Here is a 56567-nt window from a genome sequence, read left to right as displayed (position 1 = left end):
AGGAGGCCGTCGAGGCCGAGCTGCAGTTCGGCCGCGACCTGTGCGGTGACGGCCTGCCGGGCATGAACACCGAGTCGATGCGCGAGTACCTCCAGTGCGTCGCCGACCAGCGGCTGCAGCGCCTGGGATTTGCTCCCGTGTACGGATCGGAGAACCCGTTCTCCTTCATGGAGCTGCAGAACGTCCAGGAGCTGACCAACTTCTTCGAGCGCCGGGCCTCCGCCTACCAGGTCGCCGTCGAGGGCTCGGTCTCCTTCGACGACGACTTCTAGACCCGGGGAATCGAAGGACCCGCGACGCCCCGTCAGCCCTGGTCATGCGCCAATGTGAGCGTTCTGTTACCTCGGCAACCGGAGCCGCGGCCACCACATCTCTGTGGATATGAAGGCCACGAAGGGGCGCCGTCGGTTCATCGACTATCCGCGCCAGGGACGAGAGGGTCCGCGCCGCTGGCTGCCGTCATGGCGGCTGTGGCTCGGCACCCTCTCGTTCGGCATCCTCTGCCTGGCGGGGCTGTTCACTGTCGTGTACGCGACGATCGACATTCCGAACGAGAACGAACTCGCCGGGCAGGAAGCCACCGTCTACTACTGGGCGGACGGCAGCCAGATGGTGAGCGTGGGCGCCGTCAACCGGCAGAACGTCACCCTCGACAAGGTGCCCGACTCGGTCGAGAACTCCGTGATCGCCGCGGAGAACGCCACCTTCTACAGCGACCCCGGCGTCTCCCTGCAGGGCATCGCCCGCGCCGTGGTCAACATGGTCTCCGGCGAGGAGACCCAGGGCGGCTCCACCATCACCCAGCAGTATGTGAAGAACACCTATCTCTCGCAGGACCAGACGATCACCCGCAAGGCGAGGGAGTTCATCCTCTCGCTGAAGGTGAGCAACCAGAAGTCCAAGCCGGAGATCCTGCGCGGCTACCTCAACACCAGCTGGTTCGGCCGCGGTTCCTACGGAATCCAGGCGGCCGCCCACGCGTACTACGGCATCGACGCCAAGAACCTCAACCCCAGCCAGGGCGCACTGCTGGCCGCCCTGCTGAAGGGGTCGGAGCAGTACGACCCGGGGCTGAGCAAGGCCAATCACCAGCGGGCCGTGGAACGCTGGAAGTGGATACTCGACCGGCAGGTCGCCACCGGCAAGATGAGCAGGCAGGAGCGGGCGAAGTACCGCACGTTCCCCGAGCCGCGCACACTGTCGAAGCCCACCAGCCAGGCCGGCCAGATCGGCTATCTCGTCGATATCGCCAACAAGTTCGTCAAGGCCGGCACCGGCCTGACCGACAAGGACCTGGCGCGCGGCGGCTACCGCATACACACCACCTTCGACAAGCAGCTCACCCGCCGCCTGGAGGAGGCCGTGAGCGACGTCCGCCGCGAGAACCTCCACCCGAAGGAGCGCGCGGCCGACACCTATGTCGAGTTCGGCGCGGCCTCCGTACGCCCCAAGGACGGGGCGATCCTCGCCCTGTACGGCGGCAGGGACGCCACCCGGCACTTCAGCAACAACGCGGACACCTCGGCCGTCCCGGCCGGCTCCGCCTTCAAGCCGTTCGTGCTGGCGACCGCGCTCCAGCAGCAGGTCGACGGGCCCGACGCGGACACCGAGCGGCCCGAGGACACCGGTGAGATGAGTCCGGTGGACTGGGAGAGCGAGGTCGGGGATCTGCGCGGGGCGCTGATGAAGGCCCAGAGCCCGCCGTTCGTGCAGGCCGGGCAGCGCCTCGGCCTGGACCGGATCCGGGATCTGGCGGTGGAGGCGGGGCTGCGCGAGGAGAGCATGGCACCCCTGGAGCAGACCTTCCCGCTGGGCACCTCGGCACCCAGCGCGATACGGATGGCGAGCGCCTACACCACCTTCGCCAACGGCGGACTGCACGCCGACCCCTACGCGGTGACGTCGATGACCTACGACGGCAGGAAGATCCGCGGCTTCGACCGCGCCGAGCCCCAGCAGGTCCTCGACGCCGGGGTCGCCCAGCAGGTCTCCGCGACCCTGGAGGGGCTGGGCTGGCGCACCCTGGGAGCGCCGGACGACGCGGCGGCCAAGCGGCCGGTCGCGGCCGGCCGCACCGAGCCGGGCGACCGGATGAAGTCGGCGTGGTTCATCGGCAGCCCGTCGTCCACCGACCCGGAATTCGGCCCCGGCCCCGGCACGGGCAAGGAGGACTGGGGCGGCATCCGCCCCGACCGCGCGCCCGGCGCGGATGCCGACGCCGAGCCGACCACGGCCGTCACCATGTTCCGCAACAAGCCGGGCGCGCCCGAGCTGCTGCCGATGCAGGGCGTCGGCGGCGACGACACGGGGCTGGGCACCACCCTCCCCCCGAAGGTCTGGAGCGCCTACCAGAAGGCGTCCTGACGGGGCCGGGGGGGGGGGGGGGGGGGGGGGGGGGGGGGGGGGGGCGGGAGGGGGGGGGGGGGGGGGGGGGGGGGGGGGGGGGGGTGGGGTGGGTACGACGTACCCCCTCCCCTCCCCCCCCCCCCCCCCCCCCCCCCCCCCCCCCCCCCCCCCCCCCCCCCCCCCCCCCCCCCCCCCCCGCCCGCCTCAGTCGTTGGGGACGACGGGGTAGCGCGGCTCCAGCTCGGCCATCTGCTTCAGCGCGGCCTTGCGGTCCCGCTTGCTGAGCCGGTCGATGTAGAGGTAGCCGTTGAGGTGGTCGGTCTCGTGCTGCAGGCAGCGCGCGAAGTAGCCGGTGCCCCGGACCGCGATCGGCTCGCCCTCGGCGTTCTGGCCGCGGCACACGGCGTAGTCGGGACGGGCCAGCTCGGCGTAGGCGCCCGGCACGGACAGGCAGCCCTCGTTGGAGTCGTCCAGCACCCGGCGCTCGGCCGGCAGCTCGTCCAGCACCGGGTTGCAGATCGCGCCGACGTGCCGGACGCCCTGGTCGTCCATGCAGTCGTAGACGAAGACCTTCAGGTCCACACCGATCTGGTTGGCGGCCAGGCCCACGCCCTCGGCGGTGCGCTGGCTGGCGAACATGTCGTCGATGAGCCCGGCGAGCTCGTCGCCGAAGTCCGTGACGTCCTTGCACTCCTTGTGGAGCACCGGATTGCCGACGACCGTGATCGGCCGCGAGGTACCGCGCCCGCGGTGGGCGGCCTCCCGCTCCTCGGCGTCCGTGACGTCGTCGACGAACTCGTCGTCCACCCGCTCGTCACCGTCTTGGTCAAACACAGGCTGCTGGGCCATCTCCGCCGTACGCCTTCCTCAAAACCCTGTTAGTCGCCCTACAGCCTACGGCGGCGCGGGCGGAGGCTCAGCAGACCTCTTCGAGGTCGCGCCATTCCCGGGTGTCCGGGCTGTCCGCGACCCAGCCGTCCAGCAGCCCGCGGACCAGGGCCGACGGCGCGGCGATACCGCACTCGCGCTCGGGCACCCACAGCGAACCCGAGCCGGCGGTGCGGTGCCCGAGCGGGCCGGGGTGACCCGGCTCACTGTGGTCGTGCGGGTCCAGGTGCTCGCCGTCGCCCTCGTCGCTGGGCATCCGGCTCTCCGAGCACGTACGGCACAGCAGCCGGACGGAGGAGGACCAGTCCTCGGCGGCGAAGCCGGCGTCAGCCGCCAGCTGCTCCAGGGCGTCCCGGTCGGCCTCCGTGGCGGCCTCCAGGAGCACGACCCAGGTGGGCACCGGGGAGGGCGCCCACAGCTCGATCTCGTCGAAGACCGGAAACGCCCTGGTGGTCCCGTCGGCGTCGACGGTGGTCCGCTCGCCGTGCGGGACGCCGTCGTGCAGCACCACCTCGCCCCAGCGCCGCCCGGAGGACGGCAGCGGGATCGACAGCACCTCGATACGGGCCGGGTCCAGCCGGCGGCCCCAGACCACCTCGGCCTCGCCCTCCGGGGAGAGCCGGACGGCGGCGCTGCCCAGGGCCATACCGTGCGGTTCGCCGGACGGCGAGCCCTCACTGGGCACCTTGAGGCCGTACGCCTGCCAGGCGCGGCGGGCCAGCGGCCAGTCCTGCAGGGCGGTGGCGGCGATGCCGACGTTCCACCAGTCGGGCGCCCCGCTCTCGCGGTCCAGCAGGGCGACCGCGCGCAGGCCGGCGGCCCGGGCCTGCTCCCAGTCGTGCCGGAACTTGTGCAGCAGGGCGAGGTTGAACCAGGACTCGGACAGCCACGGCTCCATGTCCGCGGCGCGCGTCAGCAGCGCGCCCGCGTCGTCGTAACGGCCGTCGCCGATCAGCGTGAAAGCGCGGTCGGTCGCCTGCCGCCACGAGGCGGAGGGCCGGTGCCGTACCTTGCCGAAGATCCTCACGATTCCCGCCTGCTGGTTGCTCTCGATGCCGCTCCGGAGGTGCCCCGGACGGCGCCCGGGGCCCTTCTGGGGACCTACTCGACAACCTGCCACAGATTGCCGTCGGGCTCAGCCTGGTTTGCTGTGCCCCCCTGCGGCTCCTTGCCTTCGCCCGCCCCCTTGAATCCCCCTGTGGGGGGCTTCCTTCGCATCCAACCATGCCCATCTCGAAGGGCGCTCATTACCCATGGGTTCCCTCCCGCCGGACGCCCGGCGGCGGCTCAACCACGGGGTTTCGGGGCGTTCGGAGCCCGCGGGACCATGACGGACCCGCGGGCCCGTGGGAGAGCCGCTCACGGCCCTTCCGGGGCCATTTCCGACCTTACCGGCGGATAGTCGTCCGTGAAGGGGTTCCGCAGGACGGATCGGGCGGGCAGGCCCGTGACCCGCGCCCCACAAGGTCACTCATGTCACACCAGCCCGCCGCCACTCCCCAGCACCCGGGCCAGCGCCTCGACGACCAGGGGTTCGTGCTCCCGCGCGGTGGCCAGCCGCAGCCGCTCCAGGGCGCGCAGCGCGCCTGCGGTCCCCGCGGCCCCGCCCGACAGGTCGTCGTAGGCGTTGACGGTGCGGACGATACGGGCCGTGACCGGCTGGTCCCGGTACGGATCGGCCTGCCGCTCGACGATCACCGCCACCTCCGGGGGAACCCCGGTCTGCCGGACAACGGCGCCGCCCAGCAGGGCGATCCGGCGCTGCTCGGCGGGCGGCAGCGGCGCCGTCGCCCCGGCCGGCACCGGGTCCAGCAGCGACAGCTGGCCGATGTCGTGCATCAGGGCGGCGTGTTCCAGCACGTCCAAGTCCGGCTCGCTCAAGCCCAGTTCGCGCCCCACCGCGCGGCTGAGCGCGGCCACCCGGCGGGCGTGGCCGTGCGGGGTGTAGCCGGCGATCTCGGTGGACCGGGCCAGCGAGGCGATGGTCTGGCGGTAGGTGGCGCGGACGGCCGCGAACCGGCGAAGGGCGAACTGGGTCAGCAGCAGCGGCAGACAGAACACCGGCAGCGCCCACAGCCCGGCGACCGCCGTGGCCAGCGAGATCACCACCCCGGTGGCGCAGATCGCGGTGCCGGTGCCGAGCAGCGCCCGCAACTCGTCGCGCAGCAGCGGCCCGTAGGGCCAGCCCGTACGGGCCCGGGCGAGCGCCGCCGCCAGTACCGCGTCGCACAGCGCGGTCAACGCCAGCAGCCCGACCAGCAGCAGCGGGCGGAGGGGCCCGGACGCCGCCCAGCCGCCCAACGCCCCGGTGGTGTGCAGGGGGTGGAAGCAGGTGGCGGCGAAGCCGACGGTCAGCACCCCGCGCGCGAGCGGGTCGAGCGCCGGCCCCCGGCCGCGCGCGAGCCGCGGGACGAGCCCCACCAGGCCGGCCGCCAGGACGACGGCCACGGTCTGCGGGACGCCGTGGGCCGTGGGCGCTCCGCCGGCCTCGCCGAGCAGCGCGTACGCGAGCGCACCGGCCGCACCGAGCGGTGCGGCCTCCCGCTCCCCCGGCTCCGGCCGGTGCCCGCCCGCCGGCGCCGGACCCCACCCGACCAGCTCACCGACCGCGATCAGCACGCCGAAGGCCAGCGCGACCCCCGGCCGGTCCAGCCCGTCCCACAGGGTCCGGCCGAGCGACCAGCAGGCCAGGGCCGCGGCAGGGGCGTAGACGGCGGCGACGACGGCGCTGCCGGGGACGGCCGGCCGGCGGGGGCGCGGGGGCCGGGCGGTGCGGTCGCGTCGACCGCCCCGAGCGCCGGGGCGGAGGGTGCCGGCGGGCTCCTCGGGGGCGGTCATCGCACACCGCCCTGCCGGGGCCCCGCGGCCCGCTCCGGGCGTGCGGTCGCCGCGACCCCACCGCCCGGCCCACCGGCCCGTTCCGGCGCCGGCCCGGGCGCCACCGCAGCGGGCACGGTGCGGCCGTCCGGCCCGTCCGGCCCCTCAGGCGTGACGTTTCCTCTACCGCCCCGCGCCGAAGGCGGCTCCCCGTCCGCCGCCGTCACCAGGTCCGGGTGCCAGCCGTAGCGGTCGAGCGACGCGGCCAGCGCCCGGACCATTCGCGGGTCGAACTGCGTGCCGGCGCACTTGCGCAGCTCCGCGACCGCCACCGGCACCGGGCGGGCCCGGCTGTAGGAGCGGGTCGAGGTCATCGCGTCGAAGGCGTCGGCGACCGCCACCACCCGGGCGAACTCCGGGATCTGATGCCCCTTCAGGCCGTAGGGGTAGCCCCGGCCGTCCAGCCGCTCGTGGTGGTGCAGGATGGCCGACCGCGCCTCCCCCAGGAATCCGATGCCCCGCACGATCTCGTGCCCGTACTCCGGATGCAGCTCGATGACCCGGCGCTCCTCCGGGGTCAGCGGCCCGTCCTTGCGCAACAGCCGGGTCGGGACGCCGAGTTTGCCGACGTCGTGCAGGATGCCGGCGAACCGGAGCACCTCCATCCGGTCCTCCGCCATGCCCAGCTCCCGGGCGATCATCACCGAGGCGCGGCCGACCCGCTCGCTGTGCCCGCGGGTGTAGCGGTCCTTGATGTCCACGGCCTGGACCAGGGCGCGGATGGTGGCCTGATGGGCGGCGCGCTCGCGGTGGTAGCGGTCGAAGACCCAGCAGGACAGGTGCATCGGCAGCAGCACCAGCAGCGCCGCCGGCGGCCCGTAGGAGCTGCACCACAGCACGGCCATCATCAGCCCGGCCAGGCCGTGCACCAGGTGCGGGCCCAGCGAGCGGGCCAGCAGCCCGCGCCAGGCGGTGCGTACGGGGTGGCGCTCGGCGGTGACCAGCACCCCGCCCTCCAGCGCGGCCGGCACCGCGCAGAAGGCCACCGCGGCGGCCGCGGCGGGCAGCAGCAGGTCGGGGAACCGCGGTGCGGACAGCGAGTGGTGGCCGATGGCCCGGAAGACCTCGGCGGCCGCACAGCAGGCCAGGGCCACCGCGGCGGCGTGCCAGATGCGGCGGGCGGCGGCCGAACGGGCGGCGGCCGGTGCGAGCAGCGCTCCGGGGACGGCGGTCAGCGCGGCCAGCGGCGGCGGCAGCAGGAAGGCCCCGGCGAGCAGGACGGGAGCGGCCCAGCCGGGACCCGCGTACGACGGCGTCCCGGACGGCGCCCGGCCGTCGGACAGCGGCCGGCGGCGGACCTGTTCGCACAGTGCGTAGAGGGTGGCCAGGGCCAGGGCGCCGGTCCAGGGGGCGCCGGCACCGAGCCGTAACGCGGGGGCGGTGCACAGCGTCGCGGCCAGCGCGACGCAGCCGATGTACCCTCGCGCGGCCGCCGGCAGTCCCCGCATCGCGCCCTCCTCAGCATGCCCACCGCTCTCCCCCGGCTCTCGGGGAGCGGGGAAACCCTCGCGGCCGCGGTGCGCTCGCGTCGCATCCGCGGTGCGCCGGGGTTCGGTGAGAATAGAGGGGCCGGGGCGCCAGAGAGGGCGCATCGGCGGATCGGGCGGCTCTGACCGGCCTGCCCTCACCCCTTCGGGTGATGTGCTGCCTTATTCGGCGCGCGTGGCCTTCGTCCGTGCATCGGCGGAGCCGGCCGCGTCGGACGGGCCGGCGGCCTCGCCCGCGCCGGCAGCCGCGTCCGCCTGCTCCCGCTGCGCCTGCTCGTGTCGGGCCTGTTCGAGCACGCTCACCTCGGGCACGGCCTCGCCGGCCCGGATCAGGTCGATCCGCCCCATGACCTTGGAGCGCAGATCGCTGGGGACGTCGTCATGGCCGCAGCAGCGCTTGACGAGCTTCTTGACGGCCTGCTCCAGGCCGTACTTCTCCAGGCACGGCGAGCATTCGTCGAGATGCACCTGGAACTCCGCGCACTCCCCGGCGGGCATCTCGCGGTCGAGATACTCGTAGAGGTGGTCAAGGACCTCTGAGCAGTCCTTCTCGTGCGGGTCTCCGCAGCTCATGATCCCGAGCCTTTCCGGTCGTGCGACTCCGACGTCCGCGCGGCCTGCGGGTCCGCGGCCGCCGCCCCCGCCGGGACCAGCCCGCGCTCACGGGCGTAATCCTCCAGCATGCCGCGCAGCTGGCGCCGGCCGCGGTGCAGCCGGGACATCACCGTGCCGATGGGTGTCCCCATGATGTCCGCGATCTCCTTGTACGCAAACCCCTCGACATCCGCGAGGTATACCGCGATGCGGAACTCCTCGGGGATCGCCTGGAGCGCGGCCTTCACGTCCGAATCCGGCAGGTGGTCGAGCGCCTGGGACTCGGCCGAGCGCAGGCCCGTCGACATATGCGACTCGGCGCGCGCCAGCTGCCAGTCCTCGATCTCGTCGGCGGCGCTGCGCTGGGGCTCGCGCTGCTTCTTGCGGTAGGAGTTGATGAAGGTGTTCGTGAGGATGCGGTACAGCCAGGCCTTGAGGTTGGTGCCCTCCCGGAACTGGTGGAAGGACGCATACGCCTTGGCGTAGGTCTCCTGCACCAGGTCCTCGGCGTCGGCCGGATTGCGCGTCATGCGCAGCGCGGCGGAGTACATCTGGTCCAGGAAGGTGAGCGCGTCCCGCTCGAAGCGCGCGTTTCGCTCGGTCGCGCTCTCCTGTCGGCGCGCGGAATGCTCCTCGGCCGTGCCGTCGGTCCCTGCGTCGGTACCGGTGACCGGACCCACCTCCTCCAACACCGTCACGGATCCGGAAGCGGACCCACTCGAATCGGAGAATAGACGACGATCCGGTGCCGCCGCCGCTCCAGCCAGGGCGGGCTGCGTCACCTGCATCTGCGACCACGGCAGGTCTGCGGCCGGGCGGGCCGGGCAAGCGATTCCCATGCGGCGGACTCCCATTCCTCATGCTTCGCCGGACGTACTCCACTACCTACGACACCCACAACAGCCGCGTACGCCGGGTCATTCCCGCTCCGGACACCGATCTTCGCCAGGAGTTGACAAACCGCGTTGCCCCTTCGGCAATGGAGGGGTGGACGACACAGCACGGGACGACACGAACGGCACGGACGGCGGCGCCTATGAACGGGTGCTCAGCGAGGTGGGCCCGCGGCTGCGGCGGCTGCGCCAGGAGCGCGGGGTGACGCTCGCCGCGCTGTCCGAGGTGACCGGCATCTCGGTGAGCACCCTCTCGCGCCTGGAGTCCGGCGGCCGTCGGGCCACCCTCGAACTGCTGCTGCCGCTCGCGCACGCGCACCAGGTACCGCTGGACGAGCTGGTGGGAGCGCCGGAGGTCGGCGATCCGCGGGTCCGCGCGGTGCCGGTGCGGCGCGGGGACCGCACGGTGGTGCCGCTGACCCGCCAGCCGGGCGCCCTGCAGGCGTTCAAGCTGGTCATCGACCCGGGCGGCGGGCCACCCGAGCAGCGTACGCACGAGGGGTACGAGTGGTTCTACGTGCTGTCCGGGCGGCTGCGGCTGCTGCTCGCCGACCGCGACGTGGAGCTGCGGGCCGGCGAGGCCGCCGAGTTCGACACCCGGCTGCCGCACTGGTTCGGCCCCGCGGGCGACGAGCCGGTGGAGCTGCTGAGCCTGTTCGGCAGGCAGGGCGAGCGGATGCACGTACGGGCCCGGCCGCGCGGGCAGGGGTGAGCGGCGGCCGGGCCGGCGGTGAGGTCAGCCGAACATCCCGTCGAGCCAGGCCGCCACGGCCTCCGTGAGCACCGCCATCGACTCCGCCTCGTCGACGCCCGCCTTCTTCGGCACCGCGAAGCCGTGGTCGCCGTGCGCGACCTCGGTGATCCGCGTCCCCGGCGGGAACTCCGCCGGTCGGCCGAACGGGTCGCGGCCGCCCTGGACGACCAGGGTCGGCACCCCGGCGCCGGTCAGCTCGTCCGCCCGGGACTTCTCCGGCCGCCCCGGAGGGTGCAGCGGGAAGCTGAGCGCCAGTACCGCCTCGGCGCCCAGCTCCCGCGCCGTACGGCAGGCCACCCGGGCACCCGCGCTCCGGCCGCCGGCGACCACCGGCAGGCCCGGCTTCTCCAGCGCCGGCCACAGCGCGGTCCACCCGGCGTCCAGGGTCTTCGGCGCGGGCGCCACCTTCTTGCCGGCCACCCGCCACGGCTGCTCGACCAGCGCCACGGTGTAGCCGCGGGCCGGCAGCGCGGCCGCCAGGGCCCGCAGATCGCGTGCCTCGATGCCGCCGCCGGCGCCGTGGCTCAGGGCCACCACGGCCCGGGCCGGCGTCGCCTCGCGGTGCCAGGTGATCCGGGCGTCGCCCGCCGGTGTCGCGACCGTCTCGGTCTCCATCGCCCCTGTACTCATACGCCCCATCCTGCCCGCGCCGGCGCGCGAAGGGACACCGCAGCACGCCGGCGCCCGCGGCGGGCCGCTGTCAGAACAGGGTGCCGACCTCCGGCCCGTCGAGCTCGGTGAGCAGCTCGGGCCCGTTGTTGCGGACGTTGCTGACCTCGGTGGGGACGGGGTAGGCCCGCATCAGGCCGGGCGGCGGGGGCGCGAGCAGCCCGCGCAGCTCGTCGGGGTCCGTACGGGCCGGGTCGAGCCAGGCGTCCCAGCGGTCCGGGGGCAGCACCAGCGGCATCCGGGGGTGGATCTCGGCCAGCGACCGCGGCCCCTCGCCGCCGCCCGCCCCGGCCAGCGCCGTGGACTCGGCCTCGGTGGTGACGACCGTGCAGGTCACCCACCAGGCCAGCGGGTGGTCGCCGGGCAGCGTCCGGTCCCGCCAGAACTCGTACAGTCCGGCCATCGCCATCACCGAGCCGTCCGCGGGGGTGACGAAGTACGGCTGCTTACGGGGCCGCTTCTTCCTGCCCTGCTCCTCCAGCTGCCGCTCGGCGGCGTCGGTGACCCACTCGAAGTAGCCGTCGCCGGGGAGCAGGCAGCGGCGGGTGGCGAACGCCTGCCGGAAGGACGGCTTCTCGTGCACCGTCTCGGCCCGCGCGTTGATCATCCGCGCGGCGCCCTCGGGTGACTTCGACCACGACGGGACCAGGCCCCATTTCAGCGTCCGCAGCTGGCGCACCGGGCCCGGCGGGAACGCGGCGGCCGCCTCGCCCTTGAGGGGACGCTCCAGCACCACGTGCACCGGATCCGTCGGAGCCACGTTCCAACTGGGCGCCAGGGTCTCCTTCGGCTCCCACTGCCGCACACCGAAGAGCCCCGCCACGTCCTCGGCCCGTCGGCTCGCTGCATACCTACCGCACATGCGTGCCACACTGCCATGCCACACGAAGGGGAGACATGGACACCGACCACCTCACCGACATATGGAGCCGCGTCTTCGGGACCCAGCCCGCTCCTTCGCTCTGGCTGGTGATCGTCACCGCGGTGCTCGCGCTGGGCGTCGTCGTCCCGAGGACCGCCTGGCGGCTGTCGCGCAACGCCGTCACCATCGCCCACGAGGGCGGGCACGGGCTGATCGCGCTGGTCACCGGCCGCCGCCTGGACGGCATCCGGCTGCACTCGGACACCTCGGGTCTGACCGTTTCGCGGGGCAAGCCGACCGGCCTCGGCATGGTGCTGACCGCGGCGGCCGGGTATACCGCGCCGTCCCTGCTGGGCCTTGCGGGCGCCGCGCTGCTCGCCGCGGGGCACATCACGGCACTGCTGTGGGGCGCGACCCTCCTGCTGCTGGCGATGCTGGTCATGATCCGCAATGCCTACGGCGTGCTCACGGTCGTCCTGGCCGGCGCCGCGTTCGTGCTGGTGTCCTGGCTGACGACGGCCGACGTGCAGGCGGCGTTCGCGTATGCGGTGGTGTGGTTCCTGCTGCTGGGCGGGGTGCGGCCGCCCTTCGAGCTGCAGGGCAAGCGGCGCCGGGGCGGAGCCGCGGACTCCGATCCGGACCAGCTGGCGCGGCTGACGAACGTCCCGGCGGCCCTCTGGCTCGGCCTGTTCCACGTGGTGACGCTGTGCTCCCTGATCGGCGGCGGGCGCTGGCTGCTCGGCCTCTGACGCCGCCGGCGGCCGCCCTGCCCGTACCACCGCGCCCGGTGGGGCCGCCGGTTGTGCGCGCCCGGCACGCGTGCTCACTACCAGTGCCGTGTTTCGGTGAGGTTGCGCCACTTTTGATCAAGATCGGCACCCTTGCCCAGCCATTAAAGTAAGGGCATGACCGAGAGCCCCGCACACCCCGCCCTGTGGCCCGCCCCCCTCGCCGCGGGGGCCGTCGATGCAACCGTCACGGTGCCCGGCTCCAAATCGGTCACCAACCGCGGCCTGGTGCTGGCCGCCCTCTCCTCCGAGCCCGGCTGGCTGCGCCGCCCGCTGCGCTCCCGCGACACGCTGCTGATGGCCGAGGCGCTGCGCACGCTGGGCGTCGGCATCGAGGAGACCGCGTCCTCCAGCTCCGCCGGCGCGGCGGGGCGGCCCGGCGGCGGTGAGGCCTGGCGGATCATCCCGGCGGGGCTGCACGGCCCGGCCACCATCGACGTCGGCAACGCCGGCACGGTCATGCGCTTCCTGCCGCCGGTCGCCGCCCTCGCCGACGGCCCGATCCGCTTCGACGGCGACCCGCGCTCCTACGAGCGCCCGCTCGGCGGCGTCATCGACGCGCTGCGCGCCCTGGGCGCCCGGATCGACGACGACCACCGCGGCGCGCTCCCGATGACCGTCTTCGGCGGCGGCGCCCTGGACGGCGGCCCGGTCGAGATCGACGCCTCCTCTTCCTCCCAGTTCGTCAGCGCCCTGCTGCTGTCCGCGCCGCGCTTCAACCAGGGCGTCGAGGTCCGGCACGTCGGCGCGGCGCTGCCGTCGATGCCGCACATCCGGATGACCGTCGACATGCTGCGCAGCGTCGGCGCGCAGGTGGACACCCCCGAGGCCGGCGGCGAGCCGAACGTCTGGCGGGTCACGCCGGGCGCGCTGCTCGGCCGCGACCTGGTCGTCGAGCCGGACCTGTCCAACGCCCAGCCGTTCCTGGCCGCGGCGCTGGTCACCGGCGGCCGGGTCACCATTCCGGACTGGCCCGAGCACACCACCCAGCCCGGTGACGCGCTGCGCGAGATCTTCACCACCATGGGCGGCTCCTGCGAGCTGACCGAGCACGGCCTGACCTTCACCGGCAGCGGCCGGATCCACGGCATCGACGTCGACCTGAGCGAGGTCGGCGAGCTGACCCCGGGCATCGCCGCGGTCGCCGCGCTGGCCGACTCCCCGTCCACGCTGCGCGGGGTGGCGCACCTCCGGCTGCACGAGACCGACCGGCTGGCCGCGCTCACCAAGGAGCTCAACGAACTCGGCGGCGACGTCACCGAGACCGCGGACGGGCTGCACATCCGGCCGCGCCCGCTGCACGGCGGGATCTTCCACACCTACGAGGACCACCGCCTGGCCACCGCCGCCGCGGTGATCGGACTCGCGGTCGAGGGGGTGGAGGTGGAGAACGTCGCCACCACCGCCAAGACCCTGCCGGACTTCCCCGCGCTGTGGCGGGACATGCTCGACCCGGCGGCCGTCCCCGCCCGGAGAGCCTGAGGGGTACCGCCGCCATGCGCCGCTACGGCAAGAACCCCGACGAGGACGACATCCGCGTCCGTCCCAACCCCAAGGGCAACCGCCCCCGCACCAACATCCGCCCCAAGCACGAGGACGCCGGCGCGGGCCTGGTCCTGACCGTCGACCGCGGCCGGCTGACCTGCCTCATCGAGGGCCGTACGGTCACCGCGATGAAGGCCCGCGAACTGGGCCGCAAGAGCGCGGTGGTCGGCGACCGGGTCGCCGTCGTCGGCGATCTGAGCGGCACCAAGGACACCCTCGCCCGGATCGTCCGGGTCGAGCCGCGCACCTCGACGCTGCGCCGTACGGCCGATGACGACGACCCCTACGAGCGGGTCGTGGTCGCCAACGCCGACCAGCTCGCGATCGTCACCGCGCTCGCCGACCCCGAGCCGCGCCCCCGGCTCATCGACCGCTGCCTGGTCGCCGCCTACGACGCGGGCCTGGACCCGCTGCTGGTGCTGACCAAGTCCGATCTGGCCTCCGCGGACACCCTGTTGGAGTCCTACGGCGCGCTCGGTGTCCCCTACGTCGTCACCAACCGCGACGAGCTGGCCGACGGCAGCGCCGCCGAGCGGGTCAGGGCCGAGCTGACGGGCCATATGACCGCGTTCGTCGGGCACTCCGGTGTCGGCAAGACGACCCTGGTCAACGCCCTGGTCCCGGAGCGCCGTCGGGCCACCGGCCATGTCAACGCGGTCACCGGCCGCGGCCGGCACACCACCACCTCCGCGCTGGCCCTGCCGCTGCCCGGCGACTCGGGCTGGGTCATCGACACCCCGGGGGTGCGCTCCTTCGGGCTGGCGCACATCGACCCGTCCCGGGTCATCCACGCCTTCCCCGACCTGGAGCCGGGCACCGCCGACTGCCCGCGCGCCTGCAGCCATGACGAGAAGGACTGCGCGCTGGACGCCTGGGTCGGCGACGGTCACGCCGAACCGGCCCGCCTCTATTCGCTGCGCCGTCTGCTGGCCACCCGCGAGCGACGCGAGGGCGACTGACCGCCGGCGCTTCTCCTGCCGCCCGCCCTGGGTGAAGGCATAATCACACAAGGTCGGCGAACTGGTGACGGGGCCCTGGCCACCCGGACGGGGCCCGGACGAGTGCGGGTGACGCCCTGCCGCTACTCATCCGGCTGACGGAGGCAATGGGTCATGGCGTGGCTGCTGGTGGTGGTGGCGGGGATCCTGGAGACCGGCTTCGCGGTCTGCCTGAAGCTCTCGCACGGCTTCACCCGTCTGTACCCGACCATCGCCTTCGCCGTCTTCGCGCTGGGCAGCTTCGGCCTGCTGACGCTGGCCCTGCGCAAGCTGGACGTCGGCCCGGCGTACGCGGTGTGGACCGGCATCGGCGCGGCGGGCACCGCGATCTACGGCATGGTCTTCCTCGGCGACCTGGTCTCCACGCTGAAGATCGTCTCCATCACGATGGTCATCGTGGGCGTGATCGGGCTGCAGTTGTCGGGGTCCGCGCACTGAGGTCCGGGCACTGAGGTCCGGGCACTGAGGTCCGGGCACTGAGGTCCGGGCCGGCGCCACCGGCGCACCGGGCGTCGCCCGCCGGCCGCCGCACGCCCGTCACCGCAGTGACGCTCCGTCAGTGCCGGGCGCCCGACTCCGCGCCGTCCGGCAGCCGCGCGAACGCCCCCCGTACGAGCCGCGACACCGCCTCCGTCTCCGCCTCCCGCCGCGTCCGCCGCGCCGGCAGGCGTCCCGACGCCGGCCCCGCCCCCGCCCCCGCCGCCGGGGCGACCACACAGGACAGCGTCAGCCGCGCCGCGGTCTCGCAGGCGGCGCCCAGGGCGGCCCGCTCCTCCTCGGGCCAGCCCGGCTCCAGCACCGCGACGGCCTGATCGCGGAGCCGGCCGACGAGCTCGGCGGGCTCGGGCAGCGGCCCCTCGGCGGACGGCGCCCTGCGCTGCGCGGGGACGCCCGGCCGGGCGCTCCCGGCCGGCGCCGGGTCCGCCGCCGGAGCCGGCAGCCGGTCTCCCCAACAGCCGGTCAGCGCGGCCTTGACCAGGGGGTTGACGCGCGCGGTGCGCAGCGTCCAGGTGGCCACGGCCGCCATCCGGGCCGCCGCGTCGGCCCGCGTCCCGGCGTCCGGGGTGCCGCCGCGGGCCAGCGCCCGGGCGACCCCGGCGAGGTAGCCGTCGGTCTCCCGGCGCACCAGGGCGCGGGCGAGGCCCTCCTTGCTGCCGAACTCGTTGTAGAGCGTCTGCCGGGAGACCCCGGCCGCGGCGGCGACATCGACCATCCGTACGGCCGTCCAGGCCCGGGCCAGCAATGCCGTATAGGCGGCATCCAGCAGGGATTCACGCGCTGCGGACATCCATCGCCTCCCCGGCCGCCGGCCCAGGTGGCCGGTTTTCGCACAGAATTGACGTGGCATCAGGGGCTGTCAAGGGGCGTGACAGCCCCATCGCCCCGCGCCCCCGCGCCCGTCGCGCTCCGGCGCCGCCCCCCGGCCGGAGCACACCACACGCCGGGCGGACCGTGGCCGTGTGGCTCCGGCGTATACCAATGGATACTGTTCGCACATGCCCGACTATCACGATGATCTTCGCCTCGGCCATGTACTCGCCGACGCCGCGGACGCCGCCACCATGGAGCGCTTCAAGGCGCTCGACCTCAATGTCGAGACCAAACCGGACATGACGCCGGTGAGCGAGGCGGACAAGGGCGCCGAGGAGCTGATCCGCAGCCAGCTCCAGCGGGCCCGGCCGCGGGACGCGGTGCTCGGCGAGGAGTTCGGCAGCGAGGGCGCGGGGCCGCGCCGCTGGATCATCGACCCGATCGACGGCACGAAGAACTACGTCCGCGGGGTGCCGGTCTGGGCGACGCTGATCGCGCTGATGGAGCGCGGCGAGGGCGGCGACCGCCCGGTGGTCGGCATCGTCTCCGCGCCGGCGCTCAACCGCCGCTGGTGGGCCGCGGAGGGCCTGGGGGCCTTCACCGGCCGCAGCCTGACCTCCGCGACCCGGCTGCAGGTGTCCAAGGTCGGCCGCATCCAGGACGCGTCGTTCGCGTACTCCTCGCTCACCGGCTGGGAGGAGCGCGGCAACCTCGCGGGCTTCCTCGACCTGAGCCGGGACTGCTGGCGCACCCGGGCCTACGGCGACTTCTGGCCGTACATGATGGTCGCCGAGGGCTCGGTGGACATCTGCGCGGAGCCGGAGCTCTCGCTGTGGGACATGGCGGCCTGCGCGGTGGTGGTCAAGGAGGCGGGCGGTCAGTTCTCCGGTCTGGACGGCAAGCCCGGTCCGCACAGCGGCAACGCGGCGGCCTCCAACGGCCTGCTGCACGAGGATCTGCTGAGCTACCTCGGCGACGACAAGCGCTGACCTGCGCCAACGCGGTTGAGGGGGCGGGGAATCGGACTGGCGTCCAACACCCGCCCCTTGTTGCATCGACGACGGCATGTGAACATGAGAATCCCCCACTTTGTGAACTTGTGAATTCCTTCGCAAGCACATTCACCAAGGAGGTGGCTCCGCTCCATGCCCATGTACGTCAAAGACGCCATGAGCACGGTGGTCCTCACCATCGGGCCCGCTCACACCCTCCGCCAGGCGGCGCAGCTGATGGCGGCCCGCCGCATCGGCTCGGCCGTGGTCCTCGACAACGACAACAGCGGCATCGGCATCCTCACCGAGCGCGACATCCTCAACTCGCTGGGCGCGGGCGAGAACCCCGACCGGGAGACCGCCCAGACCCACACCACCCCCGACGTGGTCTTCGCCGCCCCGGACTGGACCCTGGACGACGCCGCGGACGCCATGGTGCGCGGCGGCTTCCGCCATCTGATCGTGCTGGACGGACATGAGCCGGTCGGCGTCGTGTCCGTGCGCGACATCATCCGCTGCTGGTCACCCGCCGCCGCACGAGCGGGTGCCGTACCGGCCTGACACCAGGGCCGGATACGCGAAGAGGCCGGAGCCCATCGGCATCCGGCCTCTTCGGTTGTTACGGCAAGCGGCACCCGGGCAACCCCCACGGCGAGCCACCGCATCCGCGAGAGCGGTGGCAGCCCGGCCGCACAGGGCCCATGTCAGCCGCGCAGGGCCTGGACCGCGGCTTCCAGCCGCTTGCCGTAGTCCGCGTCCGCCTTGCGGAAGTTCTCGATCGCCCGCTGGGCGATGTCGTCGCGGGAGACCTGGGCGATGAAGCCCGCCAGGTTGCCGATCAGGCGCTCCTTCTCGTCCTCCGACATCAGGCGGTAGAGGTTGCCGGCCTGGACGAAGTCGTCGTCCTCGGCGTGCGAGGGCGCGGCCTGCTCACCCGTGGCGCCGGTGACGGACGCCGGCTGCCACAGCGGCCGACCGGTCTCGACCGGACCGCCGAAGCTGTTGGGCTCGTAGTTCTTCTGGCCCGCGTGGCGGCCGTCGTAGAGCAGCCCGTCCCGGCCGTGGGTGCGCGCCTCGGTGGCGTGCGGGCGGTTGACCGGCAGGTGGTCGGCGTTGATGCCGACGCGGTAGCGGTGCGCGTCGCCGTACGCGAAGAGACGGCCCTGCAGCATCTTGTCGGGGGACGGGCCGATACCCGGCACGAAGTGGTGCGGGGAGAAGATCGACTGCTCGACCTCGGCGAAGATGTTCTGCGGGTTGCGGTTGAGCTCCAGCTTGCCGATCTCGATCGGCGGGTAGTCCTCGTGCGGCCAGACCTTGGTCAGGTCGAACGGGTTGAAGCGGTAGTTCGCCGCGTCGGCCGCGGGCATGATCTGCACCTGCACGGTCCAGGTCGGGAAGTCGCCCCGCTCGATGGCCGTGCGCAGGTCACGCTGGTGGCTGTCCGGGTCCTCGCCGGCGAGCTTGTTGGCCTCGTCCTGGGTGAGGCTCTTGATGCCCTGGTCGGTCTTGAAGTGGTACTTGACCCAGAAGACCTCGCCCGCCTCGTTGTTCCACTGGAAGGTGTGCGAGCCGTAGCCGTTCATGTGGCGGTACGAAGCCGGGATGCCGCGGTCACCGAACAGCCAGGTCACCTGGTGGGTGGACTCGGGCGACAGACCCCAGAAGTCCCAGACGTTGTCCGCCTCCTGCGAGCCGGTGTACGGGTCGCGCTTCTGGGTGTGGATGAAGTCCGGGAACTTGATGGCGTCCTTGATGAAGAACACCGGGGTGTTGTTGCCGACGAGGTCGTAGTTGCCCTCCTCGGTGTAGAACTTCAGCGCGAAGCCGCGCGGGTCACGCACCGCGTCGGCGGCACCGAGGTTGCCCGCGACCGTGGAGAAGCGCAGGAAGGTCTCGGTCTGCTTGCCGACCTCGGAGAGGAACTTGGCGCGGGTGTACTTGGTCACGTCCGCGGTCACCGTGAACGTGCCGTACGCACCGGCGCCACGGGCGTGCACTATGCGCTCCGGTATGCGCTCGCGGTTGAAGTGCGCCAGCTTCTCGATCAGGAGCTGGTCCTGGATGAGGCCGGGTCCGCCGATGCCGGCCGTCTCGCTGTTCTGGTTGTCCGCGACCGGAGCCCCGGTCTCCGTGGTCAGCGGTCCGGTGCTGCTCTCTACCGACACGTGCGCCTCCTGAAGTCTTCTACACCTGCCCTTGGCTTGCGCCGAACCCGATCCTACATTGGACAATGTCTAAGTCAAGAAGCATACGAAAGTCGTACGCAATCCGGTGATGGACCGGCCACTGCTACCCTGGCTCTATCTGACTGATAGGTGATTGGCATGAGTGACCTGCTGGAACGGCTCCGGGGACGCGGCTGGCGGCTGACCGCGCAGCGACGCGTCGTCGCCGAGGTCCTCGACGGGGACCACGTCCACTACACCGCCGACGAAGTGCACGCGCTGGCATCCGAACGACTCCCGGAGATCTCCCGCGCCACCGTCTACAACACCCTGGGCGAGCTGGTCTCGCTCGGCGAGGTGATCGAGGTGAGCACGGACGGCCGGGCCAAGCGCTACGACCCCAACGCCCATCACGACCACCAGCACCTCGTCTGCTCGCGGTGCGGCACGATCCGCGATGTGCACGTCCAGGGCGACCCGCTGTCCGCCCTCCCCGAGCCGGAGCGCTACGGCTTCCAGGTCTCCGAGGTCACGGTGACCTACCGGGGCATCTGCCCGCACTGCAGCGGCACGCACTGACGCACGGCGAGCCCGCCCCCGTTCCGGCGGGCCACGCCGCACTCCGACCCGAGAGCCCGCGCCCCTCCGGCCGCGGGCCCTTCCGTGCGCCCCGCGCCATAACGGCCCGCAGACACGACGAAGGCCCGGATTCCATGGAATCCGGGCCTTGGCCTGTGAGTAGCGGGGACAGGATTTGAACCTGCGACCTCTGGGTTATGAGCCCAGCGAGCTACCGAGCTGCTCCACCCCGCGTCGTTGTGGGTTTACTCTAACCCCAGCGCGACGACCAGCGCAAATCCCTTTCCCAGCGCCCGGGAGCCGGCCCGCGAACCCGGGGCTTCCGGGCTCCCCACAGGCCGGCAGGGCGGGCCTTCCGAACCGTCCGGTCCGGCCCCCGCCCCGGAAGGCCCGCCCTACGCGCTGAGCTCGTCCTGGAGCGCGGCTCGCAGCCGCGCCGCGCGCTCCGCCACCTCCGGCGGCCCCAGCTCGACGGCGCGCGCACACCAGGCCTGCGCCTCCGCGAGCGCGCCGCGCCGGGCGGCGATCAGCGCCAGCCGCAGGGCGGCCCGGCCGTGCCCGCCCTCGGCGGCCCGCTGCCACCACAGGGCCGCCTCGGGGAGGCTGCCCTCGCGGGCCAGCAGCAGCCCGAGGTTGAAGGCGCCGTTGCGGCTGCCGGACTCGGCTGCCGTGCGGTACCAGTCCGCGGCCTCGGCGAGCTCGCCCCGAGCCGCCGCGAACATGCCAACCCGGACCTGGGCACGGCGATGGCCCTGCCGGGCGGCCCGCTCGTACCACTGCATGCTCTCGTCGTCCGCCGCCCGCTCACCGTCGGCCAGCCCCTCACCCGCCGCCGCGGCCCTGCGGTCCAGCAGGTCCGCGAGCCGGAAGGCCGCCTCGGCGCTGCCGCCGCCGGCCGCACAGCGCAGATTGCGCTCCGCGCGCTGGAGCTCGCCGTCCCGCAGCTGCACGATGGCCACCTGCAGCGCCGCCTCGGTGTGCCCGGCCGCGGCCGCCCGCTCGTACCAGGTGTGCGCCATCCGCTCCTCGCCGCGCCCGGCGAAGAGAATGCCGAGGTTGAACGCGGCATCCACGCTGCCCGCCTCGGCCGCCTTGGAGAACCACGGCTCGGCACCCGAGGCGTCGCCGCGCTGCAGCAGCAGGATGGCCAGCGCGTTGGCGGCCTCGCGGTGCCCGGCGTAGGCGGCGCGGCGGTACCACTGCTCGCCGCGCCCGGCCCGGCCCTGCCGGGCGCACAGCAGCCCGATGTTGTAGGCCCCGTTGACGTCCCCGGCGTCCAGCGCGACGCGGTACCAGCGCTCGGCGCTCTGCAGCTCGCCGCGTTCGGCGTGCAGTGCGCCCAGCGCGTTGGCGGCGTTGCCGTCGCCGTCCTGGGCGGCGCGCCGCCACCACTCCGCGGCGCTCTCCTCGTCGCCGGCGTCACGCAGCAGGTAGCCCAGCGCACAGGCCGCGCGCGCCTCACCGTCCTTGGCGGCGGACAGGTACCAGCGGCCCGCCTCCTGGACGTCGCCGCGGTCCTCCAGGAGCGCGCCCAGCTGCAGCGCCGCCCTGCGGTGGCCGCGCGCGGCGGCCTGGCGGTACCACTGCTCGGCCTCCTCCTGCTGGTTCAGCTCGCCGTACGCGGTGGCCGCCCGGCGGTCCGCGTCGCGGCCGTCCTCGATCAGCCGGGCGAGGCGGTAGGCGGCCTCGCGGTGGCCGCGCTCGGCGGCGGCCCGGAACCAGCGCTCGGCGCCGCTGTCGCCGCGGTGCTCCAGCAGGTCGGCGAGGGCGTACGCACCCAGGCAGTGGCCCGACTCGGCGGACTGGCGCAGCCAGTACTCGGCGGCCGGCTCGTCGCCGCGCTCGCGGTAGTGCCGGCCCAGGGCGTGCGCGGCGGCGGCGGATCCGGCGACGGCGGCGATCCGCCACCAGCCCGCCGCCTCGTCCCCGTAGCCGCGCTGGTGCAGCAGAACGCCGAGGTTGTTGGCCGCGGCGCGGTCCCCGGCGGCGGCCGCGGAGCGCAGATGCGGCTCGGCGCCGTCGAGGTCACCGCGGCGCAGCAGCATCGCGCCGAGGGCGCTCATCGCGGCGGTGTCGCCCGCCTCGGCCGCCCGGCGGCGGCCGGTCTCGGTCACGGCATCGGACGCTTCGGCGGCCTCCGCGGCCTCCATCGCGTCCATCTGCAGCTCGGATTCGCGCCCGTCGTCGGGCGCATGCACAAACCGGTCCGTCTCCAACAACCTTGCCTTGTCCCCCATAAGACCCATCGTCGCATCACCTGTAACCCGCGTACACCTGGTATACCGCAGCCAGTGAGGTCACTTCAGCGGTTTGTCGACTTCCCGACACGACGACTTGTCAAACTCAAGCACACAGGTTCCCTACATAGGCCGCGCGACCCGGCCTTCCTCAGGATCGACCCGAACGCATGACGAAGGCCCGGATCCGTTCGGATCCAGGCCTTCGGCTTTCCGTAGCGGGGACAGGATTTGAACCTGCGACCTCTGGGTTATGAGCCCAGCGAGCTACCGAGCTGCTCCACCCCGCGTCGTTGTGCCATCAATCTATCACGGCAGAGGACCGGCCCTGGCAGTGGCCAGCCCCGCGGCCTCCGGTTGCGCACCGGCGGCCGCGGGGCCCGGGGATCACCGAGGCGGCTCAGCCGCCCGACTTGCCGCCCTTCTCGGACGCCTTCGCGGCCCGGTCCAGCGCGGCCTTGAGCTTCTTCTGGGCCTCGCCGTAAGCGCCCCAGTCGCCCGCCACGCGCGCCTTCTCGCCTTCCTCATAGGCCTTCTGCGCGTCGGACAGGGCCTGCTGCACCGTCTGGTTCGACGGCGGCTGCTGGCCGGTGTCACCGCCGCCCGGCGGCTTCTCCGTACCCGAACTGGGCGCCTTCTTCCCGAAGACCACGTCCAGCGCGTCCTTCAGGGAGTCCTCCAGGACCGGCTTGTTGTCGCCGTAGCTCACCAACACCTTCTTCAGCAGGGGGTAGTTGGTGTTGGCACCGCGCAGGTACACCGGTTCGACGTAGAGCAGTCCGCCGTCCAGTGGCACGGTCAGCAGATTGCCGTACTCGATCTCCGAATCGCCGAACTTCTTGAGGATGTTGAGCTCATTGGCGATGACCGGATCGGAGTTGAACTTCGACTGCACCAGCTGCGGACCGGGGACCGGGGTCTGCGCGGGCAGTTTCAGCAGCCTGATCTTGCCGTAGTCGCCGCTGGTCGCATTGGCGTCGACGGCCATGAAGGCGCCGAGGTTGTCCTTCTTGTTCGGCGTGAAGGTCGTCGTCAGCGAGAACGTCTGGTCCTTCTGGTCCGGCATCTTCATGCTCAGGTAGTACGGCGGTACCGCGTTGCCCGACTTGGTCGTCGGGTCGCTGGGGATCTGCCAGCGCTCGGAGCCGGTGTAGAAGGTCCCCGGGTCCGTCACGTGGTACGTGGTCAGCAGCTGGCGCTGCACCTTGAAGAGGTCCTGCGGGTAGCGCAGGTGCTCCTTGAGCGCCGGGCTTATGGCGCTCTTCTTCTCGACCGTGCCGGGGAAGGCGTTCATCCAGGTCTTGAGGACCGGGTCCTTCTCGTCCCACTGGTAGAGCTTGACCGAGCCGTCGTAGGCGTCGACCGTCGCCTTGACGGAGTTGCGGATGTAGTTGACCTGGTTCTGCTGGGCCACCACCGCCCGCTGCCCGTCGGTGAGCGAGTCGGCCGTGGTGTCCCCGAGCGTGGTGCGCGAGGCGTACGGATAGCCGTCGCTGGTGGTGTAGGCGTCCACGATCCACTTGATCCGGCCGTCGATGACCGCCGGATAGGCGTCGCCGTCGATGGTCAGCCAGGGGGCGACGGACTCGACGCGCTCCTTGGGCGTGCGGTTGTACAGGATCCGCGAGCCGTCGCCGATCGCGCCGGAGTAGAGGATCTGCGGCTCCCCGAAGGCCACCGCGTACGCGGCGCGGTTGATCGGGTTGGCGAGGTTGACCCCGCTGTCGCCCCGGTAGCTGTAGCTCTTCTCGCCGCTGTCGTCGGAGTAGTCCAGCTCCTTCTGCGGACCGCCGACGATGGAGTACTGCGTGGTCTTCTCGCCGTAGTACACCCGCTGCTCGTGCTTGGGCAGCTGCCCCTTGGAGGGCAGATCCGACTCGGTGTACTTCGGACCGCCGCCGTCGGCGGCCTCGGTGCCCTTCGCGGCGACCGCGCCATAGCCGTGGGTGTACTTGAAGTGGTCGTTGATCCAGTTGCGCTCGGGGATGCCGGCGATGTTCAGCTCGCGCAGACCGATGACGGTGTCCTGCTCGGCGCCGTCCTGGTCCTTGTACCGGTCGACGTCGAGGGTGGAGGGGAACTGGTAGTACGCCCGCACCTGCTGCTGTTGCTGGAAGGCCGGCGAGACCACGTTCGGGTCCAGCAGCCGCATGCTGGCGGTGGTGTCGGCGTCGTCCCGCAGCCGCTGGCTGTCCTCCTTGCCGGTGGGCTTGTAGTTGCCCTTGTACGGCGTGACCTCGGCGTCCTGGATGTCGTACGCGTCCCGGGTCGCCTTGATGTTCTGCTTGATGTACGGCGCTTCCTTGGCCTGCTCGTTCGGCTGGACCTGGAACTTCTGCACGATGGCCGGATACAGCCCGCCGATCAGGACCGCCGAGAGCACCATCAGACCGAAGCCGATCACCGGCAGCTGCCACGTGCGCCGCCAGAGCGTCGCGAAGAACAGCACCGCGCAGATCGCCGCGATGAAGAACAGGATGGTCTTCGCCGGGAGGTAGGCGTTGGCGTCCACATAGCGCAGGCCCGCCCAGTTCTCGGCCGACTTCAGGCCGCTGGACTTCACCGCGAGCCCGTACCGGTCGAGCCAGTACGCGATCGCCTTGAGCGAGACGAAGAGGCCCAGCAGCACCGACAGATGGCCGGTGGCCGCGGCCGTCGCCCGCGAACCGGGGCTGGTCAGCCGCAGTCCGCCGTAGAGGTAGTGCGTCAGCGCGGCGGCCACCAGGCACAGCACCGCGCAGGCGAAGCCGAAGCTCAGCAGAAAGCGGTACCAGGGCAGGTCGAACGCGTAGAAGGAGACGTCCATGCCGAACTGCGGGTCGGTCTTGCCGAACGGGACGCCGTTGACCCACTGGAGCCATGTGCGCCACTCACCGGAGGCGGAGGCGCCGGCGATCAGACCGACCACCGCCGTGATGGCGATCAGCGCCCACTTCTTGAAGGGCGCGATGCTCATCCGATAGCGGTCCAGGCTCTGCTGCTCCATGGACATCGCGCTCAGCGGCGGGCGCAGGCGGTGCGCCAGCCAGATGTTGAAGCCGACGGCCACGGCCATCAGGACACCGAAGACGACGAAGAGACCGATCTTGGTCGTCAGGGTGGTGGTGAAGACCGAGGAGTACTTGACCGAGCGATACCACAGCCAATCGGTCCAAAATCCCGCAAACATCACGAAGAGCATGGCCAGCACGGCCAGCACACCCAATGTCATGAGCAGGGTCCGGATCCGCCGCGATGGTCGGCCGACTCTGATCCGTGGCCCTGTCGGGCCTCCGCCGCGGTCCGGCATCTGGAAAGCCAAGGTGCGCACCTCGAAGTTCGCTGTCGTGTGGAGCAGGCCCGGCGATAGTAGGACCCACTGATGCAACTTACGAAGGCTTTACTCGGTTCCCGATTTCCGGGGTGGACAAGGCACGATGTTGAGCATGACCAACCTCCCCGTTGACGGCACCCCCCTCGCCGCCGACCCGCTGACCCGCGCGGTGCTCGAAATCGATGAGTACAGCGCCGGGCTCGGCTGGGATCAGCCCGCCCGACTGTTCGCCCTCGTCGACACCGCCAAGCTGCGTGCGCAGGAGCCCTCGCTCGCCGCCCAGCTCGGTATCGACGACTCCACCACCGCTTCCCTGACCCCCGTGGAACAGGACGAGATCCCGGCCGGCGTGCCGCTCGACGAGTTCCTCGGCACCATCGCCTGGCCGGACGCCGTCACCGGCTGCGCGCTGACCGTGGAGCGGCTGATGCTGCCGCCGTCCGCCGAGGACTCCGAGCCCGAGGGCATGGACGAGGCCCAGCTCGCCAAGTGGGTCGCCGAGCACCCGGACCGCCAGGAGGTCCGGATGACGGTGGCCGTACTGCGCGACGGCTCCCGCGAATCGGCGCTGCGCCTGCGGGAGAAGGACTCCACCGCCGAGGTTCTCACCGGCGCGGCGCTCGTACCGGGCCTCGCCGACGCGCTCGCCGCGACCTTCGAGGCCTGACACCACGACGGCACGTACCGACCCTGGGGCGTCTTCCCCGAGGAAGCCCTCCCTGGGGAAGTCCTCCCGGGGGAAGGCGTCCTAGGACACTCCCTAGGACCGGCCTGCCGGGCTGCAGCTCGGCAGGCCGGCGAGGTCGCCCTTGCGGATCTTCTCCAGCGCCTTGACGGCGTCGCCTATCGTGTCGACCTTGACCAGGCGCAGCCCGCGCGGGGTGTCCTTGGCGGCGGTGGCGCAGTTGTCCTTCGGCGTCAGGAAGAACTCCGCGCCCTTGTCGCGCGCACCGACGGTCTTCATCGAAATGCCGCCGATCGGGCCGACCTTGCCCTTGTCGTCGATCGTGCCCGTACCGGCCACGAACCTGCCGCCCGTCATGTTCCCGGGCGTGAGCTTGTCGACGATGCCGAGCGCGAACATCAGCCCGGCGCTCGGGCCACCGACGTCGGCCAGCTTGATGTCGATGGGGAACGGGAAGATGTGGTCCACGCTGGCCTGGATGCCCACGATGGCGCGGCCGTCGTCGGCCTTCTGGGTCGTGATCGAGATCTGCTCCGTGCCGGCCGCGGGCTTCTCGCCCCGCTTCTCGGCCGCGGCCGCCTCCTTGGCGGGGATGACCGTGAAGACGACCTTCTCGCCGGGCTTGTGCTGGGTGACGAGCTTGGCGACGTCGCCCGCCTGCTTGACGACCGTGCCGTCCACCGCCTTGATCACATCGCCCGCGTGCAGCCGCCCGTCGGCCGGCTTGTCCTTGACGACGGAGCCGACGACGGTCTGCGTGCCGACCGGCACGTGCAGCTGCTTGAGGGCGGCGGCCTTGGCGCTCTCCTGGGACTGGCTGAACTCCTCGGCGTTCTCCTGATCGGCCTGCTCGGCCGTCTGCCCCTCGGGGTAGAGCGTCTTGTGCGGCACCACGGCGCTGTCGTGGTCGAGCCAGCCGTAGAGCGCCTCGAAGAGGTTCATGGTGTAGTCGGGGCCGGTGACCCGGACCGTGGTCATGTTCAGGTGACCGGTCGTCGGGTAGGTCTTGCGCCCGGAGATCTGCAGCACCGGCTCGCCGTCATGATCGCCGAGGGTGTTCACCGTCGGCCCCGGAGACATCTCCGCGTACGGCACGGGGAACAGCACCCCCGCGCAGAGCAGCGCGATCAGCATCAGGAACGAGGCGAGCAGCGTCGCGGTGCGGCGTGGCATGGAACGACAGTACGGGACGGGTATGACAACCGGCCCGCGGGGCCGTCCGTCCGAGGTCGAACACCTGCCCGCACGCAGACGCGGGCAGCCGCCCGCCGCTTGCTGCTGCTACGGCTGACGGAGTTCAGACCGAGTCGGAGGCGGCCGGAGCCGGCTCGGAAGCGGAATGCTCCCTTTCCATCGCGTCACGGAACCGGGCGTAGCCCGCGAGTTCCGCCACATCGCCGGATTTGCGGTGACGCAGGGCCCAGCTGCTCCAAACTGCGGCGATCAGCCCGGCACCAACCGGAATCAACAACCACAGGAGCGCACCCATCAGCGACCTCCCAACCCCTTGCACGACCGCAATCGACGAATAAGCAGATTAACCATCTGCCAGGTCAACGCTCACGCCAGGGGGCGGGTTACGCAACCGGAACGTGCGACACCGGTTCGGCCCCGCGTTCGAGCACCGTCGCCTCGGAGCAAAGGGCCGCCGCCCCCGTACTTATGAGGCTCCTACCCATTCCTCGGTTCCATCCACGAACATCTGGTGCTTCCAGATCGGGACCTCGTGCTTGAGGTCGTCGATCAGCCTGCGGCAGGCCTCGAACGCCTCGCCCCGGTGCGGGCAGGACACCGCGGCGACCACGGCGAGGTCACCGATGCTCAGATCGCCCACCCGGTGGACGGCGGCCAGTGCCCGCACAGGGTACTCGGCGACGACCTTCTCGGCGATCCGGCGCATCTCCGCCACGGCGGTCGGGTGGGCGGAGTACCCCAGGTGATCGACGTCGGCGCCGTTGTCGTGCGAGCGGACCGTGCCGACGAACAGGGCCGTGCCGCCGGCGGCCGCGTCCCCCACGGCCGTGAACACCTCGTCCAGCGACAGTGCGGTGTCGCGGATCTCCAGGAGCCGGATCGGGTCCGCCGAGGCCCGCTCACCAGGGTGGTCGCGGCCGGGCGTCGAAGGGGAAGGCGTGCCAGACATACCTCCATCGTGCCGTACCGCGAAGGCACAGGGAATGGCGGTTTCCACCGGTCGTCCCGGCAGCCGTATGGAGACTCCTCCAGGCCGGCGGGCCCTGTGCCGCTCAGATGCGCCGGCGGGCCTTGCGGGCCCGCCGCACCAGCGCGGCGGTTCCCAGGAGCGCGACGGTGGCACCGGCGGCACCCGCGGCGGTGGCGTCCTTGCGGCCCAGCCGGCGGCCGGCGACGGTGTGCCGTCCGGCGACCTCCTCCAGAAGCTCGGCGAGCACCTCCTCGTTCGTCCACCGGGGCCGCCAGCCCGCGTCGTGCAGCCGGCTGCCGCTGACCACCCAGGGGTGCATCGTGTAGGCGAGGTCCCCCGCTGGCGACGGCGTCAGGCCGATGCGGTGCAGCCGGGCGGCGGCGCCCAGGGCCACCGAGGACGGCAGCTCCATCCGCCGGATGCCGGACAGCTCCTCGACCTCCTCCTGCTCCAGCCAGCCGTCGCAGCCCACCGCCAGCTCGCCCTCGACCTTCTCCAGGGCCGCGTACTCCAGGGCGCTGACCAGGTCCTCGACATGGCAGAACTGCCAGGCGGGACGGGATCCGGCGACGACCAGGAGACGGGGCGACTCGAAGTAGCGGGTCAGCGCGGTGTCGGTGCCGCCCACCAGGACGGTGGGGCGCAGCACGGTGACGTTCAGGCCCGGGTGCGCGCGGGGCGCGCGGCGCGCCAGGTGCTCGATCTCCAGGAGGTCGCCGACGCCGGTGGCGTCCGCGGTGGCCCGCAGCTCGGCGTCCTCGGCCAGCGGAACATCGTTGTCGGGCAGCGCCCCGTAGACCATGGCGGAGGTGCACAGCACCACCCGGTGGACGCCGGCGGCCGCGGCGGCGGTGAGCACGGTCTGGGTGCCGCGCACGTTGTAGGCGGTCCGCGCCGTGTCGTCGCTCCCCAGGTCGAGGTCGAGCGCCAGGTGGACCACGACGTCCGCGCCGCGCAGCTTGTCGGCGATCGCGGGGTCGCGCACGTCCAGGACGTGCCAGTGCGCCTCGGCGACGTCGCCGCGCCGCTCGTCGATGGCCACCACCTGCTTGACCTCGTCGGAGGCGACCAGGGCGCGGGTGAGCTGCGCGCCGACTCCGGACGCGGCTCCGGTGACGGCGACGACGGGCCGGCGCAGCGGCCGGTCGGGGGCGCCGCCTGCGGTGTCGCCCGCCTTCTCGGTCTGGGCCGCAGCGTTTCGCGCTGCGCGAACGGTCGGATCTGGGGAACTCACCGGGCGTCTCCAGCGGTTGTCTTCAGTGCGGACGCGTCATGACGCGTCCGCACCAGGTGGCTCCATCCTGCCGCAGCCACCGGGACAGCGAAGCACCGAGCCCCGAAGCGGTCCGGGTGTCTACGCTGGAGGTGATGTCGGGCAGCCGCCGTCGGCCACCTGGTCGGCGGCCCTACGAGCCGAGGAAACCCGTGAGTGACACCCCATTTGGATTCGGCCTTCCGCCGGAGGAGCCGGAGGACGGCGACAACGGCAAGAAGAAGGGCGGCCAGGGAGGTAGCCAGGGCCCCGCGGACCCGTTCGGGTTCGGCGGCGGGAGCGGCGGCGCGGACAATCCGTTCGCGGCGCTCTTCGGCGGCATGGGCGGCCCTGGTGGCGAAATGAACCCTGGCGATCTGGGAGCCGCCTTCCAGAAGCTCGGCCAGATGCTCTCGTACGAGGGCGGCCCGGTGAACTGGGACATGGCCAAGGACATCGCGCGGCAGACCGTCGCGCAGGGCGCCGAGGACGGCAGCAAGGACGCGAGCCTGTCGCCGGGCGAGCGCGTGGCCGTGGAGGAGGCCGTGCGGCTGGCGGATCTGTGGCTGGACGGTGTGACGTCGCTGCCGTCGGGCTCCGGCTCGGTGGTGGCCTGGAGCCGTGCCGAGTGGGTCGAGGAGACCCTGCCGGTGTGGAAGGACCTGGTCAATCCGCTCGCCGAGCGCGTCGGGTCGGCCATGGGCGATGTGCTGCCCGGGGAGATGCAGGCCATGGCGGGCCCGCTGCTCGGGATGATGCGCTCCATGGGCGGCGCGATGTTCGGCACCCAGATCGGCCAGGCGCTGGGCGTCCTGGCCGGCGAGGTCGTCGGATCGACGGACATCGGCCTGCCGCTGGGACCGGCCGGCAAGGCCGCGCTGCTCCCGGGGAACATCGCCACGTTCGGCGAGGGCCTGGGTGTGCCGGCGGAGGAGGTGCGGCTGTACCTGGCCCTGCGCGAGGCCGCCCACCAGCGGCTCTTCGCCCATGTGCCGTGGCTGCGCTCGCATCTGTTCGGCGCCGTCGAAGGCTATGCGCGCGGCATCAAGGTCGACACGACCAAGCTGGAGGACGTGGTCGGCCAGATCGACCCGCAGCATCCGGAGGAGCTGCAGAACGCACTGCAGCAGGGCATGTTCCAGCCCGAGGACACCCCGGAGCAGAAGGCCGCGCTGGCCCGGCTGGAGACCGCGCTGGCGCTCGTCGAGGGCTGGGTGGACGCGGTGGTGCACGCCGCCGCCAAGCCGCATCTGCCCTCGGCGGACAAGCTGCGGGAGACGCTGCGGCGGCGCCGGGCGAGCGGCGGCCCCGCCGAGCAGACGTTCTCGACCCTGATCGGTCTCCAGCTGCGTCCGCGACGGCTGCGGGACGCCTCGCGGCTGTGGGCGTCGCTCACGGACGCGCGGGGCCTGGACGGCCGCGACGGCCTGTGGGAGCACCCGGACATGCTGCCGACGGCGGCCGATCTGGACGATCCGGACGGTTTTGTGCACCACGAGCAGCCGGACTTCTCCGAGCTCGACAAGATGCTCGGCGAGGCCGCGAGCGGCGGTCGGCCGGATCTGGGCAAGCCCTCCCAGGAGGGCGACGGTCCCGATGCGGCACCGGACGAGAGCAAGGGTGACGACGGCAAGTGAGTCTGCACGCGGATGCGGCGCGGGTGCTCAAGGAGTGGCCCGCGCCGTCGCCCGATCAGGAGCGGCTTCGGCTGGCGTACCTGGATCACCTCGCCGCCCATCAGGACGGCATGTGGAAGCCCTGCAAGGACGGGCATCTCACGGCGAGCGCGCTGGTGATCGACCCGGCCGGCGGCCGGGTGCTGCTCACCCTGCACCGCAAGCTGGAGATGTGGCTGCAGATGGGGGGCCACTGCGAGCCCGAGGACGCCTCGCTGGCGGATGCGGCGCTGCGTGAGGCGCGCGAGGAGTCGGGCATCGCCCAGGGGCTGACGCTGCTGCCCGCAGGCCCGGTGCGGCTGGATCGCCATCACACGCCCTGCGCGGTGCATCTGGACGTCCAGTACGCGGCGGTGGCGCCCGAGGGCGCGGTGGCGGCGATCAGCGACGAGTCGCTGGATCTGCGCTGGTTCGCCTACGACGAGGTGCCCGGCGTCGCCGATGCGTCGGTGGTGCGCCTGGTGGAGCGCGCCCGCGCGTTGCTGTAGAAGACGGCGGCCGCATCCGGCGCCCGCCCGTGGCCGAGCGGGCGCCGGATGGGTGCCGGCGGCGGGTCAGTTGGTGAAGATGTTGCCCTGGTTCTGTCCCCGGGCGCCCTGCTGGCCCATGCCGAACTGGGCCGCCACACCCGAGCCGATGACGGCGTTCTGCGGCGGCAGCAGCTCGCTGGGCTGGACCAGCGCATAGCCCTGGCCCAGGAAGCTCAGCTCCCAGCCCTCGCCCGTGTTGCCGCGTCGCCGCCACACGCCGGAGGAGTGGGTCTGCGCCTGCATCTGCACCCGCAGCGAGGCGGACCAGGCGACCACCGCGTCGGCGTCGGCGTTGACGTACTTGTCCGGCGTGACCTGCAGCATCAGCGGCTCACCCGAGGTCATCAGGGCGACCTTGCCCTGCCCGGAGATGTTGAGCTGGTACTTGCCGGTGCCGGAGATGCCGTACTGGCTGTCGACGGAGACGGCCTCCCAGTGCAGGCCGGAGTCCAGCGCCAGGACATAGCTGCTGTCGACGGTCAGGCCGTCGTGGTCGACATCGACGACATGCACGTACTGGGCGAGGTTGGCCAGATAGACCGTGCCCTGCCCGGAGACGCGCATCAGGTCGAGGCCCTCGCCGGAGTAGGCACGGGTGCGCTGCTGCCCGGGCGTCTGGTAGGTGCCGTCGAATTCGAGCAGCCCCTGGTAGGCGACCATCGACCCCTTGCGGGCCAGGACGTCCTCGTGGCCCTGGAGGGCGACGCGCAGCAGCTGGTTGTTCTGCAGGGCGTAGCGGTCCTGGGTCTGTGCCTCGGTGAAGGCGAAAAGCGGACTCTGCATGGCGTGTTCGGTCCTCCCCCTCAGCCCCGGGCCCGGAGCCGGTCGGTGCTGTCCTCGCTGGGCTGGACGACGACGAACCCCTCGCCGGAGAAGCCGAGTTGGTACGCCTCGCCACTGCCGCGCCCGATCATCGAGGACGCCTTGAAGCTGCGCTTGCCCTTCATCTTCAGGTTTGTCGACCAGGCGACCAGGGCGTCCGGGTCCACATACGTCTCGTCCTCGCCGCGGCCGCAGTCGACGACGATGGGCGTGCCCCGGGAGGTCAGCGCGACCCAGCCGGTGCCGGAGATCCCGACGTTGAAGAGTCCCTGGCCGGCGAACTTCGCCATGCCCTTGACGCGCTGTACGCCCCACTGGAGGTGCGCGTCGAAGGCGAGGAGGTTGGTGCCGTTGACGGAGAGCGAGTCGCCGTTGAGGTTGATGCAGACCACGTCGGCGCCGTAGTCGGCCAGGTAGAGCAGGCCGTCGCCGGAGCACTTCATCAGGGGGGCGCCCTCGCCGGTGAGCCACTGGGAGGCCATCTGGCGGACGGCGGGCGGGTTCGGCTCGTACTGGACGAAGCCTTCGTAGGCGACCATCGAGCCGGTGCGTGCGAAGACGTCCTGGCCGCTCTGCATGGCGATCTTCACCATGGCGCTGCCGTGGTTCTCCATGCGGGCGGCGGGCGGGGTCGGGACGTAGCCCGACAGCTGCTGTTGGTTCATGACGGGCTCCCTCAGACCTCGTAGGGCTGGACGACGATGAAGTTGCCGGGCGCACCGCGGAACTGGAGGTTCACGGTCTCCCCGGAGTGGCCCGGATAGGCGTGCCGGCGCAGGCTCACCTGGCTGGAAATGATCACCTGCGAGGCGGCGGACCAGGCCACGATGGCGTTGGAGTCGGCGAAGGTGGTCGGCGTGACCGGCAGCACGACCGGGGTGCCCTGGGTCTTGACGACGAGGGTGCCGGTCCCCTGGAACTGCATGGTGAACAGGGCGCCACCGGGAATGCCGTGGCCCTCGATCCGGCGGACCTCGTGCTGCAGCGACTCGTCGAAGGCGAGGACGGACTCGGCCGACACGCAGATGGCGTCGCCCTGCAGCTCGATGGGGTGCACATGGGCGCCGTTCTCCGCGAAGAAGACCTGGCCCTGGCCGGTGCAGCGCATCAGCTGCATCTCCTGGCCGGTGGCGTTGCCGACGATCCGGCCGCGGAAGCCGGCGCCCTTGTAGCCAAAGTCGACCTTGCCCTGGTAGAGCACCATGCTGCCCTGGCGGGCCAGCACCGGCTGGCCGTCGACACCGAGGTCGACGCGGATCAGCTTGCTGTTCTGCGGTGCCCAGCGCTGGCCGGTGGGGGCTTCCTTGTACTTGTCCAGTACGACGCCGAGGCCGGGGCCGCCGCCCTGGGGAACCGCGGCCTGGCCGCCGGGATAGGGGGCGCCCGGCTGCTGTCCCGGCTGGCCGTACGGGGCGGGCTGGCCCGGGAACTGGCCGGGCTGGCCGTAGGGGGGTGCCTGCGGGGCCTGCTGGCCGGGGAAGCCGCCGGGCGCGGGCTGCGGCTGGCCGTACGGGTCCTGACCGGGTGTCGGATGGCCGTAGGGGGCGGGCGGCTGCTGCCCGGGCGGCGCCACCGGGCCGGGGGGCGGGGCGAGCGGCGCGGCGATGGTGGGCGCGCTGTGCACCTGCGGAGCGGCCGGCTGCGGGGCCTGCGGCGCGGGGGCCTGCGGTGGTGCCGCCGGGGGCGCTGCCTGTGGGGCGCCCTGCGGCGGGCCGAACTCCGGCGCGGGCTGCGGCGGTACGGGCGCGGCGGCGGGCGCGGCGAAGGAGGGGGCGGGGGCGGCCGGTCCGGACGGCGGCGCGAAACCGGGCACGCCCTGTGCCGGGGCGGGCGGCTCGGGCTGCGCCTCGGCCTCCTCGGCGACCTCGCCGCCGAAGTTCTTCAGCAGCGCCTCCAGGCCGCCGTCGAACCCCTGGCCGACCGCGGCGAACCGCCAGACGTCCTTGAGGTAGAAGTCGCCGAGCATGACGGCGCGTTCCGTGCTGAACTCACTGCCGGTGAAGGAGTAGCGGGCGACCTCTTCACCGCCGGCCACGATCCGGATGTAGCCGGGGCCGATCTGCGAGACCTGGCCCGCGCCGTCGAGCGCGGCGGTGAAGGAGAGCTTCTGGATGTGCGGCGGGATCTTGTCGAGGGTGACCCGGAAGGACTCGCTGTCGCCGGCCTGCGCGCCGAGCAGCTGGACCGACTCCTCGGGCGTCTTGGGCTGGTTGAAGAAGATGAAGTACCGGTCGTCGGAGAGCCGCTCGTCGGCGTCCAGACCGAAACAGCTGATGTCGAAGGTCAGGCCGGGTCCGGCGATCTGCACGCCGACGTACAGATCCGTTCCCGCCGTCAGATCACCGATCTTGGCCTTGTGGCCCCGCTGGAATTCCCTGGCCATACGTAACGACCGTCCCCCGCTCCCGCTGTGAGTTCGTCTGCGTCGCCAGGCTAACCGCTGGCACCGACACCGAGCGATGCCGGGGCGCACCGGAAATTTACGCGGCCCGCCGCTATTCGGCGCGGGCGGCGGGCAGATGGGGCAGCCGGTCGGCCGCGACCACTCCTTCCAGGTAGCCGCGGGCCCGCTCCGTACGGGGGTAGGACTCCAGCAGGCGCCAGAACCGGGGGCCGTGGCCGGGGACGAGCAGATGGGCGAGCTCGTGCAGCAGGACGTAGTCGATGACGTACTCCGGCATGCCCTGGAGGCGGTGCGAGAGCCGGATGCTGCCCTCGGCCGGGGTGCACGATCCCCAGCGGGTGTTCTGATTGGTGACCCAGCGCACCGACGCGGGCCGGGCCCGGCCGTCGAGGAACTGCTCCGACAGCCGCTCGGCGCGTTCGGCCAGCTCGCCGTCGCCGAGCATCCGCTTGCTCTCCTGGGCGGCGAGCTTGTCGAGCATGACGGTCACCCAGCGCTGCTCCTCGGCCTCGGACATACGGGCCGGAATCAGGACAACCGTGCGATCTCCCTCGCGATACGCGGAGACCGTTCTGCGCCGGCGCGAGCTGCGGCGCACCTCGACCGCGCTCGTGCCCGACCCACGGGCCTTCGGGTTCGGGTCAGCCCTTCGCGATGTGTCAGCGGCGCGGCGCAGGGGTGTCTCCCCAGAGCCGTGAACGGGAGGGTCGGCGGGCACGCGCCCGACGTTACCCGCTGGCCCCGCGGGAAGTCCCGCCCCGCGAACGGTTCGCCGCTGAACCACTCCATGCGCGGACGCTTGTATGACTCATCCCTCCCCTGCCTGTGGATAACTTCGGCCCCGATCCGCCGCAGGGCGCATGCTGAAGGCCGGACGACGAGGACGGGGGCGGATGGCATGCATCCGATGCTCAAGCCCGCGCTGCGGCGCGGATGGCGGGACAGGGAAACGGTCCGGTTCGGGGTGGCGCCGGCCCATGCGATGGTGGTCGGTCCGCTCGACACGGCGACCGGCAGCTTCCTGTCGCTGATCGACGGCACCCGCACCATGCGGCAACTGATCGAGGAGGCCGCGTTACTGGACCTGCCGCCCGAGCACGCGCGGGGGGTGGTGGACCGGCTCGGCGCCGCCGGATTGCTGGAGGCGCCCACCGCGGGCGGCCCGGCGGCCGGCGCCGTACGGGCCGACCACCCGGCCTTCGAACAGCTCCGGCCCGACCTGGCCTCCCTCTCGGTGCAGCACCGGGAGCCGGCCGGCGCGCTGGGCCGGATGGGGGCGCGCCGGGCGGTCCGGGCCCGGGTCAAAGGAGCGGGACGGGTGGGCGCGGCGATCGCGGCTCTGCTCTCGGCCTCCGGGATCGGCCGGGTGGAGGTGTTCGACGGCGGCAAGGTCACGCCCTGGGACGTGTCGCCCGGCGGGCTGCCGGCCGAGCGGATCGGTGAGCAGCGCAAGGAGGCCGCCGAGCGGCTGGTCCAGCAGTCCTCCCCGTGGAGCCGCCGGCCCCGGCCGAGGGTCCCGGTCAGCGAATCCGGCGAGCCCGGGCTGTCCCTGGTGGTGCTCGCCCCGCGTGACGGACTCGGCGCGTACGCCCCCGACCCGGTGCTGTCCGAGCCGCTGCTCACGGCCGGAATCCCGCATCTTTACGCGGGCGTGATCGAGGGCACGGGTGTGGTGGGTCCGTTGGTGCTGCCCGGTGGTTCCGCCTGCGCGGGCTGCGACGAGCTGCGCCGCACGGACGCGGAGCCGGCCTGGCCGCGGCTGCTCGCGCAGTGGCGGTCGGGGCGCGCGTCGCCCGCGGTGCCGGCCTGCGACGCGGCGCTGGCGTCCGCGGTCGCGGGGCTGGCCGCCGTCCAGGCGCTGACGTTCCTCGACGGTGAACTCCCGCCGTGCACAGGGGCGCGGATGGAGCTCCCGCTGCCGTGTGCGAGCGTGCGCACGGTGCGGATCGAGGCGCATCCGGAGTGCGGGTGCGGCGCCGCCGCTTCGCTGACTGCGGCGGGCACCTCGGATCCTCGGCCATGACACGCCACAATGATGGAGTAACCCCGGTTGGGGGACAGTGTGAGTTGGAGGGGCGCATGTCTGATCTTCCCCGCAAGGCGGTCACCCGCACCGCCAAGCTGGCCGCGCTGCCACTGGGGTTCGCCGGCCGTGCCACCTGGGGCCTGGGCAAGCGGATCGGCGGCAGATCCGCCGAGATCGTCGGCCGCGAGCTCCAACAGCGCACCGCGGAACAGCTCTTCAAGGTGCTCGGCGAGCTCAAGGGCGGCGCGATGAAGTTCGGGCAGGCACTGTCCGTCTTCGAGTCGGCGCTGCCGGAGGAGATCGCCGGTCCTTACCGTGCCGCCCTGACGAAGCTTCAGGAAGCCGCGCCGCCGATGCCGACGAGCACGGTGCACTCCGTCCTCGCGGAGCGGCTCGGTGAGGACTGGCGGGAGCTGTTCGAGGAGTTCGAGGACAAGCCGGCCGCGGCGGCCTCGATCGGGCAGGTGCACCGGGCGGTCTGGCACGACGGCCGCGAGGTGGCGGTCAAGGTGCAGTATCCGGGGGCGGGTCAGGCGCTGCTGTCGGATCTGGCGCAGCTGAGCCGCTTCGCCCGGCTGCTGGGGCCGTTGATCCCCGGTATGGACATCAAGCCGCTGATCACCGAGCTGCGCGACCGGGTCTCGGAGGAGCTGGACTACTCCCTGGAGGCGCAGGCCCAGCGGACGCACGCCGAGGAGTTCGCCGGTGATCCGGACGTGGTGGTGCCGGCCGTGGTGCACCAGTGCGACCAGGTGCTGGTGACGGAGTGGATGGACGGGGTGCCGCTGTCCGAGGTGATCTCGCACGGCACCGACGAGCAGCGGGACCGGGCCGGTCAGCTTCTGGCCCGCTTCCTGTTCTCCGGCCCGGCACGCACCGGCCTGCTGCACGCCGACCCGCACCCGGGCAACTTCCGGCTGCTGGCCGGGGACTTCCCGGACGGGCCCGCCGAGCAGTGGCGACTGGGCGTGCTGGACTTCGGCACCGTCGACCGGCTGCCCGACGGGCTGCCGCCGACGATCGGCGCCTCGCTGCGGATGACGCTGGACGGCGAGGCGGACGAGGTCTATCAGCAGCTGTGCCAGGAGGGCTTCGTCAAGGAGTCCATCGAGCTGGATCCGGACGCGGTGCTGGAGTATCTGCTGCCGATCATCGAGCCCGCTCAGGCGGACGAGTTCACCTTCACCCGGAGCTGGATGCGCCAGCAGGCGGCCCGGGTCGGCGATCCCCGCTCCCCCGCACACCAGTTGGGCAAGCAGCTCAATCTGCCGCCCGCGTATCTGCTGATCCACCGAGTGACCCTGAGCACGATCGGGGTGCTGTGCCAGCTGGGCGCGACGGTACGGCTGCGCGACGAGCTGGAGGCGTGGATGCCCGGCTTCGTGCTGGAGGAGGAACCGCCGGCCCCGGACGTCACCGAGGAGGCCGTCGAGGAGACCACGGCCTGAGCCCGCCGGGCGGGTCTCACCACCAGCTCGAATCCAGGCGTCCCTCGATCGCCCGGATGTGCGCCCGTGCGCACTTGTCGCAGAAGTAACGGCGTTCGCCGTTCTCCACGGAGCAGGTCCAGGTCGGCGGAGCGCCCTCGGCGACCGCGCCACAGCCGGCGCACACCGTGTGCCCGTCGGCCAACTCCGCCTGTTCATGCGTCTTCCGGTCCACCATCCGACGATATCCCCGCCAACCCCGCGAAGCCGGATACAACGCACCGCGGGGCCCGCCCTGTCGGACGGGCCCCGCGGTGGAGGACGGTGTCAGGGCACCGCCTTACTGCATCACGGCCATGGCCAGCGCACGGCGGGCCCGGAGCGACGCGCGCTCGGCCCGACGCTGCATGCGCCGCGCGGCGGCGAGCCGATGCGCCCTGCGTTCGGACTCGGCTTCCCGCAGCCTTTCATGCATATGCGCACGTGCCAGGGCTTCTGGGATGAGTTGCATGGCGAGGTTCCTGTTCTGACGCGACTCGATCACGTCGGCGTTCGCGGGGACGGGGGTGTCGGTGAAGGTGGAGTTCATCGTGGGGTCCTGCTTCTTGGGATCCCGTGTGACGGGACGGTCGATCGTTCCTGTTCCGATGGTGTTCATGCCGCGACCGGGTTCTTGCGCGGACGGCCACGCGGACGCTTCCGGGGCACCACGACGCCCTGGACGAAGAGTTCGCCGCCCCAGACGCCCCACGGCTCACGACGGTCCTTGGCGCCGGCGAGGCAGGCCTCACGGACCGGACAGGTCTGGCAGAGCGTCTTGGCGTACTCCACGTCGGCCGGGGACTCGGCGAAGAAGACCTCGGGGTCGTAGGTGCGGCACGGGACGGCAGCGCCGAGGCGGTCGATCTCGTCGTCGAGCTCGGTGAGGGGCAGCAAGGGGTTCTCCTGGAGGTCGGGCGGAGGGATCAGGTCGGTGGCTACGGACGGGGTGTGCGTCTGCAGTTGCACGGTGTGTGTTCCTCGTCTGTTTTGGCCCGGTGGTGGCGGGCGCATTGGGCAAACAAAAGGGCCGCGGATCCCGGTGTGGGTTCCGCGGCCCTGGAAGGTGCCGACCTGATCTGCCGATCAGGCTGGATCTCTCCAGGGTTCGAGGCCGCGGTAGGCCCACATTTCATGCTGCTTCTGGTACTGCTTCCGGGATTCGGCACCATTGGCCGCCGCGAAGGCGAAGGCATTCGCCTCAGCCGCCACTGCTACTGCCGCAGGTGCCTCGGTCGGTCGCGCGGTGCGCTCACTGCGCGTCAGCACAGCGAGGGACTCGGGGCGCGCGACCTCGGTACCGGACAGGCGGCCGAAGCCGGACATACCGGTGCCACGGAGCGAGGAGCCGAGCGGGCAGGTGGCGACGACCGAGAGATCGGTCATTTTGTTGGTCTTAATGAAGCTGATCACTGGGCTCGCCTCCTCTCGGCGTCTCGGTGGAACGGGAGATCCCGTTCCAGGGTGTTCAAGTACAGCACGGATCCATCGGATCTCGGAAAGTTTCCGTTGTCTCCGTTGCTCCCGAAGGCTATGGGGATGCGCTCCGCGTGCGCAAACTATTTTTCCGACGAGTTTTCCGCGGGGCCTTCGGACGGGTCTCCCGAGGCCCCCACGAGCTCCTCGCCGGCACAGATAGCCAGCACATCGCTGCCGTAGCGGTCGAACTTGCGCCGCCCCACACCTGAGATGACCGCAAGCTCCGATTCGGTTCCCGGAACGGCCTCCGCGATCGCCATCAGGGTCTTGTCGGTGAAGACGCAGTAGGCGGGCTGCCGGGAACGAGCTGCCTGCTCGGCCCGCCACTCGCACAGCCGCTCGTACAGCGCCTCGTCGAGCTCCGAGGGGCAGTCCTCACACCGCATCAGCTTCATCTCGCCGGCGTCCGTCAGCGTTCTGTTGCAGACCCTGCAGCGGGCCGGGCGGCGGTGGGCGGGGCGCCTGGCCACCGCCGTCGCCCCGTCGCCGCGCTCGACGCCGCCCGTGGCCGTGCCCGACCCCCGGCGCCCGGCGACCGCCCCGGAACCGGGGCGCAGCCCCCGCAGGAAGCGGCTGGCACCGCGCGAGGCCCGTCCACCGGGAGAGCGAGCCAGCGACCAGGACAGCCCCAGATGCAGACGGGCGCGGGTCACGCCCACGTACAGAAGCCGGCGCTCCTCCTCGATCTGCTCATCGGTCCTGGCGTAGGTGATCGGCATCATGCCGTCGGTGAGGCCAACCAGGAACACGGCGTCCCACTCCAGGCCCTTGGCGGCGTGCAGGGAGGCGAGCGTCACACCGTCCACCGTCGGGGCGTGCTGGGCGTTGGCCCGCTCGTCCAGCTCGGCGACCAGGTCGGCGAGCGAGGCCCCGGGCCGGGACCTGGCGAAGTCCTCGGCGAGCCGTACGAGGGCCGCCAGGGACTCCCAGCGGTCCCGCGCCGCGCCCGAGCCGGCCGGCGGCTCGCCGGTCCAGCCCATGTCGCTGAGCACCGCCCGCACCTCGGACGGCAGATCCACCGCGTCGTCCAGCAGCGTGTCGTTGGCCCCGAAGCGGGCGGCACCGCGCAGCTTGATGCCGGCCTCGCGCACCTCGGGCCGCTCGAAGAACCGCTCCGCGCCCCGCAGCTGATACGGCACTCCGGCATCGGCCAGCGCCTGCTCGTAGACCTCGGACTGGGCGTTGACGCGGAAGAGCACCGCTATCTCGCCGGCCGGCACACCGGAGGCGATCAGGTCCCGGATGCGGCGGGCGGTGCCCTCCGCCTCTGCGGGCTCATCGGCGTACTCCGTGTACACCGGCTCGGGTCCGGCCGCGCGCTGCGAGACCAGCTCCAGGCGGTGCTCGGCGGCGCGCCCCTTGGCCTGGGAGAGCAGGCCGTTGGCGAGGTTCACGACCTGCGGGCTGGAGCGGTAGTCGCGGACGAGCTTGACGACCGTGGCGTTCGGATGGCGGGTGCGGAAGTTGAGGAGGTGGTCGGGGGTGGCGCCGGTGAAGCTGTAGATCGTCTGGCTGGCGTCGCCGACCACGCAGAGGCTGTCGCGGTCCCCCAGCCACAGCTCCAGCAGCCGCTGCTGGAGCGGGCTGACGTCCTGGTACTCGTCGACGACGAAGTGCTGGTACTGGGCGCGGACCTGTTCGGCGATGTCGTGCCGGTCCTGCAGCACGCCGACGGTGAGCAGCAGCACATCCTCGAAGTCGATGGCGCCCCGGTCGCGCTTGAGCTGCTCGTAGGTGCCGTAGATCTGCCCGATCTCGGCCGGGTCGCGAGGAGCCTCGCGCGCGGCCTTGGCGACCGCGGCCGGGTAGTCGGCCGGCACGGTCTGGGTGACCTTGGACCATTCGATCTCGGCGGTGACATCGCGCAGCTCGTTGCGGTCGAGCCGGACGCGACAGCGGGCGGCGGCCTCGGACACGAGCTGGACCTTGCGCTCCAGCAGCCGCGGGACCTCGCCGCCGACCGCCTTCGGCCAGAAGAACTGCAGCTGCCGCAGGGCCGCGGAGTGGAACGTCCGGGCCTGGACCCCGCCGGCGCCGAGCTGGCGCAGCCGGCCGCGCATCTCGCCGGCCGCGCGGGCCGTGAACGTGACAGCGAGCACACTCGCCGGCTGCAGGATCCCGGCCCGCACGCCGTACGCGATCCGGTGGGTGATCGCCCGCGTCTTGCCCGTGCCGGCGCCGGCCAGCACACACACCGGACCGTGCAGAGCCGTCGCGACCTCGCGCTGCTCGGGGTCGAGCCCGTCGAGCACCCCGTCGGCCGAATCAGGCACCGGCGGGAAGAGAGAGGAGTCCGTTGCTGCTGTCACCCCGCCATGCTGCCAGGTCCGCTGAGGCGCCCGGGACGGCTGTCCACAGCCGCAGGGGTGCGGTCGTACCCGACGCGGCCGCTGTGGACGGCCGGCGACGCGCGCCGGCGGCATGCCGGAGACTGGCTGCGTCGGCGGTTCCGCGAGGCCGGGAATTGCCGGGGCCCGATGTGCGTTGTGCTGCTTGGCCGCGCCGAGTGGGCGGTATGGATCACGACTGACAAAGGAGCGCGGGGCACATGGCGGGCACTGTGACGATGTACAGCACGACCTGGTGCGGCTACTGCCGTCGGCTGAAGGGCCAGATGGACCGTGAGGGAATCGCGTACACCGAGATCAACATCGAGCAGGACCCGGAGTCCGCGGCGTTCGTGGAGAAGGCCAACGGCGGCAACCAGACGGTGCCGACCGTGCTCTTCGCCGACGGTTCGACGCTGACCAACCCGTCCCTGGCGCAGGTCAAGCAGAAGGTGGGCGCGGCCTGAGAGCCGGCCGCGGCGCGTTCCGGACGCACCGCCTGGAGAACCGGGCACGCCCGGCATGAGCCCGGCCGGCTCGGCATGCCCGTCCGGCGTGGCATGAGCCCGTCCGGCTCGGTGTGAGCCAGACGGCCCCTGGGAGTGTGTCCGGCTCGATGCGAGGAGACCGAACGAACGCAGGGAGTGCGTCCGGTTCGGTGTGAGTTCGCGCACAGGGCCGTCGGCCGGTCCCGGTGAGGGAACCGGCCGGCGGCCTCTGCTCACGGCTTCGGCAGCGGCTTGCCGTACCAGAGCTCGATCAGGCGGGCGGCGATGGAGATGCCGTACGGCGGGAGGACCTCGCCGGATTCGAAGGCGGCCCGCAGGTCCTCGCGGGAGAACCAGCGAGCCTCCTCGATCTCCTCGCCGTCCACCTGGATCTCGCAGGATGTGGCGCGGGCCATGAAGCCCAGCATCAGGCTGGAGGGGAAGGGCCAGGGCTGGCTGGCGACGTATTCGACGTCGCCGATGACGACGCCCGCCTCCTCGAAGACCTCGCGGGCCACGGACTGCTCGATGGACTCGCCCGGCTCGACGAAGCCCGCGAGGGTGGAGAAGCGCCCTTCGGGCCAGTGGACCTGGCGCCCCAGAAGCGCGCGGTCCTCCTCGTCGGTGACCAGCATGATCACGGCCGGGTCGGTGCGCGGGTAGTGCTCGGCGCCGCAGGCCGGGCAGCGGCGGATATGGCCCGCGGCCGCGATGACGGTCCGCTCGCCGCAGCGGGAGCAGAAGCGGTGCAGACGCTGCCAGTTCTCCAGGGCGACGGCGTGGACGAGGAGGCCGGCGTCCCGCGGGGACAGCAGCAGCCCGGCCTCGCGCAGGCCCGCCGGGCGCGCGGACTGGTCCATGCGGCCGGGCAGCGCGTCCTTCTGGAGGGCGAAGTAGCTGACCCCGTCGTCGTCCGTGCCGAGGTAGTAGCGGTGCGCCTCGGTCAGCGGCGCCTCGAAGGACGGCGTCATGATCAGTTCGGTGCGGCCGTCGGGGGTGTCGTCGATCAGCGCCTGGCCTCCGGATACCACGAAGACGCGGGTCGTCGGGTGGCTCCAGGCCGCCGCCAGCCAGGCCTCGTCCAGTCGGTGGTGGGCGGAGCGATCGATTCCGCTCGGCGCGCTGAAGGTGAGCGGCCGGTCGGTGGTGTGGTCGGTCCAGGTGGTCACTGCTGTTTCCAACTCCCCCTATGGCGTGGGTGATTGCTGCGTACGGTCGCGGAGCGGTGCGGCGATGGGGGTACCTCCCGTGCCCTCAAGGCTACGGGGGCGAGCGCGGTCAAGCCGTGCGCCAGTTCTCCGCCAGGTCCCCCCACAGGTGGGCGGCGGTCTCGACGCCCTTCATCAGCAGGTCGAGCTCGACCTTCTCGTTCGGCGCGTGCCAGCCGTCGGAGGGGACGGAGATGCCCAGGAAGAGGACCGGGACACCCAGGACGTCCTGGAGGTCGGCGGCCGGCCCGGAGCCGCCCTCGCGAGTGAAGCGGATCTTCTGTTCGAAGGCGCGTCCCATGGCGCGGACCACGGACTGGAGCGCGGGGTGGTCCAGCGGCGTGAGGCAGGGCCGGGTGGCGCCCCAGAAGGTGATCGTGTGGCGGATGCCGGCCGGGAGGCGGGCGGCGACCCAGTCGCGTACGGCCTGCTGGACGGCGGCCGCGTCCTGGCCCGCGACCAGCCGGAAGGAGAGCTTCAACTGGGCGGAGGACGGGACGATGGTCTTGCCGCCGGGGCCCTGATAGCCGCCGCCGATGCCGTTGACCTCGGCGGTGGGGCGGGCCCAGATGCGCTCCAGGGTCGTGCTGCCGGCCTCGCCGAGCGCGGCGTGGGAGTGCGCGGTGCGCAGCCACTCCGCCTCGTCGAAGGGCAGCTCGGCGAAGAGCTCGCGCTCGCGGTCGGTGAGCTCGATCACGCCGTCGTAGAACCCGGGAACGGCGACGCGGCGGTCGCCGTCGTGCAGGGCGGCGGCCAGCCGGGCGGCCTCGGTGGCGGGGTTGGGCACGGCGCCGCCGAACGAGCCGGAGTGGATGTCCTGGTCCGGGCCGTGAAGATCGATCTGGCAGTCCGTCAGCCCGCGCATGCCGGTGCAGACCGTGGGGGTGTCCCTGGACCACATGCCGGTGTCGGAGACGATCACCGCGTCGCAGGCGAGGCGGTCGGCGTGCTTGTCGATCAGAGCCGGGAAGTTCGGGGAGCCGGACTCCTCCTCCCCCTCGATCAGCAGCTTGAGGTTGACGGCGGGGGCGCTGCGGCCGGTCGCGGCCAGGTGCGCGCGCACGCCCAGGGTGTGGAAGAACACCTGGCCCTTGTCGTCGGCGGCGCCGCGGGCGTAGAGCTTGCCGTCGACGGTCCGCGGTTCGAAGGGGTCGGTGTGCCAGCCGTCCTCGCGGGCGGCGGGCTGGACGTCGTGGTGCCCGTAGACGAGCACGGTCGGCGCGGCGGGGTCCCCGGAGGGCCACTCGGCGAAGACCGCGGGCAGGCCGTCGGTCTCCCAGATCTCGGTGGTCGGGAAACCCGTGTCGGTGAGCTTCGCGGCGAGCCATTCGGCGCTGCGGCGCACATCGCCGGCGCGCTCCGGGTCGGCGGACACCGAGGGGATGCGCAGCCAGTCTGCGAGGTCGTCGAGGAAGGCTTCGCGGTGGCTGGTGATGTACGCGCGGACGGCGTTGTCCGGGGTTGTGCTCATACGGCCGAGCCTATCGGCCTTCTGGGGGACGCCGGTCGGCGGTCTCACCGAGCAGGATCCGTTCGAGACCGGCCCGGCCCGGCAGGCGGGCGGGCCTGACCAGCTCACCGCTGCGGACGTAGAGGAAGGCGGCGCCGACGGCGGACGGGGGCAGGCCGTAGCGCTCGGCCCAGGCGAGGCGGTAGACGGCCAGCTGGAGGGGGTCGGCCGTCCGGTCGCGGCCGGTCTTCCAGTCGATGATCTCGAAGCGGTCGCCGTCGGGGCCGCGTTCCTTGTAGACCGCGTCGATGCGGCCGCGGATCACCCGCCCGGCGAGCGTCAGCTGGAAGGGGGCCTCGATGCGGAACGGTGTGCGGTGGGCGTACGGGGTGCGGGCGAAGGCCTCCTTCAGGGCTTCGAGGTCGTGTTCGTCGGCGATCGGGGGGTCCTCGCCGTCCTCGGCGCCGGGCAGTTCGTCGGGGCCGAGCAGCGGCAGGGTCAGCTCCTCGAAACGGGACTCGACCCAGGCGTGGAAGCGGGTACCGCGGCGGGCGCCGGGCTGGGGCGGGCGCGGCATGGGGCGGGCCAGCTCGCGGGCGAAGCCGTCGGGGTCGGCGGCGAGGCGGAGCAGCTGGGTGGCGCTGAGCGCGGCGGGCAGCGGGACCTCGCGGACGCTCGCGCGAGAGCGGCGCAGCTCGGCGGCGAGCGCGTCCAGATCGCGGTCCCAGGAGCCGAGGATGCGGCGCTCCTCGGGGAGGAGGGTGTGCGGCGGGGCGCCGCCGTGGCCGGGGGCCGGGACAACGGGGCCGATGGGGGCGGATCCCATGGGGGCGGGCTCGGCGAGGCCGGGCTCGGTGGGGGCGGGGTCGTCGGGATCTGGTCCGGTGCGGCCGGGCTCGGCGGAGCGTTGGGCGATGATCCGGGGGCGGGGCGGGGCGGCGTCGGCGTCGGCGTCGGGGGCGACGTACGGCGCAGTCCCGTTCGACGGGTCCGCTTCGAGAGCCCCGTCGAACAGGTCGGCGTCGAGCGCCTCGTCATAAGGGTCGGCGTCGAACGGGTCGGCGTCGGGAGCCTCGTCGTACGGGGGGAGCTCGTCGAACGGGTCGGGCTCGGGCAGGTCGTCGTACGGGTCGCCGGGCTCCTCCGCCGCGTCGTCCGCCGGTGGCGGCGGCCACTCCGGGTCGTGCGCGGCGAGCGGCGCGGGCGCGGAAGCGGGGGCGGGCGCCGTCGGGCCGGCGCGGCGCGCCAGATGGGCGCGGACCCTGGCCGCGGCCTCGCGGCGGCGGGCCATGGCCGTGGGGTCGAGGGGCAGCGGCCAGGCCTGTTCCGCGGCGGCCTCGGCGAGGGCGGGGTTCTCGGCACCCTCTTCGGGGGGCTCGGCCCAGAACTCGATCTCGCCGTGCCCCGCTTCGCAGTGCTCGCGCAGCGCCTCCAGGAAGACCGACGGGCCGCGGGGGCGCTTCTGATGGGGGCCCCACCAGTGGCCGGAGCCGAGCAGCAGGGAGCGGGGGCGGGTGAAGGTGACATAGCCGAGGCGGAGTTCCTCGGTCTCCTGGTGGTGCTTCATCGCCTCCTTGAAGTCCTTCAGGCCTCGGGCGGCCCACTCCTCGACGTCCGGGAGGGTGGCCGCGTCGCCGCGCAGGGCGTGCGGCAGGACCTTGGCGCGGGCGGTCCAGGACTCGCGGGCCTGTTCGCTGGGGAACTGCTTGGCGACCAGACCGGGGACGGCGACCACGTCCCACTCCAGGCCCTTGGATTTGTGCGCGGTGAGCACCTTGACGGTGTTGTCGCCCCCGGGGAGGGAGCTGTCCAGGCCCTTCTCGTACTGGACGGCGGTGCGCAGGAAGCCGAGGAAGGCCAGGAGCGAGGCGTCGCCGTCGAGGGATTCGCCCCCCTGCTTGGCGGCGAAGCCCGCGGCGATGTCGAGGAAGGTGCCGAGCGTTTCGCGGCGGCGGGCGGCGAGGGCGTGCGGGGACGCGGAGAGCTCGACCTCCAGGCCGGTGACGGCGAGGATCCGGTGGAGGACGTCCATGAGCGGATCGCCCAGGGAGCGCCGCAGATCGCGCAGCTCGGTGGCGAGGTAGGCGAAGCGGACCCGCGCCTCGGCGGAGAACGGGAGGCCGTCGGCGGGCCCGTCGGCCTCCAGGAAGGTGTCGAGGGCGTCGGCGAGCGAGATGGTCTCGGCCGGGTCGACGCCCTCGACGGCCTCGGCGAGACGCTGTGCGGGATCGTCGGACGGGCCGCCGTGGTGGACCAGCGCGCGGGCACGGCGGCCGAGCAGGGCCAGGTCGCGGGGGCCGATCCGCCAGCGCGGGCCGGTCAGCAGGCGGACCAGGGCGGCGTTGGCGGTGGGGTCCTGGAGGACCTCGCAGACGGCGACGAGGTCGGCGATCTCGGGCAGATGCAGCAGCCCGGAGAGGCCGACGACCTCCACGGGGATGTCCCGGGCGACCAGTTCGCCCTGGATGCGGGCGAAGTCGGCGGCCGTCCGGCACAGTACGGCGATCTCGCCGGGCGGGGTGCCGGTGCGGACGAGATGGGCGAGGGAGTCGGCGAGCCACCCGAGCTCCTCGGCGTGGGTGGGCAGCAGGGCGCAGCGCACGATGCCGTCGCGCTCGGCCCCGGGGGCGGGGCGCAGCGCCTCGACGCCCTCGTGCATGCCGCGCAGGGGCGCGGCGAGGTCGTTGGCGAGCGCGAGGAGGCGGCCGCCGCTGCGGCGGTTCTCGCTCAGGGCGTACCGGCGGGCGGGCGTGCCGTCCGCGAAGGGGAAGTGGGCGGGGAAGTCGTCCAGGTTGGCGACGGAGGCACCGCGCCAACCGTAGATGGCCTGGCAGGGGTCGCCGACGGCGGTCACGGCGTGGCCGGTGCCGGAGCCGAACAGGCCGGACAGCAGCAGCCGTTGGGCGACGGAGGTGTCCTGGTACTCGTCGAGCAGGACGACCCGGAATGCGTCGCGCAGGATCCGGCCCACCTCGGGGCGGGTCGTGGCCAGGGTCGCCGAGTAGGCGATCTGGTCGCCGAAGTCGAGCAGATCGCGGCGGCGCTTCTCGCCGCGGTAGGCGGCGACGAGATCGAGCAGCTCCAGGCGGCCGCGGGCGGTTTCGGGGACCTTGCGCAGGTCGGCGTTGCTGAGCTTGACGCCGTCGAGGGCGGCCAGGAGGGCGGTGTCGTGGGCGCGGAGCCGGGCCGGGTCGACGAGGTGCTCGGCCAGCTCGGCGTCCAGGGCGAGGAGGTCCTCCACGAGGGAGGGCAGGGAGGTCGTCAGGGACGGATAGGGGCCGGGGGCGGCGCGCAGGGTGCGCGCGGCGAGCTGGAAGCGGGTGGCGTCGGCGAGCAGCCGGGCACTGGGCTCCAGGCCGATGCGCAGGCCGTGGTCGGTCAGGAGCTGGCCGGCGAAGGCGTGGTACGTGGAGATCCGGGGCTCGCCGGGAGGCTGGTCGGCGGGGGTGCCGCCGTCGGCCTGCGGGAGGGCGTCCGGATCGGTGACGCCGGCGGCCAGCAGCGCGGCCCGCACCCGCTCGGCGAGCTCGCCGGCCGCCTTGTTCGTGAACGTCAGCCCGAGGACCTGCTCGGGGGCGACCTGGCCGGTGCCCACCAGCCACACCACCCGCGCGGCCATGACCGTGGTCTTTCCGGAGCCGGCTCCGGCCACGATGACCTGCGGGGCGGCCGGGGCGGTGATGCACGCCGTCTGCTCCGGAGTGAACGGGATGCCCAGCAGCTCCTTGAGCTGCTCGGGGTCGGTGATGCGGGCTGACACAGCCAAAACCGTAACGGGCGGCACTGACAATCGCCGCCGGCGGTGGCATCCGTGCAGGTCACAGCCCATTCCCCGACGGCCTCGGCCGGCTCACTCCACCACGTGCCGGCCCTCCGGCTGCGCGCTGCACGAGGCCCGGAAGGTGCAGTGGGCGCAGTGCGTCCCGGTCGTGGGCGTGAACCGCTCCTCCAGCACGCGACCCGCCGCGGTGGCGAGCAGCTCGCCGACCCACTCGCCGCTCCCGCCGTTCTCGCCGTTCTCGCCCTGCTCACCGCTCCCGCCGTCCAGCGGCGGCTGCGCCTGTACGGCCGGCAGTGCGTCGCCGCCCTCCTTCCGGGGCGCGCCGAGGCGCAGATGCACCAGCTCGGCGCCGCCCGCCTCGGGGGTGCGCCCGTCGAAGACCTCGTCGACGGCGCCCTCGCGCACCGCGAGCTGGTAGACGGCGAGCTGGGGGTGGCGGGCGACCTCCGGTCCGGTCGGCTTCTGCTTGCCGGTCTTGAAGTCGACGACATACGCCCTGCCCTGCGCGTCCCGGGAGACGTGGTCCATGCTGCCGCGGATGCGGACCTCATAGGCGCCGGCCCGCAGCGCGACGTCGAAGCCGTGCTCGGTGGCGACGGTCTCGCGGCCGTGGGTCTCGCGCTCCATGACGTGCCAGCGCAGGAAGCGCTCCAGGGCGGCACGGGCGTTGTCCTTCTCCTGGCGGGACTTCCAGGGGGCGTCGAAGGCCAGCGCGTCCCATACGGAGTCCAGCCGCTCCATCAGGACGGTCAGATCGGCGGGTGTGCGGCCGGAGGCGACCTCGTCGGCGAGCACATGCACGACGTTGCCGAAGCCCTGGGCGGCGCTGGCCGGGGTGTCCGCCTTGACCTCGCGGCCCAGGAACCACTGCAGGGAGCAGGTGTTGGCGAGCTGGTCGAGGGCGCTGCCGGACAGGACCACGGGCCGGTCGCGGTCGCGCAGCGGAACGGTGCTGCGGGTGGGTTCGGCAAGGCCCCACCAGCTGTCGGGGTGGGCGGCCGGCACCAGGGGCCGGTGGTCGTCGTCGTGCAGGGCGGCCAGCTTGGCGAGCCGCTCGGCGGCCGCCTCGCGCAGCGCGGGACTGGCGGCCGGGTCGACGGTGGTGGCGCGCAGCTCCGCGACGAGCGCGGCGACGGCCAGCGGGCGGCGCGGGCGGCCGGTGACGTCCTGGGGGGTGACGCCCAGCTCGGTGAGGAACCGGGAGGGCTGGTCGCCGTCGTCGGCGGCGGCCTTCACGGCGGTCACCACAAGGCGCTCGCGGGCCCGGGTGGCCGCCACGTAGAACAGCCGGCGTTCCTCGGCGAGCAGCGCGCCCGGGGTGAGCGGCTCGGCGAGGCCGTCGCGGCCGATCCGGTCGGCCTCCAGGAGCGAGCCGCGGCGGCGCAGGTCCGGCCAGAGCCCCTCCTGGACGCCGGCGACGACGACCAGCCGCCACTCCAGGCCCTTGGCGCGGTGTGCGGTCATCAGCCGTACCGCGTCGGGCCGGACCGTGCGGCGGGTGAGGGTGTCGGCGGCGATGTCCTGGGCGTCGAGCTCCTCCAGGAAGTTCAGCGCGCCGCGGCCGCCGGTGCGTTCCTCGGCGCGGGCCGCGGTCTCGAAGAGGGCGACCACCGCGTCGAGGTCGCGGTCGGCGTTGCGTCCGGCGGCGCCGCCGCGCCGGGCGGTCCGCTCCAGGCGCTGCGGCCAGGGGGTGCCGTCCCACAGCTCCCACAGCGCCTGCTCGGCGGTGCCGCCGCCGACGAGCAGTTCGCGGGCCTTGCGCAGCAGCAGGCCGAGCCGCTGGGCGCCACGGGCGTAGGCGGGGTCGTGCGCAACCAGGCGCTCGGGTTCGGCGAGCGCCCGGGCGATCAGCTCGTCGGAGGGGCGCGGCAGCGGCTGCCCGGCGGCGCGCTCCTCCTCGCGCAGGGCGCGGCCCAGACGGCGCAGGTCGGTGGCGTCCATCCCGCCGAGAGGGGAGGTCAGCAGGTCGAGGGCGGTCTCGGCGTCGAGCCGGCGGGGGGCGGCGGCCTCTTCGGTGGCCTCTTCGGTGGCCTCTTCGGTGGCCTCTTCGGCGGACCCGCCCGCCGCGTCCAGCGCCGCCCGTGCCGCGGCCCGCAGCGCCGTCAGCAGCGGGGCGACGGCCGGTTCGTGGCGCAGCGGCAGATCGTCGCCGTCGATGTCGAGCGGCACCCCGGCGGAGGTGAGCGCGCGGCGCACGGCGGGGATCGAGCGCCCCCCGGCGCGTACGAGGACGGCCATCTCGCCCCAGGGCACGCCGTCCTCCAGGTGGGCGCGGCGCAGGATGTCGGCGACGTTGTCCAGTTCGGCGCCGGGCGTCGGGTACGTGAACACCTCCACCCGGCCGCCCTCGCGCACGGCGGCCGGCTCGCGGTGGGCGCGTACCTGCCGGGCCGGGAGGCGGGTGAGCGGCATCCGGCGGGTCAGCGACCGGGTGGCCGCGAGCAGCTCGGCGCCCGAACGCCGGGAGGTGCCCAGGACCGCCACCGGGGCGGGGGTGCCGTCGCCGCGCCGGAAGGTCTCGGGGAAGTCGAGGATGCCGTTGACGTCCGCGCCCCGGAAGGCGTAGATCGACTGGTCGGGGTCGCCGAAGGCGATCAGCGTGCGGCCCGGGGAGCCCGGCCGCCCGGCCGCGCCCTGATTGCCGGCGAGCGCCCGCAGCAGCCGCACCTGCGCGACGTCGGTGTCCTGGTACTCGTCGACGTAGACGGCGTCGTAGGCGGCGGCCAGCTCGGCCGCGACCTCGGCGCGCCCGGCGAGCAGGACCGCGCGGTGCACCAGCTCGGCGTAGTCCAGGACGCCCTGGCCGTCCAGGACGTCGAGGTACTCGGCGAGGAAGCCCGCCGCGGCGCTCCAGTCGGGCCGACCGGTGCGCCGGGCGAAGTCGCCCAGGGCGTCCGGGCCCAGGCCCAGTTCGCGGCTGCGGGCCAGCACCGCGCGGACCTCGTCGGCGAAGCCCCGGGTGGTCAGGCAGGCCCGCAGCTCGTCCGGCCAGCTGATCCGGCCGCGGCCGGCGCCGGCCAGCTCCGCCTGCCCTTCGAGCAGCTCGCGGACGACCAGGTCCTGCTCGGGTCCGGACAGCAGCCGCAGCGGATCGGCGAACAGGTCGGCGTCCTGATGGGCGCGGACCAGGGCGTAGCAGAACGAGTGAAAGGTCGTGGCCTGCGGAATGAAGCTGGTGCGCAGCCGCGCCGCGAGCCGGTCGCGGAGCGCCACCGCGGCCTTCCGACTGAAGGTCAGGACGAGGATGCGCTCGGGGTCTGCGCCCGCCCGCACCCGGCGCGCCACCGACTCCACCAGCGTCGTGGTCTTGCCGGTGCCCGGCCCGGCCAGCACCAGCAGCGGCCCCTGGCCATGGTCAACCACGGCGCGCTGGTCTGCGTCCAAGGCAGGAGGATCCACCCGCTCCGGTGGCGTACGCACCAGTCGGTACGCACCGGAGGCGTCCCGCCGCTCCGCCCGGTAGGGCTGCGTCGGCGGGGCGGCCGAGAAGGAGGAACTCACGTGGATCGCCGGTCCTGAGGAGGGTGCTGGTCGTGGTGCGGATGCGGTGCGGGGCGCGCCGCGGTGCGGGGAGCCGGCCCTGCGGCCGGTCCGGCCGGGTGCCGTACGGCGGGGCGGCGGGGGCGGCCCGTGCCGTGGCGGCAGTGCCCGACGCTACGCCAGAAGCCGCGCGGGCCGCAGTCCGTCCCCCGGCCCCCCGCGCGCTGCCGGCGCGGCTACGGCTCCCCGGCGCCCTCCTGGCGCCCGTCCCAGCGGGCGCGCCGGAGGTCGAGCCTTGGTATGTGGTCCACTGCGGATCCGGGCGCCGCGCGCAGCGGTGTGCCCTCGTCCCGATAGTGCGCGAGCGCGCGCAGTTCGCTACCGGGCAGCAGCCGGCCGTCCGCGCGCACGACGCGCCACCAGGGCACCGCGCCGCCGTAGAGCGCCATCACCCTGCCGACCTGTCGCGGCCCGCCCACCCGTCGCCCATCGCCGCCCTTCGCCGGAAGCTCATCGGGCTGCCCCTCTTCATGGAGCCACTCCGCGACATCGCCGTACGTCATCACCCGGCCCGCCGGGATCAGCTCGGCGACGGCCAGGACCCGCTCCGCGTACTCGGGCAGCTCACCCGCCGCCCCATCTCCGGTCCCACTCATTCGGTCCATCCTGCCGCACGGCGCCGACAATGGGACCGGACACACGGTCCCGCACCACCTCGGAGGTCGGCGGCAGGGTGCCGCCCGCCGCGGCACGGGCGGGGTGACACCCGCTCCCGGACGGCAGCGGGGGACGAGGTTCCGCTTCCCGTACCCCCGAAATGCACCCTGATGCCCTCCTCCACCGGTCGGTCGTGCCACCATCTTCCGGACGGTGACTGGTGATACGAGATCAAGAAGAGACGGCCGAGCAGGGTGCAGCGCCTCCACGGGAGGCGGGCGCCCCTGACGCTCTGCCCGTCGACGCCACCGACCCCGCCCCCGACCCGGCCGCACCGACCGAGCGGCCGCAGCGGCGGCAGGTGGCACCAAAGGGGAAGCACCAACGGAGGCCGGCCACGGCTTCCGCTACCGAAAAGGCGAGCACGATCAAGAAGGCCGAACGACCCGGGGCGTCTGAGAGGCCGAAAGGGCCCGCGGAGCCCGAACCACCCGAGGGGCACAAGGAGGAGCCGGACACCGAGCAGCGAGGCGACCAGGACGAGCAGGTCGAGCACGGCAAGGACGCCGAGCCGGTGTCCGGCACGGCCCGGGCCAGGGCCCGTACGGGCTCGCACCGCGCCGACCTGAGCGCCGACGAGCACGGCGAGTTCCACGTCGACCGGGTCTCCGGCGACGAGCCGCTGCTGCCCGCCCGGGTGCACCGGCCCGCCGACCTGCTGCGGCTGCTGCTCGGCATCGCCGGGATCGCCCTGGTCCTCGGGCTCGCCACCTTCGCCCACGGCACCACCGCGGGCCTGGCGCGGGACATCGGCACCGGCGCGAAGGCCGCGCCACCGCTGCTGATCAACCTGGCCGGGCTGACCTCCAGCGTCCTGGTGCTGATCGTGCCGGTGGCGTTCGCCGTCGAGCGACTGATCAAGCGGGACGGGCTGCGGATCGCGGACGGGGTGCTCGCCGCCGTCCTCGCCCACGGGGTGTCGCTCGCCACCGACCTGTGGGTGGCCGAGTCCGCCCCCGCCTCCATCCGGGTCGCCCTGACCCAGCCACTGGCGAACGGTTCGCTCTCCGCCCCGGTGCACAGCTATCTGGCACCGGTGATCGCCTATATGACGGCGGTGGGGATGTCCCGGCGGCCGCGCTGGCGGGTCGCGATGTGGGTCGTGGTGCTGCTGGACGTGGTCGCGGTGCTGGTCGGCCGGTACACCACCCCGTTCGCGATCATCACGACGGTGCTGATCGGCTGGACCGTCGCGTACGGCACCCTCTACGCCGTCGGCTCCCCCAACGTCCGCCCCACCGGCCAGAACCTCCTCGCCGGGCTGCGCCGGGTCGGCTTCCACCCGGTCAGCGCGATGCGCGCGGAGGACGCCCAGCACGCCGACCAGACCGAGCAGAGCGACCGCGGCCGCCGCTACATCGTCACCCTGGAGGATGGCCCGCCGATCGACGTCACCGTCGTCGACCGCGAGCAGCAGGCCCAGGGGTTCTTCTACCGCGTCTGGCGGCGACTGTCGCTGCGCGGCATCAACCAGCGCCGCAGCCTGCAGTCGCTGCGCCAGGCCCTGGAGCAGGAGGCGCTGCTGGCGTACGCGGCCATCGCGGCCGGCGCCAACGCGCCCAAGCTGATCGCCACCTCGGAGCTCGGCCCGGACGCGGTGATGCTGGTCTACGAGCACATCGGGGGCCGCACCTTCGACTCGCTGGCCGACGAGGAGATCACCGACGCGCTGATGCACAGCGCCTGGCGGCAGGTCGAGGCGCTGCAGTCGCGGCGGATCGCGCACCGCCGGCTGGTCGGCGACGCCCTTCTGGTGGATCGTTCCGGCAACATCGTCCTGACCGAGCTGCGCGGCGGTGAGATCGCGGCCGGCGATCTCGTCCTGCGGATGGACATCGCCCAGCTGCTGGCCACCTGCGGGCTGCGGGTGGGCGCCGAGCGCGCGGTGGCCGCCGCCGTGGAGGTGCTCGGCCCGGACGCGGTCGCCGACAGCCTGCCGCTGCTGCAGCCGATCGCGCTCAGCCGCACCACCCGCGCCACCCTGCGCCAACTGGCCCGGGAGCGCTCCAAGCGGGAGCGGGAGGCGGTGCTGGCGGCGTCGCAGGCCGCCAAGGAGGCGCGGGAGGCACGCGAGGCGGAGGGCCCGAAGGACCGCAGGGCGATACGGGCCGAGCGGCACGCGGAGAAGAACGCCGAGAAGCGGGCCCTGGACGAGGCCTCCGAGGAGGCCCGCGAGGAGGATCTGCTCGCCCAGATCCGCCGGCAGGTCCTGCTGATCCGGCCCACCGCGGTGATCGAGCCGGCGAAGCTGGAACGGCTCAGCCCGCGGATCCTGATCAGCTGGATCGCCGGGGCGTTCGCCGCGTACCTGCTGCTGTCGCAGCTGACGCACTTCAACCTCGACGACGTCTTCAGCAGGGCCCAGTGGTGGTGGGTGCTGGTGGCGATGTTCTTCTCGGCGCTGACGTACATCGCGGCGGCGATGAGCCTGCTGGGCTTCGTCACCGAGAAGGTCGGCTTCGTCAAGACCGTCGTCGCGCAGATCGCGGGCAACTTCGTGAAGCTGGTGGCGCCCGCGGCGATCGGCGGAGTCGCGCTCAACACCCGCTTCCTGCAGCGTGCCGGGGTCCGGCCGGGCCTGGCGGTGGCGAGCGTGGGCGCCTCCCAGCTGTTCGGCCTGGGCAGCCACATCCTGCTGCTGCTGACCTTCGGCTATCTGACCGGCATGCAGAGCAGACAGGACCAGTTGTCGCCGTCCCGTACGGTCATCGCCGGTCTGCTGACGGTGGCGGTGCTGGTGCTGGTGGTGACGGCGGTTCCGGTGCTGCGGAAGTTCGTGGTGACGCGGCTGCGGTCGCTGTTTGCCGGTGTGGTGCCGCGGATGCTGGACATCCTGCAGCGCCCGCGGAAGCTGATCACCGGCATCGGCGGGATGCTGCTGCTGACGGCCGCGAACGTGATGTGCCTGGACGCCTCGATCCGCGCGTTCGGCGGCGGCGACCAGCTCAGTTACGCCAGCATCGCGGTGGCCTTCCTCGCCGGCAACGCGCTGGGGTCGGCGGCGCCGACACCGGGCGGTCTGGGCGCGGTCGAGAGTGCGCTCATCACGGCGCTGACGCTGGGGGGCCTGGGCGGCGACATCGCCTTCCCCGCGGTGCTGCTGTTCCGCCTGATGACGTTCTGGCTGCCGGTCCTGCCGGGCTGGCTGGCCTTCACCCACCTGACGCGCAAGGGCGAGATCTGAGCGGGCCGTGGGCGACGAGCCCCACGCACCACGAAGGCGCCGGTCCGTACCGCACGGACCGGCGCCTCGACGTTCGGCAGTAATGGGGTAGTCGACCAGCTTCTCTTGCTCTCCCCTTTTTTCTCCC

The 56567-nt window shown here is 72.8% G+C and carries 47 protein-coding genes and 2 tRNA genes (1 of these 49 cut by a window edge); 17 read left to right on the top strand and 32 right to left on the bottom strand.

Annotated elements, in window-relative coordinates; all coding sequences use genetic code 11:
• Together ACZ5XZ_RS03925 and ACZ5XZ_RS03920 are read left to right on the top strand one after the other, a co-directional pair.
• On the top strand, positions 1 to 272 hold the final stretch of the coding sequence (locus tag ACZ5XZ_RS03925; RefSeq protein WP_468974351.1) for a ribonucleotide-diphosphate reductase subunit beta. Its footprint begins 787 nt before the window's first position; only the last 272 of its 1059 coding nucleotides appear in the window; its start codon lies off the left edge, out of view; it ends in the stop codon at positions 270 to 272.
• Between the two features lie 109 nt (positions 273 to 381).
• Positions 382 to 2364, top strand: coding sequence for a transglycosylase domain-containing protein (locus ACZ5XZ_RS03920; RefSeq protein WP_468974349.1), 1983 nt, complete (start codon positions 382 to 384; stop codon positions 2362 to 2364).
• A gap of 186 nt (positions 2365 to 2550) precedes the next feature.
• Here ACZ5XZ_RS03920 and def read toward each other — a convergent pair whose 3' ends face one another.
• The 6 genes from def to ACZ5XZ_RS03890 form a co-directional block, all read right to left on the bottom strand.
• Entirely contained in the window at positions 2551 to 3195 is a 645-nt protein-coding gene (def, locus tag ACZ5XZ_RS03915; protein ID WP_468974347.1) for a peptide deformylase, read from the bottom strand.
• 67 nt (positions 3196 to 3262) lie between these two features.
• On the bottom strand, positions 3263 to 4261 hold the full coding sequence (locus ACZ5XZ_RS03910) for a tetratricopeptide repeat protein (protein WP_468974345.1): 999 nt from the start codon (positions 4259 to 4261) through the stop codon (positions 3263 to 3265).
• A 449-nt stretch (positions 4262 to 4710) separates the two neighbouring features.
• Positions 4711 to 6072: an HD-GYP domain-containing protein gene (locus tag ACZ5XZ_RS03905; protein WP_468974343.1), complete on the bottom strand. Its 1362-nt coding sequence runs from the start codon at positions 6070 to 6072 to the stop codon at positions 4711 to 4713.
• Positions 6069 to 7559, bottom strand: a complete 1491-nt coding sequence (locus ACZ5XZ_RS03900; protein ID WP_468974341.1) for an HD-GYP domain-containing protein — start codon at positions 7557 to 7559, stop codon at positions 6069 to 6071. The genes ACZ5XZ_RS03905 and ACZ5XZ_RS03900 overlap by 4 nt, the downstream gene beginning before the upstream one ends.
• 201 nt (positions 7560 to 7760) lie before the next feature.
• Positions 7761 to 8171 (bottom strand): mycothiol system anti-sigma-R factor, encoded by a 411-nt coding sequence (gene rsrA, locus ACZ5XZ_RS03895; protein ID WP_468974340.1) that lies wholly within the window; start codon positions 8169 to 8171, stop codon positions 7761 to 7763.
• Positions 8168 to 8872, bottom strand: a complete 705-nt coding sequence (locus ACZ5XZ_RS03890; protein ID WP_468974896.1) for a sigma-70 family RNA polymerase sigma factor — start codon at positions 8870 to 8872, stop codon at positions 8168 to 8170. The genes rsrA and ACZ5XZ_RS03890 overlap by 4 nt, the downstream gene beginning before the upstream one ends.
• 307 nt (positions 8873 to 9179) lie before the next feature.
• Here ACZ5XZ_RS03890 and ACZ5XZ_RS03885 point away from each other — a divergent pair, with 307 nt between their 5' ends.
• Positions 9180 to 9797, top strand: a complete 618-nt coding sequence (locus ACZ5XZ_RS03885; RefSeq protein WP_468974338.1) for a helix-turn-helix domain-containing protein — start codon at positions 9180 to 9182, stop codon at positions 9795 to 9797.
• Positions 9798 to 9821: 24 nt separating this feature from the next.
• Here ACZ5XZ_RS03885 and ACZ5XZ_RS03880 read toward each other — a convergent pair whose 3' ends face one another.
• A complete protein-coding gene (locus ACZ5XZ_RS03880) occupies positions 9822 to 10469 on the bottom strand; it encodes an alpha/beta hydrolase family protein (RefSeq protein ID WP_468974336.1) in 648 nt (215 codons plus the stop codon).
• Between the two features lie 70 nt (positions 10470 to 10539).
• A complete protein-coding gene (locus ACZ5XZ_RS03875) occupies positions 10540 to 11370 on the bottom strand; it encodes an SOS response-associated peptidase (RefSeq protein WP_468974334.1) in 831 nt (276 codons plus the stop codon).
• Between the two features lie 35 nt (positions 11371 to 11405).
• Between ACZ5XZ_RS03875 and ACZ5XZ_RS03870 the strand changes: the two genes are divergently transcribed.
• From ACZ5XZ_RS03870 to ACZ5XZ_RS03855, 4 genes are all read left to right on the top strand, one after another.
• Entirely contained in the window at positions 11406 to 12119 is a 714-nt protein-coding gene (locus ACZ5XZ_RS03870) for a M50 family metallopeptidase (protein WP_468974332.1), read from the top strand.
• 156 nt (positions 12120 to 12275) lie between these two features.
• Positions 12276 to 13640 (top strand): 3-phosphoshikimate 1-carboxyvinyltransferase, encoded by a 1365-nt coding sequence (gene aroA / locus ACZ5XZ_RS03865; RefSeq protein WP_468974330.1) that lies wholly within the window; start codon positions 12276 to 12278, stop codon positions 13638 to 13640.
• Between the two features lie 14 nt (positions 13641 to 13654).
• On the top strand, positions 13655 to 14662 hold the full coding sequence (rsgA, locus tag ACZ5XZ_RS03860; RefSeq protein ID WP_468974328.1) for a ribosome small subunit-dependent GTPase A: 1008 nt from the start codon (positions 13655 to 13657) through the stop codon (positions 14660 to 14662).
• 153 nt (positions 14663 to 14815) lie between these two features.
• The gene (locus ACZ5XZ_RS03855; RefSeq protein WP_468974326.1) at positions 14816 to 15139 is read left to right on the top strand and encodes a DMT family transporter; all 324 of its coding nucleotides are present in this window, start codon (positions 14816 to 14818) and stop codon (positions 15137 to 15139) included.
• Positions 15140 to 15257: 118 nt separating this feature from the next.
• On the opposite strand, the gene ACZ5XZ_RS03850 is transcribed toward ACZ5XZ_RS03855, so the two are convergent.
• Positions 15258 to 15989: a TetR/AcrR family transcriptional regulator gene (locus tag ACZ5XZ_RS03850; RefSeq protein WP_468974324.1), complete on the bottom strand. Its 732-nt coding sequence runs from the start codon at positions 15987 to 15989 to the stop codon at positions 15258 to 15260.
• Positions 15990 to 16197: 208 nt separating this feature from the next.
• Here ACZ5XZ_RS03850 and hisN point away from each other — a divergent pair, with 208 nt between their 5' ends.
• Together hisN and ACZ5XZ_RS03840 are read left to right on the top strand one after the other, a co-directional pair.
• A complete protein-coding gene (hisN, locus tag ACZ5XZ_RS03845; protein WP_468974322.1) occupies positions 16198 to 17001 on the top strand; it encodes a histidinol-phosphatase in 804 nt (267 codons plus the stop codon).
• A 162-nt stretch (positions 17002 to 17163) separates the two neighbouring features.
• A complete protein-coding gene (locus ACZ5XZ_RS03840; protein WP_384442932.1) occupies positions 17164 to 17565 on the top strand; it encodes a CBS domain-containing protein in 402 nt (133 codons plus the stop codon).
• A gap of 143 nt (positions 17566 to 17708) precedes the next feature.
• Here ACZ5XZ_RS03840 and ACZ5XZ_RS03835 read toward each other — a convergent pair whose 3' ends face one another.
• Positions 17709 to 19172 carry a catalase gene (locus ACZ5XZ_RS03835; RefSeq protein ID WP_468974320.1) on the bottom strand — a complete coding sequence of 488 codons (1464 nt, stop codon included), beginning with the start codon at positions 19170 to 19172 and terminating at the stop codon, positions 17709 to 17711.
• A 159-nt stretch (positions 19173 to 19331) separates the two neighbouring features.
• Here ACZ5XZ_RS03835 and ACZ5XZ_RS03830 point away from each other — a divergent pair, with 159 nt between their 5' ends.
• A complete protein-coding gene (locus ACZ5XZ_RS03830; protein ID WP_468974318.1) occupies positions 19332 to 19751 on the top strand; it encodes a Fur family transcriptional regulator in 420 nt (139 codons plus the stop codon).
• Between the two features lie 160 nt (positions 19752 to 19911).
• On the opposite strand, the gene ACZ5XZ_RS03825 is transcribed toward ACZ5XZ_RS03830, so the two are convergent.
• From ACZ5XZ_RS03825 to ACZ5XZ_RS03810, 4 genes are all read right to left on the bottom strand, one after another.
• A tRNA-Met gene (locus ACZ5XZ_RS03825) sits at positions 19912 to 19985 on the bottom strand.
• A gap of 161 nt (positions 19986 to 20146) precedes the next feature.
• On the bottom strand, positions 20147 to 21997 hold the full coding sequence (locus ACZ5XZ_RS03820; RefSeq protein WP_468974316.1) for a sel1 repeat family protein: 1851 nt from the start codon (positions 21995 to 21997) through the stop codon (positions 20147 to 20149).
• A gap of 207 nt (positions 21998 to 22204) precedes the next feature.
• Positions 22205 to 22278: transfer RNA gene (locus ACZ5XZ_RS03815), tRNA-Met, on the bottom strand.
• Positions 22279 to 22388: 110 nt separating this feature from the next.
• Positions 22389 to 25277 (bottom strand): UPF0182 family membrane protein, encoded by a 2889-nt coding sequence (locus ACZ5XZ_RS03810; protein WP_468974895.1) that lies wholly within the window; start codon positions 25275 to 25277, stop codon positions 22389 to 22391.
• Positions 25278 to 25413: 136 nt separating this feature from the next.
• On the opposite strand from ACZ5XZ_RS03810, the gene ACZ5XZ_RS03805 reads away from it, so the two are divergent.
• Positions 25414 to 25968, top strand: a complete 555-nt coding sequence (locus ACZ5XZ_RS03805; protein ID WP_468974314.1) for a PPA1309 family protein — start codon at positions 25414 to 25416, stop codon at positions 25966 to 25968.
• A gap of 93 nt (positions 25969 to 26061) precedes the next feature.
• On the opposite strand, the gene ACZ5XZ_RS03800 is transcribed toward ACZ5XZ_RS03805, so the two are convergent.
• The 4 genes from ACZ5XZ_RS03800 to ACZ5XZ_RS03785 form a co-directional block, all read right to left on the bottom strand.
• A complete protein-coding gene (locus tag ACZ5XZ_RS03800) occupies positions 26062 to 27159 on the bottom strand; it encodes a YlbL family protein (RefSeq protein WP_468974312.1) in 1098 nt (365 codons plus the stop codon).
• A gap of 124 nt (positions 27160 to 27283) precedes the next feature.
• Positions 27284 to 27475, bottom strand: coding sequence for a hypothetical protein (locus ACZ5XZ_RS03795; protein WP_384439165.1), 192 nt, complete (start codon positions 27473 to 27475; stop codon positions 27284 to 27286).
• Positions 27476 to 27646: 171 nt separating this feature from the next.
• On the bottom strand, positions 27647 to 28129 hold the full coding sequence (locus ACZ5XZ_RS03790; protein WP_468974310.1) for a molybdenum cofactor biosynthesis protein MoaE: 483 nt from the start codon (positions 28127 to 28129) through the stop codon (positions 27647 to 27649).
• 103 nt (positions 28130 to 28232) lie between these two features.
• Positions 28233 to 29384: an SDR family oxidoreductase gene (locus tag ACZ5XZ_RS03785; protein WP_468974308.1), complete on the bottom strand. Its 1152-nt coding sequence runs from the start codon at positions 29382 to 29384 to the stop codon at positions 28233 to 28235.
• Between the two features lie 191 nt (positions 29385 to 29575).
• Here ACZ5XZ_RS03785 and ACZ5XZ_RS03780 point away from each other — a divergent pair, with 191 nt between their 5' ends.
• Positions 29576 to 31039 (top strand): zinc-dependent metalloprotease, encoded by a 1464-nt coding sequence (locus tag ACZ5XZ_RS03780; protein WP_468974306.1) that lies wholly within the window; start codon positions 29576 to 29578, stop codon positions 31037 to 31039.
• On the top strand, positions 31036 to 31566 hold the full coding sequence (locus tag ACZ5XZ_RS03775; RefSeq protein ID WP_468974304.1) for an NUDIX hydrolase: 531 nt from the start codon (positions 31036 to 31038) through the stop codon (positions 31564 to 31566). Before ACZ5XZ_RS03780 ends, ACZ5XZ_RS03775 begins: the two co-directional genes overlap by 4 nt.
• Before the next feature lie 66 nt (positions 31567 to 31632).
• On the opposite strand, the gene ACZ5XZ_RS03770 is transcribed toward ACZ5XZ_RS03775, so the two are convergent.
• From ACZ5XZ_RS03770 to ACZ5XZ_RS03755, 4 genes are all read right to left on the bottom strand, one after another.
• The gene (locus ACZ5XZ_RS03770) at positions 31633 to 32391 is read right to left on the bottom strand and encodes an AIM24 family protein (RefSeq protein ID WP_468974302.1); all 759 of its coding nucleotides are present in this window, start codon (positions 32389 to 32391) and stop codon (positions 31633 to 31635) included.
• Positions 32392 to 32411: 20 nt separating this feature from the next.
• Complete coding sequence (locus ACZ5XZ_RS03765; protein WP_468974300.1) at positions 32412 to 33095, bottom strand: AIM24 family protein; 684 nt, start codon at positions 33093 to 33095, stop codon at positions 32412 to 32414.
• A gap of 11 nt (positions 33096 to 33106) precedes the next feature.
• Positions 33107 to 34813, bottom strand: coding sequence for a TerD family protein (locus tag ACZ5XZ_RS03760; protein WP_468974298.1), 1707 nt, complete (start codon positions 34811 to 34813; stop codon positions 33107 to 33109).
• Positions 34814 to 34925: 112 nt separating this feature from the next.
• Positions 34926 to 35552: a M48 metallopeptidase family protein gene (locus ACZ5XZ_RS03755; RefSeq protein ID WP_468974296.1), complete on the bottom strand. Its 627-nt coding sequence runs from the start codon at positions 35550 to 35552 to the stop codon at positions 34926 to 34928.
• 189 nt (positions 35553 to 35741) lie between these two features.
• Between ACZ5XZ_RS03755 and ACZ5XZ_RS03750 the strand changes: the two genes are divergently transcribed.
• Together ACZ5XZ_RS03750 and ACZ5XZ_RS03745 are read left to right on the top strand one after the other, a co-directional pair.
• Complete coding sequence (locus ACZ5XZ_RS03750) at positions 35742 to 36857, top strand: ThiF family adenylyltransferase (protein WP_468974894.1); 1116 nt, start codon at positions 35742 to 35744, stop codon at positions 36855 to 36857.
• Positions 36858 to 36913: 56 nt separating this feature from the next.
• Positions 36914 to 38308, top strand: a complete 1395-nt coding sequence (locus ACZ5XZ_RS03745) for an ABC1 kinase family protein (protein WP_468974294.1) — start codon at positions 36914 to 36916, stop codon at positions 38306 to 38308.
• Positions 38309 to 38324: 16 nt separating this feature from the next.
• Here the strand turns inward: ACZ5XZ_RS03745 and ACZ5XZ_RS03740 are convergent, their stop codons facing one another.
• The 5 genes from ACZ5XZ_RS03740 to ACZ5XZ_RS03720 form a co-directional block, all read right to left on the bottom strand.
• Positions 38325 to 38525 (bottom strand): hypothetical protein, encoded by a 201-nt coding sequence (locus ACZ5XZ_RS03740; protein ID WP_468974292.1) that lies wholly within the window; start codon positions 38523 to 38525, stop codon positions 38325 to 38327.
• 102 nt (positions 38526 to 38627) lie between these two features.
• The gene (locus ACZ5XZ_RS03735; RefSeq protein ID WP_468974290.1) at positions 38628 to 38945 is read right to left on the bottom strand and encodes a hypothetical protein; all 318 of its coding nucleotides are present in this window, start codon (positions 38943 to 38945) and stop codon (positions 38628 to 38630) included.
• Positions 38942 to 39295, bottom strand: coding sequence for a WhiB family transcriptional regulator (locus ACZ5XZ_RS03730; RefSeq protein ID WP_384439129.1), 354 nt, complete (start codon positions 39293 to 39295; stop codon positions 38942 to 38944). The genes ACZ5XZ_RS03735 and ACZ5XZ_RS03730 overlap by 4 nt, the downstream gene beginning before the upstream one ends.
• Before the next feature lie 117 nt (positions 39296 to 39412).
• Entirely contained in the window at positions 39413 to 39739 is a 327-nt protein-coding gene (locus ACZ5XZ_RS03725; RefSeq protein ID WP_468974288.1) for a hypothetical protein, read from the bottom strand.
• Positions 39740 to 39885: 146 nt separating this feature from the next.
• Entirely contained in the window at positions 39886 to 42228 is a 2343-nt protein-coding gene (locus ACZ5XZ_RS03720) for an ATP-dependent DNA helicase UvrD2 (protein WP_468974286.1), read from the bottom strand.
• Positions 42229 to 42353: 125 nt separating this feature from the next.
• Here ACZ5XZ_RS03720 and ACZ5XZ_RS03715 point away from each other — a divergent pair, with 125 nt between their 5' ends.
• The gene (locus ACZ5XZ_RS03715) at positions 42354 to 42599 is read left to right on the top strand and encodes a mycoredoxin (RefSeq protein WP_361314866.1); all 246 of its coding nucleotides are present in this window, start codon (positions 42354 to 42356) and stop codon (positions 42597 to 42599) included.
• A 254-nt stretch (positions 42600 to 42853) separates the two neighbouring features.
• Here the strand turns inward: ACZ5XZ_RS03715 and nudC are convergent, their stop codons facing one another.
• The 5 genes from nudC to ACZ5XZ_RS03690 form a co-directional block, all read right to left on the bottom strand.
• Positions 42854 to 43789 (bottom strand): NAD(+) diphosphatase, encoded by a 936-nt coding sequence (nudC, locus tag ACZ5XZ_RS03710; protein WP_384439120.1) that lies wholly within the window; start codon positions 43787 to 43789, stop codon positions 42854 to 42856.
• A gap of 109 nt (positions 43790 to 43898) precedes the next feature.
• Positions 43899 to 45299 carry a dipeptidase gene (locus ACZ5XZ_RS03705; RefSeq protein ID WP_468974282.1) on the bottom strand — a complete coding sequence of 467 codons (1401 nt, stop codon included), beginning with the start codon at positions 45297 to 45299 and terminating at the stop codon, positions 43899 to 43901.
• A 10-nt stretch (positions 45300 to 45309) separates the two neighbouring features.
• Entirely contained in the window at positions 45310 to 49038 is a 3729-nt protein-coding gene (locus ACZ5XZ_RS03700) for an ATP-dependent helicase (RefSeq protein ID WP_468974280.1), read from the bottom strand.
• A gap of 90 nt (positions 49039 to 49128) precedes the next feature.
• Positions 49129 to 52560 carry an ATP-dependent helicase gene (locus tag ACZ5XZ_RS03695; protein ID WP_468974278.1) on the bottom strand — a complete coding sequence of 1144 codons (3432 nt, stop codon included), beginning with the start codon at positions 52558 to 52560 and terminating at the stop codon, positions 49129 to 49131.
• A 215-nt stretch (positions 52561 to 52775) separates the two neighbouring features.
• Positions 52776 to 53195 carry an MGMT family protein gene (locus ACZ5XZ_RS03690; RefSeq protein ID WP_468974275.1) on the bottom strand — a complete coding sequence of 140 codons (420 nt, stop codon included), beginning with the start codon at positions 53193 to 53195 and terminating at the stop codon, positions 52776 to 52778.
• A gap of 221 nt (positions 53196 to 53416) precedes the next feature.
• On the opposite strand from ACZ5XZ_RS03690, the gene ACZ5XZ_RS03685 reads away from it, so the two are divergent.
• On the top strand, positions 53417 to 56440 hold the full coding sequence (locus tag ACZ5XZ_RS03685) for a lysylphosphatidylglycerol synthase domain-containing protein (RefSeq protein ID WP_468974273.1): 3024 nt from the start codon (positions 53417 to 53419) through the stop codon (positions 56438 to 56440).
• Positions 56441 to 56567: the final 127 nt, after the last annotated feature.

The sequence above is a fragment of the Streptomyces sp. NPDC033270 genome, from assembly GCF_055576575.1.
This window is presented reverse-complemented; position numbering and strand designations above follow the sequence as displayed.

What these genes read in the sequence shown, in the direction of transcription:
- ACZ5XZ_RS03920 (WP_468974349.1), top strand. Translation starts at nt 382, where the DNA reads ATGAAGGCCACGAAGGGGCGCCGTCGGTTCATCGACTATCCGCGCCAG.
- def (WP_468974347.1), bottom strand. Translation starts at nt 3,195, where the DNA reads ATGGCCCAGCAGCCTGTGTTTGACCAAGACGGTGACGAGCGGGTGGAC.
- ACZ5XZ_RS03905 (WP_468974343.1), bottom strand. Translation starts at nt 6,072, where the DNA reads ATGACCGCCCCCGAGGAGCCCGCCGGCACCCTCCGCCCCGGCGCTCGG.
- ACZ5XZ_RS03900 (WP_468974341.1), bottom strand. Translation starts at nt 7,559, where the DNA reads ATGCGGGGACTGCCGGCGGCCGCGCGAGGGTACATCGGCTGCGTCGCG.
- rsrA (WP_468974340.1), bottom strand. Translation starts at nt 8,171, where the DNA reads ATGAGCTGCGGAGACCCGCACGAGAAGGACTGCTCAGAGGTCCTTGAC.
- ACZ5XZ_RS03880 (WP_468974336.1), bottom strand. Translation starts at nt 10,469, where the DNA reads ATGAGTACAGGGGCGATGGAGACCGAGACGGTCGCGACACCGGCGGGC.
- ACZ5XZ_RS03875 (WP_468974334.1), bottom strand. Translation starts at nt 11,370, where the DNA reads ATGTGCGGTAGGTATGCAGCGAGCCGACGGGCCGAGGACGTGGCGGGG.
- ACZ5XZ_RS03870 (WP_468974332.1), top strand. Translation starts at nt 11,406, where the DNA reads ATGGACACCGACCACCTCACCGACATATGGAGCCGCGTCTTCGGGACC.
- aroA (WP_468974330.1), top strand. Translation starts at nt 12,276, where the DNA reads ATGACCGAGAGCCCCGCACACCCCGCCCTGTGGCCCGCCCCCCTCGCC.
- rsgA (WP_468974328.1), top strand. Translation starts at nt 13,655, where the DNA reads ATGCGCCGCTACGGCAAGAACCCCGACGAGGACGACATCCGCGTCCGT.
- ACZ5XZ_RS03855 (WP_468974326.1), top strand. Translation starts at nt 14,816, where the DNA reads ATGGCGTGGCTGCTGGTGGTGGTGGCGGGGATCCTGGAGACCGGCTTC.
- ACZ5XZ_RS03850 (WP_468974324.1), bottom strand. Translation starts at nt 15,989, where the DNA reads ATGTCCGCAGCGCGTGAATCCCTGCTGGATGCCGCCTATACGGCATTG.
- hisN (WP_468974322.1), top strand. Translation starts at nt 16,198, where the DNA reads ATGCCCGACTATCACGATGATCTTCGCCTCGGCCATGTACTCGCCGAC.
- ACZ5XZ_RS03840 (WP_384442932.1), top strand. Translation starts at nt 17,164, where the DNA reads ATGTACGTCAAAGACGCCATGAGCACGGTGGTCCTCACCATCGGGCCC.
- ACZ5XZ_RS03830 (WP_468974318.1), top strand. Translation starts at nt 19,332, where the DNA reads ATGAGTGACCTGCTGGAACGGCTCCGGGGACGCGGCTGGCGGCTGACC.
- ACZ5XZ_RS03820 (WP_468974316.1), bottom strand. Translation starts at nt 21,997, where the DNA reads ATGGGTCTTATGGGGGACAAGGCAAGGTTGTTGGAGACGGACCGGTTT.
- ACZ5XZ_RS03810 (WP_468974895.1), bottom strand. Translation starts at nt 25,277, where the DNA reads ATGCCGGACCGCGGCGGAGGCCCGACAGGGCCACGGATCAGAGTCGGC.
- ACZ5XZ_RS03805 (WP_468974314.1), top strand. Translation starts at nt 25,414, where the DNA reads ATGACCAACCTCCCCGTTGACGGCACCCCCCTCGCCGCCGACCCGCTG.
- ACZ5XZ_RS03800 (WP_468974312.1), bottom strand. Translation starts at nt 27,159, where the DNA reads ATGCCACGCCGCACCGCGACGCTGCTCGCCTCGTTCCTGATGCTGATC.
- ACZ5XZ_RS03795 (WP_384439165.1), bottom strand. Translation starts at nt 27,475, where the DNA reads ATGGGTGCGCTCCTGTGGTTGTTGATTCCGGTTGGTGCCGGGCTGATC.
- ACZ5XZ_RS03790 (WP_468974310.1), bottom strand. Translation starts at nt 28,129, where the DNA reads ATGTCTGGCACGCCTTCCCCTTCGACGCCCGGCCGCGACCACCCTGGT.
- ACZ5XZ_RS03770 (WP_468974302.1), bottom strand. Translation starts at nt 32,391, where the DNA reads ATGCAGAGTCCGCTTTTCGCCTTCACCGAGGCACAGACCCAGGACCGC.
- ACZ5XZ_RS03765 (WP_468974300.1), bottom strand. Translation starts at nt 33,095, where the DNA reads ATGAACCAACAGCAGCTGTCGGGCTACGTCCCGACCCCGCCCGCCGCC.
- ACZ5XZ_RS03760 (WP_468974298.1), bottom strand. Translation starts at nt 34,813, where the DNA reads ATGGCCAGGGAATTCCAGCGGGGCCACAAGGCCAAGATCGGTGATCTG.
- ACZ5XZ_RS03750 (WP_468974894.1), top strand. Translation starts at nt 35,742, where the DNA reads ATGCTCAAGCCCGCGCTGCGGCGCGGATGGCGGGACAGGGAAACGGTC.
- ACZ5XZ_RS03745 (WP_468974294.1), top strand. Translation starts at nt 36,914, where the DNA reads ATGTCTGATCTTCCCCGCAAGGCGGTCACCCGCACCGCCAAGCTGGCC.
- ACZ5XZ_RS03740 (WP_468974292.1), bottom strand. Translation starts at nt 38,525, where the DNA reads ATGGTGGACCGGAAGACGCATGAACAGGCGGAGTTGGCCGACGGGCAC.
- ACZ5XZ_RS03735 (WP_468974290.1), bottom strand. Translation starts at nt 38,945, where the DNA reads ATGAACACCATCGGAACAGGAACGATCGACCGTCCCGTCACACGGGAT.
- ACZ5XZ_RS03720 (WP_468974286.1), bottom strand. Translation starts at nt 42,228, where the DNA reads ATGCCGCCGGCGCGCGTCGCCGGCCGTCCACAGCGGCCGCGTCGGGTA.
- ACZ5XZ_RS03715 (WP_361314866.1), top strand. Translation starts at nt 42,354, where the DNA reads ATGGCGGGCACTGTGACGATGTACAGCACGACCTGGTGCGGCTACTGC.
- ACZ5XZ_RS03705 (WP_468974282.1), bottom strand. Translation starts at nt 45,299, where the DNA reads ATGAGCACAACCCCGGACAACGCCGTCCGCGCGTACATCACCAGCCAC.
- ACZ5XZ_RS03690 (WP_468974275.1), bottom strand. Translation starts at nt 53,195, where the DNA reads ATGAGTGGGACCGGAGATGGGGCGGCGGGTGAGCTGCCCGAGTACGCG.